The following is a 51,771-nucleotide window of genomic DNA, read 5'->3' as shown; positions in this document are numbered from 1 at the left end:
TCAACCCCCTGAAATTTCCTCCAATAAAGCGCGCCTTCCGCGTTTTGGCAATGGTGAGGGCATGATGATGGTTCAGCAATCCGCGCCTCTGGTTAATCTACCTCTGTTCATCGCGCCGGAATTGGCAGAGATCGAGCGGCTCCAGACTGAGCGCAATATCTTGCGTCAACGTATCCACGCGCTCCGGCCGCACTGCCATAAGCGTGTTGAGCTGGAGGCCCGCCTGCGTTTCGTTACCGCGCAGCAACTTGCGCTTTCTGCGGAGATCGGGAGGCAGCATTGAAGGATCATCGTCTTGTGGGAGAGCTGCTCGGTCTGCTTGGTGAGGATGGTCTGATCCGCCTTGCCGAGGAGCATGCAGGTATTCGCCTTTACGTGCCGTCGAATATTGATCGTTCGCAGCTGATCGATACCGTCGGGATCGATATTGCAAACAAGCTCTCACGCCGCTATGGCGGTGACTACATAAGCGTTCCATTAGTGCGCGATCTTCGCGCTCGCCGCTATCGTGACGACGATGGCTTGTCGAATGCACAGATTGCCCGTAAGTTGGGCATCACAGAAAACGGTGTTGAGAAGCTATTCCAACGCTCACCGGTTAAATACCGTACAAGAAAGACTGACGACCGTCAGATCGAAATGTTTCCGTCAGAATAGATACGGGTCGTGCCTTCCTTCTATGGCATGATTAGCAATCGCGTGCCCGCGTAAAACTGTCTTGAACCGGCCAATCAGGGCCACGGCAACAGCCAAAGAGACAGTTTCGCGGAGGGCGTGATGTGACCGACCTTGCATCCCAGATTAATCACACGGTGCTGGCCGCGCTCGCTCCACGTGTCGCTGTCAAAAAGATCGCACAGCAACAATCCATCATTTCATCGTTTGGGCCTTTGCTTCCAGAACTGCTGAAACGGTTTCAGGTGACGAATGCGCTTCGCATCGTTCATTTCCTCGCGCAGCTCGCCCACGAGAGCGATGGCTTTTGCGCGATGGAAGAATACGCCAGCGGAGCCGCATATGAAGGCCGCGCGGATCTCGGCAATACACAGCCCGGTGACGGCAAACGCTTCAAGGGCCGTGGCCCGATCCAGTTGACCGGCCGCGCAAATTATCGCGCCTTCGCAATGTGGATACGGCAGCACCGCTCCGATGCGCCAAACTTCGAGCTGAAGCCCGAACTGGTGGCGACGTGGCCGTGGGCTGCATGGGCTGTCTTTTATTTCTGGTCCACTCGCAACCTCAATGATCTTGCCGACCGCGATGATCTTGTCGCTATCACCAAGCGCGTCAACGGTGGCACGAACGGCTTGAGCGACCGCGCCGCATATCTCGCCAAGGCCAAGGACATTGTTGCGGAGATCAGCGCCGACGCTATCGCCTTCCAGCCGGGTGACACCGTGCTGCGTCGTGGCATGCGGGGTCTCTCCGTTGCCGATCTTCAACGTGGCCTTCGTGCTGCCGGTTTTTACCATCTGTCGATCGACGGGATTTTTGGACCGGGAACCGAGCAAGCCGTGAAGGCATTCCAGCGCGACCATCGTCTGGTTGCCGATGGCTTGGTCGGGTCGAAGACGATGAACAGCCTTCAGCGCTTCATGCCGGAGGACGTGGTATGAGCGAACAGATCAAGGAGCCGGGCTATACCTCCAGCCGTCGCTACCTCTGGGGCAGTTTCTACCTAGCCTGGGCCGTCATCGTCATTCTTGTTGGCGCTGCATCTGTCGGCTCCGAACAAGCCGTCGCCATCGCCCCCATTGTCGTTCCTTCCATGGTCGCCCTGATCGTCGGCGTTCTCGGCGTCCATCGTGGTTTCGGGTCTGTCGATTATTGGGCGCAGGCAAAAACGCTATTCACCGATCGACGGGAGGACAGGCCATGATTGCATGGTTCTCGGCATGGTTCGCCAAGTGGACCTCCCAGATTGTTGTTGCCGCCATCATACTGCTGGCGGCGGCGACCTTGGCTTTCGGTGCTGCTCGTGCGCTCCGCGATACGATCACCGATGCGGTTGCAACCGCCGAGAAAGCCCGTGATGCGGATTGGTCTCGACAGATCGCCGAGGCCAATGAAGCCGCCGCAAAGAACATCATCGAGCAGATGAAAGCCTCCCAGGCCGTGCAGGAAAAAGCGCAAGCCGAAATCAACCGCCTCAACAACAAGGTCTTAGAACTGGAGGATGCCAATGCGGCACTTTCTGACACTCCTGGCAGTGGCATCGATGTCGATCGCTCACGGCTGCTCAACAACCAGTTCCTCGGAGGGAAAGCCAATCCTCCGTACTGAGTTCGTAAGGGGCCAAGTGCCGTCTGAAGCGCGCAAGCCATGCGACCCGCCTGTCACTCTGCCTAATCGCGCGCTGTCGGCGAAAGAGCTGACGCCGCTTTGGGGCAAGGATCGCGCCGCGCTTGCCGCCTGCGAACAACGGCGCGGTGCAGCCATCGCCGCCATCGACGCGGTGCCGGTGCCAGCGGAGCGGCCGAAGTGATGGAAGCGGGCAACAAGGCACATGAACTGGCCGATCTGCGCGCCGAGCAAGAGCGGGACGCGGGAATCGCTGCCGCGTCGGCTGCGTTGATTGGAGACGGATCGGACATCTGCGTCCGCTGCGGCGAAGAGATTGAGCCGGAGCGGCTTGCAGCCCTGCCATCGGCGCGCCGGTGTGTGGACTGTCAGAGCAAACTTGAACGCGAGCAGTCCAGGGGGCGTCGTTAATGCTGGAGAATATCTCACTCGCCCAGATTGGGCAGCTTATCAATTTCTTGCTGGCGGCTGCGGCCTTCCTCGGCGTGGTCAGCGGCTACATCGGCAAGGGCGCGAAAGAGATATCGGCCAAGGTTTCGGATCACGAGCACCGACTGTCGAAGGTCGAGAATGATCTGTCACACATGCCGAACACTGAAACCGTCCATCAGCTCCAGCTCGCGATCACCGAGATCAAGGGCCAGATGGGCATAATGGCAAAGTCGTCGGAGGCGACCGAACGAACGACGCGCCGTGTTGAAGAATTTTTGATGCAGAAAGGACGTTAGGAATGACGGCGGGTTACAAGGATTTTGTCGATCAGAATGTACGCCTCATCATCCTGAAGGCGCTCGCGATGGAGACGAATGCCAGTCTGAACGACAGCCTGCTTGAACGCGAGCTGGAGGTTTTCGGCTACAAACGCACCCGCGAATATCTGCGCAATCAGATGCGCTGGCTTGAAACCGAAGCTGGCGCTGTACGCATCAGTGCCGCAGGCACAGCCCTCATCGCCACATTGACCAGGACAGGCCGCGATCATGTCGAGCGCCGTCTCGTCCTCGAAGGCATCCAGCGACCGGGCGACGTGGAGTGATGAGCCATGACAGAGGATAGGCGTGGCCGTTCCAGGCTCGACAGTCTGGAGTTACTACCGGAAGACGCTCAGGACGATGTTGTCTGGGCAATCAGTCAGCTCAATGAACGCCGCCGCAGTCAGGCGGATATTCTTTTTGAGCTGAATGACCGTCTGGAAGTCAAGGGCATTGGACCGATATCGAAGTCGGCTTTCAATCGTAAAGCCATGCGCTTGTCCCGTCGTGCCTCTCAACTGGAAGAGCGCCGCTACATCTATGCTGGCATCGCAGAGAAGCTCACGCCTGAAGAAATCAGCAAGTCCGATATCGTTCTCGGCGAGTTCCTCAAAACGCTCATCGATGAGCTGCTTGACGGCGACGGCCTCAATTCCAAAAACGCCATGGAACTGGCACGTGCCTATAAGGAAACCGTGGTTGCGCAGCGCCATTCTGCCGAGCATCGCCGCAAGGCCGAACAGGAAGCCAGTGCCAAGCTGGCGAAAGCGGTTGGTGACGCGACCGACGCTGTCGAGAAAGCAGGCCGCAAGGTGGATGGCGAAGAAATCCTGCGCATGATCCGTGAAGCTTATGGGACATCATGATGACACAGCCTTTGCTTTACGGCTATCAGCGCCGCTGGCTCACGGACAAAAGCCGTTTCAAGATCGGCAAATTTGCCCGACAAACCGGCAAGACGTTCACCACGACACTGGAATGTGTTGATGACAGTTTTGAGCATGCCGTAAAGAGCCAGCGTACACGGTGGGTGATATTGAGCCGTGGTGAACGTCAAGCCCGCGAAGCCATGTTGGAAGGAATATATCCTCACGCCAAGGCTTACGGCATGGCATTTGACGCCAGCGAGTTTGATTGGCAGGGCGACACCGGCAGCTACAAGGCGCTGGAAGTGACATTACCGCACGGCACCCGTATTACAGCTCTTCCGGCAAATCCCGATACGGCACGCGGCTTTTCTGCCAACGTATTTCTCGATGAGTTCGCATTCCACAAAGATAGTAATGCGATCTGGAAGGCGCTCTTTCCAGTAATCTCGGCAAACTGGAAGCTGCGCGTCACATCGACACCGAATGGCAAGAGCGGGAAATTCTTCGAACTGGACACCGCCAACGACGATACCTGGTCACGGCATGTTGTCGATATCTATCAGGCGGTCAGGGACGGCTTGCCTCGCAACATCGAGGAACTCCGCGCCGGTATTGCCGACGAAGATGCCTGGGCGCAGGAATATGAACTGCAGTATCTCGATGAGGCGAGCGCCTGGCTATCGTACGAACTGATCTCGTCGGTCGAAGATGACGATGCAGGAAGCCCGGAAGGATATCAGGGCAACGCCTGTTATGTCGGGCGCGATATTGGCCGACGCAATGACCTTCATGTGATCTGGGTATGGGAAGAGATCGGCGACGTTCTGTGGTGTCGTGAGATCATCGAGCAGAAGCGCGCCACCTTTGCCGACATGGATGCTGCCTTTGATGACGTGATGATGCGTTATCGTGTGGCGCGGGCCTGCATCGACCAGACCGGCATGGGCGAAAAAGTCGTCGAGGACGCACAGCGCCGCTACGGTCGTCGTGTTGAAGGCGTCCTGTTTAGCACCGGCAGCAAGCTGATCATGGCGAATGGCGGCAAGGAACGTTTCGAGGACCGCACCGTTCGCATACCGATGGGCAATGTTCCGCTTCGGTCCGACCTGCACAAACTGCGCAAGGTCACTTCTCCGACCGGCGCGCCGCGATTCGTTGCCGAGCGAGACGATGATCACGCCGACCGTACGTGGGCTGCGTTCCTTGGCATACATGCCGCCAGTACGCCGCATATGGAATACGGGTATGAAACACGTCGCAACGTGCCGTCCGATGGTCGCAGCCGATCCGATGATCGCGAGCGTTCGATTAATCCAGAATTGAGAGGTTCGCTCTAATGGCACAGTTGGTCGATCAGTATGGCAATCCGCTGAAGCGGCAGGAAATCACCAGACCCTATGCGGGGCCGACAACCGGCGGCGTTCGTCCCGTCATTTCAGGTCATCCGGCCGAGGGGCTTAACCCGCGTCGTCTTTCCGCCATTCATCGCGCAGCTGCTGAAGGTGATCCGCTCTCCTATCTGGAGCTTGCAGAGGACATCGAGGAGCGCGACCTTCATTATTTCGGGGTGATGTCGACCCGCAAGCGTTCCGTGGCGCAGCTCCCGATTACAGTGAAGCCTGCCAGTGACGCGGCCGATCACAAGAAGCACGCCGAGTTCGTCCAGTCGTGGATCAACGATGACGTGCTGCGGGCATGTCTCTTCGATATGCTCGACGCGATCGGCAAGGGATTCTCCGTTATGGAGATCGATTGGCAAACCCGGCTTAGCCGGTGGGAGCCGCGCGAGATTACATACCGGCCGCAGCGTTGGTTTACATTTGCCCGCGCAGACGGTGAAACTGTTGTGCTTCGCGATGATCCGGCAGAAGAACCGTTACCGGCTCACAAGTTTATCATCCATCGACATCCGTCGAAGTCTGGCCTGACAATCCGTTCCGGTATTGCCCGCGTGGCATCCTGGGCGTGGATGTACAAAAGCTTCACACTCAAGGACTGGGCGATCTTCGTCCAGAATTTCGGCATGCCGATCCGTATCGGCCGCTACGAAGGTGACGCCAAGGAAGAGGACAAGGATGTCCTGTGGCGCGCAGTGACGCAGATCGCTGGCGATATGGCTGCGATCATGCCCGACAGCATGAAAATCGAGTTTCAGGAAGTGGCCGCGAAAGGCACTTCAATCGACCTTTACGAACGTCGGGCCGACTGGATGGACCGGCAGGTGTCGAAAGCCGTTCTTGGTCAGACGACCACGACCGACGCTGTCGGCGGGGGACATGCGGTTGCTCGCGAGCATCGCCTCGTCCAGGAGGATATCGAGCGCGCCGATGCAATGATGATCACCGCGACCATCATTCGCCAGCTTATTCCAAACCTGATCTCCATGAACTTCGGCCCGCAGGATCATTATCCGATCGTGCGTATCGGGCGTCCGGACGAAGTGATGTTGAAGGAGTTTGCCGAAGCCTTCGACAAGTTCGCCAAACATGGTCTCACGGTTGGCGCATCCTATATCCGCGAACGCCTCGGCGCTCCGGCTCCCGTTGAAGGAGAAGAAGTTATCGGCGGGCGCCAGCCTTCCATCATGGATCGCCTGTTTGAATCGGAAGGGCGCGCGCCTGAACTCAATTCGGTTCGCAAGATGCTACATGCCCGCGAAAAGCAATCGCCTACTGAAGACATTGTCGGGAAGCTGACTGACCGGCTTCAGGACGATGCGGCCGGGGCGCTTGCGGGCCTTGCCGAAGAAATCCGCACGGTGCTGATGTCGGCGGAAACGATTGCCGACGCGGCCGACCGGCTTGCCCGGATGAAACTTTCACCGGATGAGCTGTCACAAGCCATGGCACGCGGAATGGCTTTGGCGCATCTCGCCGGACAGGCCGCTTTGATCGATGACATTGCCGGACGCAAATAAACCGCCACAGACGCGCACTAGCTTCCTTTGTGAAGCGATCCCGCAAAAAATCGGGAATGCGCGTCTATGGCCTTCAAATGGCCTTCAAATTTGATGGTTCGGGAGCTTCCACGATGACAGATACGATATCGGCGCTCGATCTGCCCTTTGATGAAGCGATCCGCTTCTTATCCGGCAAGGCCAACGTCAAGACGCAAGTCTGGACCGATGTTTATGCTGCTGCTCATTCGAGAGCTTTCATGGTTGCCGGAGCTGCCACGGATGCGCTGCTCGATGACTTCCGACGCGAGATCCAACGAGCGCTTGAAGAAGGCACCACAATCGAGGAGTTCCGCCAGTCATTCGACGCAATCGTCGAAAAGCATGGTTGGGACTATCGCGGCAAACGGAACTGGCGCACCCGCATCATCTTCGATACCAATCTGCGCACGGCCTATGCAGCCGGTCGCTATGCCAAGCTCACCGAACCTGAAACGCTCGAAGCGTTTCCCTACTGGCAATATAACCATTCCGGTTCGCTTCATCCCCGCAAAGAGCATTTGTCCTGGGACGGCATGGTGCTTCGTGCCGACGACACATTCTGGCGCACCAACTATCCACCGAACGGCTGGCGCTGCGGTTGTTTCGTAACGCCGGTTTCTGATGGCGGCCTGCGCCGTCAGGGAAAGTCCGCTCCCGATCATTCACCCGATCTCGTATTCCGTGCAGAGGAAGTCGGCGGGCGCACGGTTCGCGTTCCCCAGGGCGTCGATCCGGGGTTTGAATATAATCCCGGTATGAGCTGGCTTGATGGTGCTGCGGAATGACCGGCGTTTCTCTTGAAGTCGAGATTTCTGACAAGGCCGTCCAACAGGCTTTCACCAGGCTGATTACCGTGATGGGCGACACAACGCCAATCATGAGCGCAATCGGCTCCAGTTTGGTTGGCTCGACACACCGTCGGTTCGTTTCGCAGAAGTCGCCAGATGGCGTTGCGTGGGAGAAGCTCAATCCGGAATACAAGAAAACCAAGCGCAATAGCCGTATTCTGACGGAAAGCGGCCGTCTTCGCGACAGCATCAATCATCGTGCAGGCCGTGACCAGGTGACGGTCGGAACCAACGCGGACTATGCCGCCGTTCACCAGCTCGGCGCGACCATCAAGCCGAAAAGTGCTTCACATCTTGTTTTTCGTCTGGCATCTGGCATTGTGCTGGCAAAGTCGGTTACGATACCGGCGCGTCCTTATCTCGGTATTTCCGACGATGACCAGGTCATGATTTCCGAGACCGTTTTCAGCGCACTTCAACGCCGTATTTAACGCCTCTTAATGGGTGCCCGCCGTCGCGGGCATGATAAGCTTTTGCTGGACGTGGTTTTCTCACGTCCATGAAAAAGCGTCTGACCTCCCTTATGATGAATCTTCCGGCCGTCGATGACGTGACGGTGACCGCTGTGCCGGAATGGGTACACCTCATGCCCGCTGGCACGTTCAGCGGGGCAGACGGTCGCGGTCCTTACGTTGCCGGTGATCTCCAGCAGATCGTTGCGCAGTTCCGCAATACTGGCCGCAAGCTTCCGATCGACATCAATCATTCCACAGACAAGCTTGGAACGCAGGGTTTTGAAAGCCCGGCACTTGGCTGGATCGTGGACATGGAAGCCCGTGAAGATGGCATCTGGGGCAAGGTTGAATGGAACGCTCGCGGCAATGCGGCCGTCAGCGGCCGCGAATATGGCTACCTGTCGCCAGCGCTCTTCGTGACCGAAGGCAAGCCGCACCGTGTCCTTGAGATCGGCCGGGCCTCGCTCACCAACGATCCGAACCTCAAGCTCAATTCCCTCCATACAGCCAACCTAACCGGAGAACCGGACATGGAAGAAGAACTGCGGAAGGCTCTTGGCCTTCCAGAAGACGCCGACGCGGCTGCGATCCTCGCCGCCGTCACGGAAAAGACCTTGCATTCGGCAACGCTTGCGAAGGTCGTGGAAACTGCCGGTGTCAATATTGATGCCTCCGGCGACCAGATCGTCACCTCGCTTCAGTCCCGCCAGTCGGGCGACGATGCCGAGAAAGTTGAGTTGCGCAAGACGGTCACGGAGCTTCAATCGAAGGTCACCACCCTGACTAATGGTGCAGCACGCGACAAGGCGGAGGCGGTTGTCAATCGCGCTGTCGAAGATGGCAAAGTGGTCCCGGCGCTCCGCGAGCATTTCATCAGCCGTCACATGAAGAATGCGCAGGAAGTCGAGGACGAGATCAAGCTTCTCCCGTCGCTGCATTCGGCCACGCTTCGCAATTACAAACCGCAGGAAAGTGGCGATCCCGCGCTGTCTCCCGAAGATCAGCAGATTTGCGAACTGATGGGCATTGATCCCGCCGAGTTCGCAAAGACCAAGAAGTCTCACAAGGAGTTGTTCTGATGGCCGCTACTCGCGATCTCGAAATCCCGAGCCGCGACGGTACCCGGTTCGGCTATCCGGTCAAGGCGGGCATCCGCTTTTTCGGACGGGCTATCGTCGCCGTCACCGCTGCCGGTCTGGCAGTTCCCGCAGCCCATGCCGATGCTGTTGCGATCGTTGGGCTGGCAGAATTTCACATCGACAACCGCGACGGCGCTGACGGCGATCTGAGCGTTACTGCGATCCGCGACACGCGCGGCTTCGAATTTGAGGCCGCTTTCGCCGACATCGGCAAGCCGGTCTACGCCACCGATGATGCAACTCTCACGCTCGACGCTACGGGCGGCAAGCTGAAGGTCGGCACCATTGCCGGTCTCGGTGACGGCCGCACGTGGGTTTCTGTCGGCGCATAAGGAAAAACGACCCATGGATATAACTCCATCCACAATGCGCGGCCTCTATACGGCCATTTCGACAGCGTTCAACGCGCAGCTTGGTTCCACGACGACGCATTATCAGACCGTCGCCATGACCGTTCCGTCGACCACGGCGGCAAACGAATATCCGCGTATGGACGATCTGCCAGGGATTCGTGAATGGATCGGTGACCGTATCGTTCATGACCTGTCGATGCAGACCTACACGATCCGCAACAAGGAATTTGAAGGCACGATCGGCGTTCGCATCTCCCAGGTGGAAGACGATCAGCTGGGCTTCCTCTCATCCATGGCGGCGCAGCTCGGCCAGAATGCCGCACAGTTCCCAGATCAGCTGGTTTTCCCGCTCCTGAAGAACGGCGAAACGACCAAGTGCTATGATGGACAGAACTTTTTCGACACTGACCATCCCGGCTACGATGAAGACGGCAAGGAAACTTCGGTCTCCAACTTCGCTGCCGGTTCGTCTCCGGCTTGGTATCTGGTCGATGACAGTCAGGTCATCAAGCCGATCATCTACCAGAGCCGCAAGAGCTTCCAGCTCATCCGCAAGGATCAGGCGACCGACGATACAGTCTTCTTCGGCGGCAAGGCGGTTTATGGCGTCGATGGTCGCTGCAATGCTGGTTATGGCCTCTGGCAGCTGATCTACAAGTCCAAGCTGCCGTTGAGTGCCGAGAACTACGCCGCTGCCCGTGCCGCGATGACTTCCATCCGCAAACGCAACGGCGAAGTGATCTCCATCAATCCGCGCAAGTTGCTCGTTCCGTCCACGCTGGAAGGTGCCGCCCGCAAGCTGCTGCTCAACGAGCTGGCCGCGAACGGTGAGAGCAACGAATGGAAGGGCACGGCCGAGCCGGTCGTTATCCCGCTGCTGGCCTGATCCAGCGTCACAAGAGTTCCGCCCGCACCGACAGCGGGCGGCGCATACCGGACTAACCCTGTCACTGCACTTGAACCCGGAGTTTTACCATGAGGAAAGTGGGTCTGTTTTTCGGCAGCATGTTCGCGATTGTGGCGGCTTTTGCCCTCACATCGATCGCACCAGCATCGGCTGTCGATATCCCCGCCTATGAAAAAATCCTCTCCAATCCTGTTGAATTCTACCTTGGCCATAACGAAGCGCTCGTGCCCGCCTCGGCACTGGTGGCGACCGTCAGCCAGGACATGGGCCTTGAACCCGCATCCGGTCTCCTCTTCGTCGCGATGCTTCGCCCGACAGACGTTTCCATCCTCGCCAAGTCGAGAAGCATGGATGTGCGCCTGCCACTCCCGGTTCCTCGAACGCTCATCGAATAGTTGATCGAGAAGAACTGAAAAGCACTCCCGCCATAACGGGCGGGAGGGTTTCTCAAAAGGGTCTCAAGACCCCTTTGAAAAGCCCTGAAACAACGGAGCAAGAACATGGCAAAAGCTGCAAAGCCCACCGACGACACCAAGAAAGTGCCCGCTGCCGAGCCAGTAGGTGGCCCCCTGCCGAACACTCCCGACAACACCGGCCAGAACGGCGGTGCCGTCCAGGGCGATGCAACGACAACCAATAACTCCCCGGCGACTGCGACCAATGACGGGACCGACAATCCGGTCGGTCCCGTCAGCGACCAGACTGTGGTGGCTTCGGAGATCGAAGTCGATGAGATTGTCGCTGCATCCGTCCAGACCGCGAAGGACGCAGGCTTTGATTTCATCGCAGCTGCGGTCGAACGCTATGCCGCCAAGCACGGCAAATTTGGATGCAACGGCATTCGTATCACGGCAAAGGTCGAAGGCATTCGCCGTGGCGGTCGTCGCCATAATGGCACGAATGAATATCCGATCGATAAGTTTGAGCCTTTCCAGCTCAACCAGATTTTGGGCGATCCCGATCTGGTCGCTGAGCTGATCGAGCTGGACGACTAATACCGGGCCGCCGCTGAAACAGGCCATGACCCGGAAGCCGTCGCGGCAAGCGGCTTCCACCTTAAATTGGAGAATGGCTCTTGTACGCCACAGTCGCAAATATGATCGAGCGTTTCGGCAACACGGAAATGGTCCGGCTCTCCATGCCGGAAGACCGTGAAACCGAAACCCTTGATCCAGCCAAGATCGAAGTTGCCCTGGCTGACGCCACGGCACTGATCGACGGCTATCTGCGCGGCCGTTACAAGGTGCCGCTTGCGGAAGTTCCGAAGGATATTGTGCGCGCTGCATGCGTTCTCGCCCGTTATGATCTCGCAAAGGGCGAGCGTACCGAGCCGACCGAACAAATGCGCCTTGAACGTAAGGAAGTCATTACCTGGCTGGAAAATATCGCCAAGGGCCTGATCTCCATCGAGGCCGCATCGGCTGGAAACTTTGGAAAGTCAAACGGTCCGCGCTTTTCCGGCCGTCCCGCCATGTTCTCCGATGAATCGCTGAAGGGCTGGTGAGATGGCTGAACCTGAACTCACCAAAGCGCCGATCAGGGTTATGGAAGCCGCCATCATCGCGCGGCTGCGCCTCGCATTCCCGGAAAAGAAATTCCAGATCGGACGCGTTCCCGCCGTTCTGACCGTTAAGGAATTTGAACGCATCCTCCGCCTCAAGCCGTTTATCGGTCTCGCATGGATGGGCCTTCAGCCGGACCGTGACAACGGGCGATTGCTGTCGGGTGCTGCCAATTGGCGGCTTGTCCTGGTCGTGAAGGCGTCGAACAGTCTCGATGCCCGCTTCAAGGGCGACAAATTCGATATCGGCCTTGACGCCATGATCGACGTGTCGAGCGTCCTTTTGAGCGGCTGCACCTTGCCAGAGATTGGCACCTCCACGGTCACTCGCGCCGAAGCCGTCTATGCGGACGGATGGGCCGACGACGCCACCGTTCTTGCCCAGGTCGATTTCGATGTGCGTTTCACATCGCCGCTTTCCGCCTTCCAGATCAAGTCTGCCGACGATCTCAAGTCGCTTGGGATCACATGGATCACGAATGATGCGGAAGAACCTGTCATCACCGAAACCATCAACCCCGAGGAAAGCCATGCTTGAGAAAAAGCTGAAGCTCGCACCCGGCCGCACCGTGCCCATGGAAGATGGCCGCGACTGGCCTGAAGGCGGCGCGACGGTTCCCGTCACTCTTTATATACGCCGCCGCATCGCTGACGGCGATCTGGTCGAAGTTGGCGTCAAGGCCCCGGCTGCGCCAGTGCCGACCGGCACCGACAGCAACGCCAACGACGATACGGCCGGCAAAGCCCGGAACGGAGGTAAATAATCATGGCTGACTTCGTTTTTGACGAAATTCCGACCGACTGGCGCTCCCCCGGCACCTATCTTGAGGTCAAGCCGAACTATCGCAATCTCGGTATATTCGATTATCCGGTGCAGAACCTGATCATTGGCCTGAAGCTTGCCACCGGCACCTTGCAGCCCGGCACCATCGCGGAAGTCGTTCGCGACACTGAAGGTCAGGCGCTATTCGGTATCGGTTCGATCGGCGCCGAACAGGTGAAGGCATTCCGCAAGGCCAACAAGACCCAAAGCCTCTTCGTCATGGCGATCGCCGACGACGAAGATGCGGTGAAGGCCAGCGGCACCATCACATTTACCGGCGCAGTCTCGCAGGCTCTTGTCCTTCGCTTCAGGATTGCCGGGCAGCAGGTGCGTTTCTCCGCGCAGTCCACTGCCACCGTCGCACAGCTTGCCGCAGCGCTGGCTGCAGCTATCAACGAGAACGCCAGCCTGCCGGTCACCGCTGCGGCCGCTGCCGGTGTGGTCACTGTCACCAGCCGCCATGGCGGTGAAGTTGGCAACGATATCGATCTGCGCGTCGACATCGAGGCGCAACCATTGCCAACCGGCCTCAACGTTGCAATCGGTAAGATGGCGGGCGGGTCCGGCAATCCCGATCTGACGCCTGCGCTCGATGTGATCGCCAATACCTGGTACACGGCAATCCAGCAGCCGTTCAGCGATCCGACCAATATGGGCGTGTTTGCAGACTTCCTGACCAATCGCTTCACCGCGATGTCGAAGCTCGATGCGCATGGTTATGTCGGCAAGAGCGGCTCATTTGCCGAGCTTGGCACCTGGGGCCAGCTGACGAACTGTCCGTTCCTGACGGCAGTGGGCCTGAATGGCTCTCCGACCAGCTCGTGGGTGTTATCGGCGGCAGTCATGGGGCTTGCAAGCTTCCACCTTGCCAACGATCCGGCCCGCCAGTTGCGCTCGCTTGTTGTGCCTGGTGTGGAAGCGCCAAGTGCTGCCGACCAGTTCATCGAGACGGAGCGCGATCTCCTTCTGCGCCGGGGTGTCTCGACCTTCGAAAGCCTTTCGGACGGTTCGGTCACGATCTCGCGTCTCATCACCACGTACCGGAAATCCAACCTCAACGTCGATGACGAGGCGTGGCTCGACATCATGGTGCCCGCCACCTTGTCGCGCATCCGTTACGACTGGAACTCCTATGTCTCGCTGCTCTATCCGCGTGCCAAGCTCACGGATGATGACGACAGTGCGGCATTTGCGACCAATGTCGGCGATGACGAAGAACCCGGGTCATCGGTCGTCACGCCGCGCCGGATGCACGCCTCCTGGGCGGGCCGCTGCCGCCGCTATGGCGATCTGGTCTGGATACAGAACGTCGAGGCTACCATCAAGCAAAGCGCCTTCCAGCGTTCGTCCAGTGACAAGAACCGTCTCGAAAGCCGACAGCAGATCAACATCGTCGGCAATCTGATGGTGCTCGCCGGTTCGCTGGAATTCCAAGTCTAAAGGTAAGGAACGAGAACCATGGCACAGGTACTTGGCATAGTGGACATCGTCTGGCGGGGCCGAAACATCCCCGTCGAAAAGGGCGCGAAGATTAAAGTGGGCGGCATCAAGAACAATGCCGTCACCTATGGCCGCAAGGTCGGTCGCGCCCAGGAGTTCGAGGCTTCGGAAGTCACGGCGACAACGAACCTCGAAAAGGGACAGCGCTACGGCGGTCTCTGGGATGAGGGCGAAGGCGAATTGCAGGTTGTCTGCGATACCGGCCAGACCTTCATTTTCGCTGACGCCTTCCTAACCGACCATCCGGACATCACCGGCGGCGAAGGCGGCAAGATTGAACTCAAGTGGGCGGGCGGCGCTCCTGAAGAGGTGCTTTAATGGCTAAGAATGTTGTCGATCTCGACATTACTGACGAAGAACGTCCGGTCACGGACGCAGTGGTGGATCTGGACAGACCTGTTTCCACCAAGGCTGGCGTGGTCGCCGATGTCGATGAGGATATCGATCCGAATGATCGCCTGCCGGATCATGCCATCCAGAATGACAATGGTTCGGTCACATTGCCACTGCTTTACCCTCGGACACTGGAGATCAAGAAGGGCGGGAAAGTACGTGAGGAGAAATATTCCGAGCTTACCTTCCATCGTCTGACGGGTGCTGATCAGCGGGCGATTTCTGCCACCTCCGAAGATTCGATGAACGTCGTCGCGTTTTCGCGCTCCACGCGGATCAGCCAGGCCATCATGAACGTGCTTTATGACCGGCTCGATGCGGCTGACATCACCGCATCTGCGCAGGTATTGTCCTCTTTTTTGGCGAGTGGCCGGAAGACTGGCAAGTAATCCTCGGCGGGATCGCCACTGGATCGGGCTTCTCTGCCGCTGAAATCGACATGATGGATGCGGCAACCGCCACCTTCTGGTGGAACAGCATCATGGCGTATCGGAACAGGATCAAAGAGGCAGAGGGCTAGACCATGGCATCAAAATCAATGGCGCTCGATGTTCTGGTCCGGCTTCGCGATCAGCTCTCCAGTCCGATGCGCCGCCTTACTGGCAACCTTCAGAAATTGACCGGCTTTGCGCGCCGTATCGGGATTCTCGGTACGGCGGTTGCTGCTATTTCGTTCATGGGGCCGGTTCAGGAAGCTGCAGCCTTCCAGCAACAGCTGCTCGATATTGCAGGCACCGCCGAACTCTCCGGCAAGGCCGCGTTTGATTTCGCGGCCAAGGCTAAGGTCGAGTATGAAGAACTGGCCCTTGTCATCGGCCAGGCGTCGGAAACGATTGCGGCCGGTGCAGGCCAGATGATTGCTGCCGGTGTCGATCAGAAGCTGATCGACGCCACCATTGGCGATATCGGCCGCGCTGCCACGGCTGCAAATGCGGAATTTTCCGACATGGCTGGCGTTGGCACCGCCATGCTCAACAACCTGAAGCTTCCCGCCGATCAGATGCGCGACAGTCTTGGTGCGCTTGTGATCGCCGGTAAGGAAGGCTCCTTCGAGTTGAAGGACATGGCGCAGCATTTTCCGCGCCTGACTTCGCAGGTGGCCAAATTTGGTGTGAAGGGTCGCGAGGCCGTCAACTTCCTCGGCTCGGCGCTTCAGATCGCCATGAAGGGCACGTCCGATCCGTCGATCGCGGCGAACAATCTTTCGAACTTCCTGTCGAAGGCGCTGTCTGAGCGCACCATCAAGAACTTTGCTGGCATGGGCGTCGATATCCAGGCGGTCATGCTGGATGCTGCATCGAAGGGCATCAATCCGCTGGAAGCCATGCTGCAGAAGGTCGGAAAGCTCACCGGCGTCGGTGAAGAGCAGATCGGCAAATACATGAAGGCCGCAGAAAAGAACGGCCTCAAGGGTGCCGAGGCGCTTGCCTATGTTCGCCAGCAGCTGGAAGCGATCGGCGCGGCCAGCAAGGTTTCCGAGCTATTCTCCGATCAGCAGGTGCTGGATTTCATCGTGCCGTTCATGGCGAACGTGCAGGAATACAAAGACATCAAGGAGAAGGTCGCCGCCGCAACGGGTGCAGCGATCGACACCGATTTCGAGACACAGATGGCGGGCATGAACCGACAGCTGACGATCCTCAACGAAATCGGCACACAGTCCATTCGCGAGGTCGGCTTTGCGTTCGGTGAATGGCTCCCGACCATCAATGAATGGCTGCTCGCAGGTATTCGTTGGGTGCGGCAGATCGATCAGGCAACAGGCGGCTGGATGAAAACCCTGCTGACTGGCGTTGGCGGCGTTGTTCTCTTGGTCACGGCGCTTGGCGCGCTCGGCCTTGTCCTTCCAATTATCGGTGCTGGCCTTGGCGCGATCGGTGCGCTGATCGGCGTTATCCTGTCACCGCTTGGCATTGTCATCGGCCTGTTGGCTGGCGCTGGCGTCCTGATTGCCAAGAACTGGGACAAGGTCGCGCCCAGGCTCATGAAGTTCTGGGACGGCGTGAAGGACCGCGCCTCCAAGGCATGGGAAGGCACCAAGCGGCTCTGGGGACAGGCGCAGCCTTATCTTTCCCGCGTCTGGTCGCGTGTGTCAGACGGCGCGGTTCGTGCCTGGAACTATGTGTCAGATGCTGCACCACGTGCATGGTCGCGGATTTCCAACGGTGCCCGCTCGATCTTCGCAAACATCAACTTTGACAGCCTGAAAGTGGGCAGTTTGAAGGTTCTTGAAGGCGTATTCAACGGGCTTCAAACGGCATGGACCGCGCTAAAGGATATTGGCAAAGGCATCGAACCATCGCTGGCGCCGATCGGCGAAAGCCTGAAACGCACCTTTGGTCACATGGGCGATACCTGGAACAACTTGAAGGATTTGGGGAGCGCTCTCGGTACGCTTGCCAGCAACCTGATGCAGCTTGTTGGTTTTGACACCAGCAAGATGAGCGGCTTTGCACGCACCATGGGCGAATGGCTCGGCAAGCTGGAACTGTTGAAATTCACCGGCCTTGAAAAAATCTGGCAGGGCATTTCGGCACTGACGAAGGGACTGGCCGAACTTGCGAACTGGGCTGCGGGAAAAGCCGAAATGCCAGACTGGGCGCGCATCTTCCCTGAAACGGCAACCTTCGTTGTATCGTCACTTGCTTCCGGCGTCGAAAAACTGTGGGGCTTCCTGAAAATGCCGATCGATCTGCCGGTGTTGGCCTGGGATGCGCTCGCCGCTGGTTTCGAGCCTGTCTACAACAAGATCAAGGGCTGGCTCGACGGTATCGTCAGCGCGGTTAATGCCGTGAAGCAAGCCATTCTCGGCGTTCCGGCAGATATGAAAGACTTTAACGGTCAGATCACCGGAAAAGATGCTCGGGGTGCGTTGAACGGAAACCTTGTGGTTCCTCCATTGCCGGAGCTGAAGCGGCCAACGCCCGCAAACGGTAACAATCCTGATCAGCGGGCCAGTCTCTCGACGCCGACACGCCTTGCAGCTGTTGCCGGTTCGGCGCAGTCGGTCAATGTCGGTGGCGATATCCGCATCAAGGTCGATGGTCCGGGCAGGCTCGCAAGCGCTACCTCCGACAACAAGAATGTCGGGCTTACGACTGATCGTGGCCGGGTCATCGGCAGGGCATAGAGGCAATCATGATCTTCGACAGCATCAGCGACGTTCTGCCAGGACTGCTTCCAGCTTCGTATCGTGGCATTTCGTTCCACGTGCCCGATACCTCAACACAGGTCGGGCGTCGCGTTGCCGAGCATCTGTTTCCCGGTATCGATCAGGCGGCGTATGATGATTTCGGCCTTGCGACACAAACCATCCAGGTCGAGGGGCTGATCGTCAGCGATTCCTATATTGCCCAGGCACAGGCCCTGAAGGCTGCATTCGAGACGCCGGGACCGGGAACGCTCATCCATCCATGGCTTGGCCCGATGCAGGTCATCATGGAAGAGACGGCCGAAATTTCCTTCGCCGCCCACGAACTGCGCGTCGTCCGCTTCAGCGCCACCTTCAAGCGCTATAATGGCATGGGGCTTTCAGGCTTTGCATCCACCGCCTCGGCGCTGATCGGTGCCGCCCTTTCGCTTGTCTCGCTTGCCGCGTCTCTCACTACATCGACATCGAGGCGGACCCTGTCCCGGCTTCGCACCGACGCCACACAGCGCACCGCCCGGCAGGTTGTCTCGTACTGGCAGTCCAGTGCGGGTCGAGCCTCTGCCCTGATCGCCGCAGCTCTGCCGCAAACCTTGCCTGCCACGCCTGAAGCCTTGTCCAGCACCGCCAGCTCGGTGACGGACATGATCGTCAATCTCGTTCCCGATCTCGCCGGAACGCCTGCCGTTGCTCCGGCCGCAGAAGCAACCAGCTCTTCCACCGGTCTGTCGGCACGTCAGGCGCTCGACATCAACGCCAGTGCCGCTGCTGCTTTTGTCGTTCTTGCGGGTGATACCGTATCGCGTCCGGACACGGTGCTCTTGGCCGGAACGGCTGGCGATGCGCTTGCCAAGGCTGGACAGCTTGCGGCCTATATCGAGTTCGGTTCAAGAGCGGAAGCAAGTGCGCTGCGCGACAGCCTGGTCGGCCAGCTGGATGCCTATACCGATCTGCTATCCAGCCTTTCCGATTCCGATTTTGCTGCCGAGGCCAGCGCCACCATCCGCGCCACCCGCGATGTCCGCTTGTGCCTGATTGCCGATATCAATGAAGCGATCGGGCGCTTGCCAGCATCTCGCATCATCGAAACCGACCGTCCGACAGATGCCTTCCAGATCGCCAATCATATTTATGGTGACGATCCGTCCTTGATCGAGGACGGCTATCTTTCCATCATCGAACGCAACCGGCCGCGCCATCCAGCCCGCATTCCGGCAGGGCGCGTCGAGGTGACCGAATAATGGCGCGCTCGATCTGGCTGAAGGTGAACGGGCAGGTATTCGACCAGTGGACCAATGCCAACATCACCCGCGATCTGAAGGATTTCAGCGGGTCTTTCAGCTTCGAGCTGCGCGATTATAGCCGGGCGCTTTCCACCTTCGATTTTGCATCACCTGCGAATGCTGTCTTCAAACTGAAGCCCGGCATGGAAGCTGAAGCCTATGTCGAGGATCAGCTCGTCCTGAAGGGCTATATCGAAACCGTTTCGCCCGATATCGATGAAGAGCGCGCCATGGTCTCGATATCCGGCAAGGACAAGGCGGGCGATCTGGTCGACAGCACGGCCGCGCCGACTGGTCCGTCCGAGTTCAACAATGTGAAGCTGGAAGAAGCCGTAAAACGCATTGCAGAGCCGTTCGGGCTTTCGGTCCGCTCTGAGATCGATACTGGCGATGCATTCCCGCGCTACGGTATCGACCTTTCCGAAACGGGCCTGAGTGCCATCGACAAGGGTACGCGTCAGCGCCATGCCCTTGTCATGTCCGATGGCGTCGGCGGTGTCGTCATCACCCGGACGGGAGCCAATCGCGCTCCGGCAGCACTTTCGCTGCCTGGGAACGTGAAAGCCTCGTCCGGCCAGTTCACCCATAAGGATCGCCATTCCAAGGTTATCGTGCGCGGTCAGTCGGAAAAGGCTGCTACCGTTCGCGACGGCCGTGCAGCACCGCTTATGGGCGGCAGCGCTCCGGTAAAGCCGGAAGATAGGGAAGCCACTGACGGTTCGGCCACCGAACGCGAGCGGCGCGGCGTTGTCGCCAGTGGCGAGGCGACCGACGACGAAATCAGGCGCTATCGCCCGATCGTCCATCTGGCCCGCTCCAAGGCCGACGACAAGGGCTGCAAGGATGAAGCCGACTGGCGTATGCGCACCAAGCGCGGCGAGAGTGAGGAAATCTCCTATCGCGTTCATGGTTACAAGGCGAACGGGCGTCTGTGGCGGGTCAACGAAATGGTCGAGGTTTCCGATTCCTTTCAGGACGTGTTTCGCGACATGCTGATATCCCGCGTCACGTTCCTTCAGCAGGAGGACAGCGGCTGCGAAACCGAAATCGCCGTCACGTCGCCGGAAGCCTTCGACAACAAGCCTGTAAAGGGCCGTCGAAAGAACGTTAAGAGCCGGAAGAAGAGCGGCAAAAAGAGCAAGGGCAAGGGATCGGGCGGGCCGCTGGATGGCACCGCATCGGCACTGTGAGGTCAACCATGGATCATGAAACTGCCAGCAAAGTTCGCGGTATCGTTCGCCGCGTCGTTCTGAAGAACATCAATGATGATGGCGAAACCCAGACCGCTTCCGTGGAAGTTGCTCCTGGCATCTGGCGCGATAAGGTCGAGATCATGCAGCCCTACGGACTGGCAACCTCGGCACCGGAAGACGGCGCACTTGCACTTGCCGTCGCCATTGGTGGCAACGAGGATGACATCGTAATCCTGCCGGTTGGCAATCCATCGGCGCGTATGGGTGGACTGAAGCCGGGTGAAACTGCACTTTATAATCAGCATGGCGATGGCATTCTTGTTGGCTCTGATGGCACCATCAGCATAAAAGCCGGAGCGGCCACAGTCATTGAAGTTGAGGGGGTAACCGTGACGATCTCGGCGGGTGGCGTTGACATCGAGGGCGGGACCGTCACCCATGACGGCAAGAACATTGGCTCAACCCATGTTCATATCGGCGTATCTCCCGGAAACAGTAACACCGGCGTTCCGCAAGGATAAACTGTTTCATGCCCGCTTCGGCGGGCATGATCGTTTTCGCGCGCGCGCGATAGAACCGGAGCATGTTTTACGATGTGGCACTCATCTATGACCCGGAAACCCGCCGCGCTGATCTGGAGATCGGTGCGGATGGCGATCTCGTCATTGATGAAACCCCGGTCACGCCGGTCCTTCTTTCTGTCGGCCTTGATCGCCGTGCCAATCCTGATGATCCGCTGCCGGAAGGCCGCTCGCAATTCCTGACAGGTTCCGGCATGGATGTCCGGCGTGGTGCCGCTGCTGACGCGCTGGACCCCTATGGTGAGCGTATCGGTTCGCGCTGCTGGTTGCTTGACCGCGCCAAGGAAACCGAAACCACCCGCCTTCTTTACCAGAGCTGGCTTGCCGAAAGCCTTGAATGGGTGGCCTCCGATACCGGCATTCCAGCGGAGATCGAGACAGAATGGGTCGCGCCGCAAATGCTCGGCTGGCGCGTCCTGGTCGATGACACTGCTATTTCTGGCCGGAGGACCACGTAATGCCTTGGCCCGTTCCCTCCGCAAAAACCATCGCTGAACGCATCGCTTCCGCAATGGAGTTCAGCATTTCGGTTGTGCGGCCGCTTGTCGATCCTCTAGCCATATCGCGCGCCGTCCGCTCGGCGCGTGGCATGCTTGCTATGATCGGCCGCGCCGTCGCACTGGAAGCGCGCGAGATCCACGACCATGTCGCATGGTGGGGTAGACAATATTTCGTCGATACCGCCGAAGACGAGTTCGTCCAGCGTCATGCTGACATCTGGGGCATTGTTGCAAGACCGGCCACATATGCAGTGGGCAATCTGACGATAGAAGGTGCAGCTGGAACGCAACTTCCGGCCGATCTCGAAATTGCCGGTTCTGACGGCACCCTTTACCGGACCACCGCGACGACTGTTATCTCGCCGAACGGCAATGCGACCGTCGCCGCGAAGGCCGTTGTCGCCGGTCCGTCTGGTAATCTTGAGGCTAGTATCCGACTTCGTACTGTGACGGCCTTCCCGGAGATCAACCGCATCACAGTCGCCGAGGGTGGGTTTGCGGGTGGCGCAGAAGCGGAAACGCCAGCTGAGCTTGCCGCTGCAACTATGGCCTACATCCGGCAGCGGCCGCATGGCGGCGCTGGTTTCGACTATCCAAGCTGGCTGCGGGAAGAGTTCGACGTTCGCGCCGTGAAAACCGAAACTGATTGGGTCGGACGCGGCTCTGTCGGCGTCATCGTTGCCATGAAAGATGGTACGTCTGCTCGCGCACCGACTGAATCGGAAATGGCCGAGCAGCTTGCATATCTTGGCGCACCCGGATCGTCGTCCGGCGTTCGCCCGGTCACAGCCTATGTCGTCATCGTCCCTGCCGAAATGCGGGAAATCCCGATTACGGTCCGCGTGCGTCCGGACACGGTTGCCACACGCGCCGCCGTCCAGGAAGCCTATGCGGCATTCATCGCAACAATCGGCGATGAAAACGACGACCAGAACGAAAGTCCGATCGGTGCCCGGATTGAGCCTTCGCGCATTTCCGAAGCGATCTCCGCCGCATCGGGTGAATACGCCCATGATCTGATCTCGCCTTCGGCACCGTTTACATTGGACCGCGACCAGTATCCGCTTCCAGGCGTTATCACGTTCGAGGACCCGCTATGACCCGGCCGCAGTCATCCATCCTCGCCAGTCTCCTCGGAAAGCTTCCACGCGGCTTTGCGCTCGGAAAGCGTGAAGGCGTTCTCGATGCGATCCTCGACAGCATCGCCAAGGTTCTTGTTCAGGCAGAAGCCGACGCTGAAAGTCTGATGACCGAAATCGATCCACGCACGGCCAATTTGCTGTTGCCTGATTTCGAGCGTGTTCTTGGTCCCGATCCTTGCGGTCGCGATCTTGGCAGCCAGACGCTCGAACAGCGCCAGCGCCGGGCGCACCAGCGGTGGATCGCTAAGGGCGGTGCCAGTATCCCGTATTTTGTCAGGATGGCAGCAAGCCTCGGCCACACGATCGAGATCGAAGAGTTCTGGCCATCCAAGGCCGGGGTGCTTCGCGCCGGACAGGCTTTGATCGCTGAAGGCGAACAGTTCACTTGGCGCGTAAAGCTTCAGCTGATCTCGGAATGGATATTCCGTGCAGGCGTTAACACCGCCGGTCAGCCGCTGGGAGGCTTCGAGATCAGCGATATTGAATGCGAGCTTCGCCGCCTGAAGCCCGCCCACACACAACTCGTTTTTTCATACGTGGAGAACTGACATGGATCGCGTCAATGGCACTGACTGGGTCGATATTGGCGGCGGCAGGCGCGGCTTTCGCTCGCAAAACGCCGCGGCGGGTATTCCCGGAACCGAAGTTACTGACACAATCCTCAATGATATGCAGGAAGAAATCTGCGCTGTCATTGAGAATGCAGGCTTCGCGCTTGATCCGCAAAACCAACAGCAGCTTTGGGAAGCACTTCAGTCAATTGCGGCTCCCGGCTTTGCCAATCGCGCTGGCTGGCTTCCAGTTATCTCAATTACGATGATCAACCCACCGAACGACGCGACTGTGGGGGATGCTTACATAATCCCGGCCGGGGCAACAGGTGCCTGGGCTGGTAATCAGCAAAAGCTTGCAGAGTGGACTGGGTCAACCTGGCGCATCGTCAACACGAAGAACGGGCATGGCGTCGGCCTGCCGGACGGTCGTATTTTCGAGAAGGTCGGGGGTGCTTACGTTGAAAAGCCTGCCCTCGACGTTCAGTCCGGCAAATGGGGCTATGCGGTGGCTGGTGGAACGGCAGATGCGCTAACGGCGACCCTTGCGCCCGCGCCGTCAGCGTATAGCGCAGGTATGGTGCTCGCCGTCAAAATCAGCACAAATAACACGGGACCGGCTACCATTAATTTCAACGGTCTTGGTGTGAAGCCTGTCGTTCGTGGAGACGGTTCCCCTCTGCAGAAAGATGATCTGATTGCCGGTCAGGTCGCCAGCCTGATGTACGATGGCACGGCGTTTCAGGTCGATGGCCTGAAAACCTCTCAAACCCCACCACGTAACATGACGGCTTATACCGTTGCGGGAACCTACTCATTTGTAGTGCCAGCTGGCGTCTACAAGCTTTATGGAATCTGCGTTGCAGGTGGCGGCGGCGCCGGAGGGATGGGAATCTATACAAACGGACAGCCATTTCCCGCAGGTGCCGGTGGCGCAGGTGGGTTCTCGGAAGGATGGATCGATGTCACTCCGGGGCAATCAATCGCAGTAATCGTCGGTGCTGGCGGTACGGGCGGACAGTCTGTCGCTTCCAATACAGCCGGTACTTACGGACAAAACGGAGGCTATGGAGGGAGCACTAGTATCGGCGGATCGCTGAGCGCGACGGGCGGAGCTGGTGGCGGTGCTGCCAGCGGAGGCGGAGGCGAAGGCGGAAAAGGCGTCGGAGGCCAGATCAATGGCATCGGGGGCATGGGACAGGACGGAGGGGGTGGACGAACTCCCAATGTTGGCGGGTCGGGCGGAACCAGCCGAATGGGCGGAGGCGGTCGAGCAGCAACCGAGTACGCGGCTATCGTTTGTGACGGGAAAGCAGCTGGTAGTGGTGGCGGAGCCGTCTATGCCGGATGGCAAAGCCAAGCCAAAGGCAAGGGTGGCGAAGGTGCCACCGGCATCGCAATTCTTCAATACTAAGGATCAAGATATGCGATATGCACGGATTATTGAAACCGTCGTAGTGGAATTGCTGGAGCTGCCAGACGATCTGGAAATCACCGAAGCATTTCATCCGGATATTGCCGCAGCCTTCGTGCCTTGTGAGGATGAAGCCGTTGAACAAGGCTGGCGGTACGATGATGGGGTATTTTCCAGACCGCCCGATTTGTCCCGGTCTTTGAAGGAAATCAAGGCCGACCTAAAAGTCTCGGTCGATACTGCCGCCGAGATCGAACGTCTCAATTACATTACGCCCGGCGCGGGTCAGGCGATGACCTATCAGCAGAAAGTGGCCGAGGCACAGGCATTTAAGGCGGCGAGTAATCCGATAGCGGCTGATTATCCAATCTTGGCGTCGGAAGTCGGCATTACGGCGGAAACGCTTTCCGAGGTTGCAGACGTTGTTCTTGCCGCTTTTGCACAATGGCAGCAGATCGGCGCTGCGATCGAAAGCATCCGCCTCGGTGCCAGGCGCGACATCGACGCCGCCGAAGACGAAGCTGCGGCCCGCGCAATTGTTGATGCCATCGTCTGGCCGTTCGCACAGGTGCAGGCATGACGGCCATGCAATATGGGGTTTCACCTAATGCTTTTGCAGTGGAAGTGTCGCCGGAAACGGCGGCAACGATCCATCAGGCTGTTTGGGAAGCAATCGCCGGTCGATGGTCCGTGCACCTCCTAAAAGGAACATTAGCAGCAAGGCGCGTGCCCGGCTTTGGCGATCAAGGCCAATCGGTAGGTGAGCTATGAAATCGAGGTCGAAGCATGAACAACGTTATTAATGTTCAACTGGACGAGCTGCGCGGCCTGTTATCGATCGAACATGACGGCACAATCACGTGGGACGAACTTCAGGCGCTGAAGAACGAATATTTCGGGCCAGATGTTGTCGCGATCGAGGTTTATCCACCCCATAGCCATGTCGCCGACAGCCTGCCGATGCGCCACCTGTGGAAGCTCGGCGCTGGCGAATATTGGCCCGATCTCACCGGCCAGAGGCTGGTTGGCGATCTGACCTTGCGTGATCGTGAAATCCTCACACGAACCGAACTGGAGTTTCTCAGCCGAAAGCTGGACTAGGGACGGCCACGTCAATTCGTGGCAGCGGGGCAATCCGCCAAGATAAGACCCGCCCGACAACCATCTGAGATAACCGTCGCATCCTTGCCCTTTCGGGCAATTGGTTTGTGACCGATTCTCTTAGGAACGTACATGAGCCAGAAGGCCGATTTTATTGCCGTCGATCCTGTATCGCCGCCCGCTGCCTATATCGGCGGAAAGCGCCAGCTTGCAAAGCGCATCTGCCAGAAGATCGATGCTATATCGCATTCACTGTATGCCGAGCCGTTCGTCGGCATGGGCGGGGTGTTTTTCAGGCGCACCGCAGCGCCGCGCGCCGAGTTCATCAATGACCGTTCAAAAGATGTAGCGAACCTGTTTCGCATTCTTCAACGTCATTATCCGCAACTTATGGATACGCTCCGGTTCCAGATCACGAGCCGAGCGGACTTCGAACGTCTGACGGTTACTGATCCGGACACACTCACTGATCTGGAGCGGGCTGCGCGCTTTATCTACCTTCAGCGCCTGACGTTTGGAGGAAAGGTGGCCGGGCGATCATTCGGCATCAATTACAGCGGGTCATCAAGGTTTAACCTGACGACGCTCGCACCTCTACTCCAGGAGGTTCACGAACGGCTTGCTGGCGTGGTTATCGAGAACTTGGACTGGCAGGCGTTTATTGATCGGTATGATAGGCCAGAAACGTTGTTCTATCTCGATCCGCCTTATTGGGGCACGGAAGGTGTTTACGGGAAGGAGCTATTTGGTCGGGACCAGTTCGAAGTTCTTGCCGAGCGGCTCGGCCGCATCAAAGGGCGCTTTGTCCTGTCGATCAATGATGTCGCGGAGATACGAACCATCTTCGCCGCCTTCACGATCGAAGGGGCTGAATTGACGTATTCGGTTTCAGGAGGAAAGGGAAAAGCCGTGCGGGAGTTGATTATCAGCAACGCTTCTTAAACCGCGTTTCAAGATGCGTTTAATGAGCCTCGCGCTCAGTTCTTTGACATCGTAAAACTGTTGCCACTCGATCTTGCCGTCGCTGCCACGCGATTTTGCCCGCTACAGGATGGCGGGACCCAAAGAAACAATGTGTCACAGCACATGAGATATATGGTGAAACAGGGGGTTGGTTAATAAGAGGGGCAAGCGCTAACTGCTTGATTTTATGGTGCCGCTTGCGTGACTCGAACACGCGACCCCATCATTACGAAGGATGCGTGTCGTGTCTAGACACAACACTATAAAACACTAAAAAGCCAGGAAACGCGGGATTTTTCTGTCTACAAGACTGACATTGTGTTGGTGTAGTACGACAAAAACAGTGCGGATTCTCTGCACTTTTTGGGGTGGTGCAGGGCATGTGCAGAGCTATCCGGTGTTATATCTGCGCGCTGCCGCAGGTTGCCCCTGCGATGGAAAAGTCATGAAGAAACGCACCTGCCGCGAACCGCAGCGCGGGCATTTCAGACGCTGTTGCAGGTAGGTGATAGGCATGTCCCGCCCGCGTGTGCACACAAGTGTCATCACGTCCAGTTCGGTGCTGAATACGCACTCGCGAACCGATTTCATGGCGTCTCTTTTGCCCCATGCGCAACGCATGGTGATGCGCACGCTGTACGTCAGGGCGTCTCCTAGCGTCTCAATCTGCATGAGAACAGAAGAAGAACAAAACAAAAAGGGAGTCAAGATGACTCCCCTCGCAGGTCCGATCAATTTTACATTTCAGGGGAGGGCGTCAATCGGCAGAGCGCCTACGCCAGCCTCGTTGAACATCGTCTTTGCAGCATCAAATTCTTCCTGCGGCATGGACGTTGTGCCGCCGTCGAAAACCACGCCTTTGATGCCTGCTTGGATAAGCGTGCGGGCGCACCCGGCACAAGGCGCATGGGTAACATAGACGACGCAATCCTTGGTCTGGATACCGGCACGGGCTGCGAAGGCGATAAGGTTCGCTTCTGCGTGGCTGGCGAACAGATACTTGGCCGGACGGACGAAACGGTCTGGCGTGTCTGCAACACCCTTGGGTGGCCCGTTGAAAGCGGTAAGCCGGACTTCGCCGTCAGGTCCGATCAAAGCCGCACCTACCTTTGTACTGTCTTTGGATTTGCGGGCTGCAAGCCTCGCATGTTCCATGAAAAATTCATCCCACTTCATTTTCACCCCCAATTTTACCGTGCGAGTTCGTGGCGAGCGCGCCCCAACAGTTTTTCTGTCTCGATTTCTATAGCCTTGTGGGTGTCCTTCGGAAGCATCAAACGCGCCGCGAGATAATACGCCTCTGCATAGGATTTCTCGCCTATGTCCCGCACGCGCTGCCGCGCATCGATCAAAGCACCTTCCAGGGCTTGGATTTTATGGCCGAAAAGCTTCACGTCTTCAGGACGGTTCTCGGTTTTCGCTTGTTCAAGGGCTTCCTGAAACTGCGCCAGGACACCTACTGTCTGCATGTACCAGTCGCGGGCGTCCAGATATTCAAGTTCGACTTCCCGAAGTGTATCGGGAAGCCGGATTGCCTTGCCATACGTCTGGATGCCGAATTGCTTGCTGTTTTTATTCAGACGGAAGAACGGCATAACAACTCGCCTTCCTTCTCAACCCACTTTTCAATCGCAATCTGCGACATGAAATATTTGCCGTGGCCCTTGTAGTGCGCTGTCTGGCTCGTGCGCTCGAACGTGAAGACAGGAGTCATCCCGCCGTCTTTGTAGACAAACACCTTGTTTTTGACCTTCGCGAATTGCCAGCTCATTTGCTCGCCTCGCAGACACGTGCAACCACGTCACGAAACTGGTTCATGGCGAAGGCGAAACGCTGCATTTTCATGCGATCCTGAAAACACCGGCAACCGCCGTTTGTATGCTGGCCCTTCGGCCTCACAACGACGCAATTGCCGTCGCCGCAGCCGCCAATAACTGCAAGAGCGTTGTCGAGCGCACCAAGCGCGGCAGACACAGCCGCGTTGTCGGCTTTTAAGGCAAGATAGTCGTCGGACATACGATCAACGACCTCCGAAAGCTGCTTCGCAGCAAGATCGCGCTCGCGTCTGATTTCCGCCGCCAATAGCTCCACAGCCTGCGAGCGGTCTACCAGGCTGACCCGACGAAAACCTAGGGCAATACAATCAGTATGGCTCCCACGGCTTAACCGTCCTGCATTGTCGAGATAGCCGTCGCCCACCGTCACCAGTCCCGTATCTGTAGCGGCGGGCGCGGGGCGGGTGTCGTCACGCACGTAGACATACCCCCGCGATGGATCAGCCCCCGCGTATGTGACCATGTAAACAGGGTTGTAGGTGATATGCGTAGGAGCGGCTTCACGCGCCATGACGGTCGCCTCCTGCTCGTAGACGCTCGATTTCCACAGTCAACTCAACTGCGCGGCAGACACTGGCGCAGACACAAGACACGGCAGGTTCCTGCGGAACAGGAGCCATCACCTTCGAGCGGATTTCCTGCGCTGCAATTTCATGAAAACGCTTGATCTTGCGGAGTGAGTGACTGCGACCGGACTTCAATGCCGCAGCCTGACAATCATGCCAGCGGGCTGCGGCTTCCAAACCTTCGTTGTACGTCATGACGATTTCCCATCATCTTCCCAGACAACAGCACCGCGCAGACGACCAGCTTTTAGTTCATCACCGCAATGCTCACACACGACACCCCAACCGGGACCACCCATGCTGTCGATCACCTCACTACAAAGCCCGCAACACAGAAGGGCTGGCAACCGCAGCCCGCCGCTGTTCGGTGGCGGCGTTTCACGACCGGAAAGCTCATAATAATTGGTCATTGCAACGTCCCACCGTCTGCTGGCCGGTTGCCGAAAATCTGCGGGTTGGCTTTGATCTGATCTTTCGTGAAAGACAGCAAAACGTCGAACATCGCAGACAATTCTTCCGATTTCACATCGATGATGGCTGCGGCCACAAGCGTAGACGAAAAGAGCGCCTGAAAGGTTTTCGCAGGGTCCCGTTCTACGCCCTCGTAGACAGCATGGAGCAAGCTCAACGTGTCGTCAGATGTCGGGCAGAATTCAAAACTTTCGGTAATGCGGGCCATTGTCACAAGCTCCTGTATGGAAGTTAAAGATGGAAGGGGCCGCTTTGGGCGGGGGGCTTGGGGTCGCAGCCCCTTCCACTCACCGGGCGTTAGAAGTCGAACTTGCTGGTATCGACGTTCAAACGCTTGGCGATCTTTTCGAGAACAGCCTGTTCTTCCGGCTCGATTTCACCGTCTGCACCGGCAATATCGAGTGCGATCAGATAAACGTCCTCGCACATCGTCGCGCCATCTGGACGGTTCTTGATGTCGTCCATTTCGCGGGCGAGCGACTGGCGACCGGAAGCATCCTTGGCCTTCTTGAACATGGCCTCGGCGGTCTGTTCGATGGTGTTGCGGTCGTAAAGCTTGGACAACTGCGCGTGGTTGGTGATGATGCTCACGACCTTGGTGCGCTCGCTGTCTTCGATTTCACCGTCTGCGGCTGCGACCAGTGCCGAACCGGCGCAAACAGCTTCGAGAAAGTCCTTGTTCTGGCCGTATTCGGCTTTCACTTCCTTGGCGGCAGCGCCACCGATTTTCTTCAACAGTCCGAACATTTTCCTGTACTCCGTTGTTTTGGTGAAAAATCACCGTGGGGTTTTCGAGATTTTCGGTGCGCGCCAGCGACCGAAACGGGTTCCAAGCCAGAAAGTGACGACTGTCCAACAGGCACCAAGGATCAGTTCTGGCAGGTTGTTAATCACAGCAATCCACATGGACCGCGCTCCAATTTCAGATTTCGGGGAAAGTGGCGGCGCTGGTCGCGCCGCCGTGTCTTGGCTTAGGAAACTTCGTGGAGAATGGCGTCTGCCTTCTCGGAAGCCTGCTTGGCGTGGCTTGCAGCTTCATTGGCGACCTTGAATGCGAGGCTGGCACTGTCTGCCGCCTTGTCGGCAGCGCCCGCAGCCATGGTGGCGCGCATGTTCACACCGTCGATCTTCTTGTTGGTGTTGTTGAACTGCCCAACCAGACCCTGCGCGATCTTGTGCAAGCTAGACTCCTGGGCCACATCGTCCGCAGACAGCTTGTCACCGATCAGACCGATGAAGCCTTCCGCAAACTGCTCGGCAGAAGTCTTTTCCGCCTTCTTCGGTTCGAGCAGTGCGACGTGGCGCTTCATGCCCACGGCGCTGATGCGAAGATCGTCCACAGTCAGAGACTTGCGACCTTCGGTGAGCATCGACAGCTTGGCGCGTTCGACAACTTCACGGATCGAAGCCGGGATCATGCCAGCAACCACTTCACCGACAGGAGCAAGATCAGCGTCAGAAGACAGGAGCTTGCCTGCGTAGACACGGATAATGCGTTCGGCGGTTTCCGCGTCCGGCGCATCGATGGAAATCACCGCATCGAAGCGACCGGGACGCAGCAGGGCGCGGTCGATCTTTTCAATGTGGTTGGTGGTGAGAACCACCATCATTTCCATTTCCTTCGAGATCAGGCCGTCGAGCATGTTGACGAGATCGTTCACGTCTTCGTTTTCACGGTCAGCGGCGCGGTCGATGTCTTCCGCAAAGATGACGCAAGGCTGATATTCGCGAGCAAATTCGATTGCCGCTTTCAGGCCCTGCGAACGGTTGAGCATGATGAATGTCCAGCCGTTGTCAGTGCCGACCTTGGCAGTGACACGCGATGTCAGCGACTTGCCCGTGCCGTACTTGCCTTCCAGCAGAATGCCGCGCTTGAGCGGGATGCGGTTCTGACGGCATTCCTGCGTATGCTTGAGCGGCGCAAGAATGTTGGTGCGAATGAGCGCTTCGGTTTCGCGAGTGTGGATCATGTCTGCTTCCTGGACACGGGTCAGGTCCAGAAATTCCGGCTGACGATGCAGCACCAGATCGCCGTCTTCGTCCACGTCCAGACGAATAGCCTTCGCACGGTAGACAGATGCAGACTGGACCAGAGCGCGAGCGCGGTTCGCAATCTCTACAAGGCGGGCGCGATCACGCTTGCGAACCGTACCGTAAACTACAGTGCCGCCGCCGTTCATCTGAATGTAGATCGGCTTCGAGACACCGGGAAGGGACATCTGCCCGGACGGCACCTGGAGACGGTCTTCTGCCTTATGGCCGGTATGAACGGTGACGAATTCCGGCTTGATTTCACCGAAGAACGTCTTGATGCTTTCAGACAGCACCACGCCGTAGATTTCCTGCATGGCGCGATAGACAGCTACAAGCGTGTCCCAAGGCGCACCCTTGACGAGTTCGTGTACTTCAAACTCCTGATTTTCCTGATCGCGAACACGTTTCATCGTATCGATGGCAACGTCATAATCCATGTTCGTGGGATCAGACGGCAGAATGATTTCCTTGCCCTGATGCTTGATCTGCGTGTCGATCTTCGTCCAGTCGGTGGCTGCAACAGCGGCGGCAGGATTGTTAACGATAGCGTTCATTTCGGTGTTTCCTTGTTTCATTTTCTGATTGCGCAGGTTCCGCCTGCGCTCGGATTGGTGTTTGTGTCTTACGCAAAAGCAGACACGATTAAACTTTGATGAAGCTTTCCAGCTTCGTCAGTTCCTTGCTGATCCGGGCCAGTTCGGCACCAAGATCATCAAGCAGTCCGAAGACACGCGGCAGGGCAGGGCCTTGAAAACTGGCTTCCGGCTTTGGCGGGAAAGGACCAGTCGAATTTTGAACGGACGAGCCGTGCAGAATGTCGTTCATGGTTTCGATGCGAAGGCGAGCGCTGCGAGCATTCGCCAGACGGAAGTCGAGTTCGCCAATAACTCCGGCAAGTGTCGGTGCCTTTTCACTGGGAGGAACCTACAAATTGGCCTGAATACCGATGGCAAATTCATCGTCGGTGAGCAGTGGCTTGTCTGCGGCTTCCATGGCGCGCGAAAGGCGGGAAGTTGTTTCGTTTGTCAAAGTCCTACCCTCCCGTCAGTGCGTCTGGGGTTCGTCAAGCTGCAAGGAAAGCAGCACGGCAAGCGTTTCACCGATATGCTTGCCATCGCGAGCGGCTTCCGCAGCGATTAAATTTGCCGCAAACCCAGACATTGCCGCGTAGGCAAGAGCCTTGGTGTTGCGAGAAGCTTCATCTACCAAAGCCGCCAGTCCGTTTTCGCCATGGCTGCGAAGCTTCGCCGCCGCGTCTGCGAAAACATCGCTGGTGTAGACATTTTCACTGCCCGACATGGTGTCGATTGCACAAAGCACCTTGCAAAATGAACGAAGGACATCTGTGCCTTCCGGGCTAAGAACGCCACCGGCCTGAATTTTCTGAACATCAAGATTGATCGTGAGCATTGCGGTGTTTCCTTGTTTCATCTTTGATTATTCTGGCTCTTTCCTCGGCAGGGATGCCGCAGCGAGCCAGTTTCCTGTTCAATGCGCGCAGTTCCTTCGGAACCGCTTCCTTTTTCCGGCGGGCCACCGCTTCTGCAAAAGCCCGTCGAAATTTCGTGTCTCCGGCGTGAGCCTGTTTCAGCCGTTTACTGCTGTTCTCGTCTCTCCTTCGCCGGTTCGTTAATCCAAGTCTTGCGGCTTTTGCTTCAACCGCCTTTCTTGTCTTTCCAAGCGCTGCGGCGATTGTCGTGTTTGGCGTGTCGGATTTATAAGCCGACACCAGATAATCCACCTGCGCTTCCGTCCATGTTGTCTTCGCCATGGGTAAGCGCTGCCTCGATCTTGTCTTTGATTTCGCGCAGTTGATCTGCGCGAACATCGTCGTTGTAGTCTCCCCGAACGTCCAACGCCTTGATTGCGTTGTCTAACAGCTCGGAGACAAGGTTTCTCGTTTCGGCCTGGGCCTCTGCGAGAATTTCAGTGAAGTGCCTGCCCGAAACGCTGGCGTCAAAAATGCTGGTCAAATCCACTTCCAGAGTTGCGGTAACTTCACCGCGCTTATGGTCGTGCTTTTCCTTGTAGGAAGCATTTTTGCCAATGATTTCGAGTAATTGACGACCGGCGGTTTCAACAGTGTGAGACTGTCTGTCACGCTTACTTGCCAATCGTTCCCTATGATTTAGGTTCGAGTAAACACATCTGTAGCGCCAGACGCGCGGTGTCTGTTTCGCACTCGAAAGGTCTTCCAAAACCGTAATGCCTGGGCGACGGCCTGCGTATTTCGCAAGGCTGGTGTCGCCATACATCGCTTGGTGCAGCTCTCGGAGCGCAGCATCATGTGCGTTCTTCGCCGCCTGACGCAAGCTTTCTTGGTTTATCCGGTCAATTTCCTCAGCGGTGAAAGTCATAGCTTGCGTCCGGTAGTGTCGTTAGTGTTGTATGTTGTTAACCAACACGACAATACATATTGCAAACTGAAACACCATGCAAGCCCCTTTTTAAGAAAATTTTCTATGATTGACTGCGCCGCGCAAATGGTCGGGGCAATGGTGCAGATAGTGCTTGCGCACGGTGGCTTCGTCATCGGCCAAAACTCCCGCAATATCCCAGAGTGGAACGCCTGCACGTGCGGCAAGGGTCGCCCATGTGTGGCGCATAACGTGAGGCGTCACCCAAGCAAAAGGTGTGGATTTCTTGAATGTGGTGTAGGCCCGGCGAATAGCGCCGCGATCTATGACGAACGATTTTTTAGTTTCGGGGTCGATAATCCGTTCTTCATATGCGCGTTCCAATATCGGCATGAGCCGGTCTGAAATCGGCACCTTGGCGCGGCGCTTGTTCGTGACACGCTCCCCATCAACGTGAAAATCGATAAGGCCGTGGCGCAAATCCACGCGATCCCACGTCAGAGTTTCGATTGCCCCTTTGCGCGATCCGGTGTCCAGAGCGATTGCGACAAACCGTGTGACGCGGGTCAAACGCTGCTGCCCGATGCTGTCACCCATAGCCATAGCGTGAAACTGCGCTTCTTCATCCTCGTTCAAATACAGCTCGCGCCGCTTTGATTGCGGCGGCAGCTCAATCACAGGCAAATCGTTCTTGGAAATGAACTTGTGTGTAGCCGAATAGTTGAGGGCTGCTACGAGTGCCGCAAGATGGCGACGAACCGATCCGTCTTTCAGGTGCGCTTTTTCCTCGCGATACTCTGACAGCAAATCTGCATCGATCTCCTGCGGCAGAAAATCAGCGAAAAACTCCCGCACCTGCTTGAGAACCCACTTTTCCGAGTCCCCGCCGCGATTTTTCAGATAGCGATCAATGATTGTTCCGATGTCCTGATTGTCAGCCTTCTTGTGGGCGACTTCTTCCGCCGCAAGCCATTCTTTCAGGAACGCTTGCGCCGCAGGCTTGCTGTTCTCGCGCGTAGAAACCGCTCGGCTGCGCCAACGTCCGGTTGGTGTTTTTTCGGAGAACCTGACTTCCCAGATGCCGTACTTGTTTTTGGCGAGCGTTGGCTTGCTGATGTTGGTGTCTTGCATGGTTTGGTGCTTCCTGTCTTGGTTGTTTTTGTCGTGTCTTGGCTGCTGTCTACGTGTCTGTTGTTGGTAATGTAGTCCACAAAAACAGACACTCGGATAAGACAAGGACGGCCCTTGATGTATGGCAAACCGCCTTCACGCCGCCACCGTGCAATGGTTGACGGTTTGCGACGGATCAAAGCCGCAGCCTCGGCGTCTGTTAGCAGTTGGTCGAGATTTCCAACGGGGGTTTTGGGGGGTGTGTATACCGTAGGTATATACACACCCCCCATACCCCCTTCGGACCGGGTGATTTTGGTCATCAATCTTCTTCCTTCAAAAGCCCCTTACTGTGACGTTCGGCGCGTTCGATAACTTGTGCAATCTCGACTGCGAACTTGAGCGGCAGAAGTTTCGAGACACGGACGAACGTCTTGTCTGGATGCCCCGCCACCACAGACATAGAAAACTCAGGGTTATCCCTGTCTACGGCTGCACCCACGATGTCCGGCGCGAGTTCTTCAAGAGGCACGCCCAAAGCCTCGGCAATCTTCTTGAGTGTCGAAGGCGTCGGGACAGTGCGGCCTTTCAAGTAGACGCTGATTCTGTCTCTGCCCCTGGCAGCGTTCTTGCCTTCCGATGTGACCGTCTCACCCCACAAGGCGCGAGCCAGGTCAGATTGAGACATGCCCCTGTCTGTCATTGCTTTGAACAGGTTACGCGCGAAATTTTCGGCTCTCACGATCTCAACGTTCGTGCTGCCTTCTGCCATTTCGTCGCTTGCCGGTTCCATCAGCATGCGTCCGCGTTTGCTCATTTCGGTGTCCTGTCTGTGTTTGTTCGTGTTTCAGTTTGTAACATGAGGGTTGTATTCGTTTCAACAAGAAATGTTGCGCACAGAAACGTGTTGGCTTATGTCTTGTTGTGATGGTTAACAAAACATGCACGGCACACATGGACACGCTACCGAACAACATTCCCGAACTGCTGGACGCACTGGGCGATCCCAGGACGATCAATTCAGCAATCGCGCGGTTGGGGTATCGGCCACCAAGCGCCGGAAGTATCCGCATTTGGAGGCATCGCGGGACAGTCGCCGCACGCTGGCACCTGCCGCTTGTGCGCGCCGCTGCGACTCTCGCGCCACACATTCCCACGGATCATATCAGCGATCTGCTGACCAAGCTTGAAACGGCCTGAAAGGATAGACACGATGTCTGGCATTCATCCCGCCCCAACTGAATTCACTGAAGAACAGCTCCGCGAAGACCACATCCTGCGCTACTTTCACTACGCGCATCTTCCGGAAGTTTTGCGCCCCCGCTCGAAACCTTTCTGCGATCTGGCCCGGCACATCATCGAGACAACGCCGCGCAACCCGGAACGTACCGTCGCACTGCGCAAGCTGCTCGAAGCGAAAGACGCGGCTGTCCGCGCTCACGTGTAAGGGGCGTGGATATGGCTCGTATTCTTGGTGTCGATCCCGGCTTGTCGGGGGCCATTGTCCTGTTGGACACGGTTTTCATGTCTCTGCGTGCCTTTGACATGCCCGTGGCAAAAGCAGGTGCGAATGGCCGCAGCGTCTTGATGGACGGGCTTCTGGCTCGTCACATAGAGGCACTGGGCGACATCGATTTTGCGATCATCGAAGACGTGCATTCTATGCCGACAGACGGTTCGTCGTCTGCGTTCAAGTTTGGAACTGCTTTCGGGGTGGCGCGCGGCATCATCGCAGCGAAGAACATTCCGACTGTCTTCATCCAGCCCGCCAAATGGAAAAACATCATGGGCTTGTCCGGCAAGGACAAGGACGCTTCGCGCCAGAAGGCGGTCGAGCTGTTTCCTCGCGAAGCCAACTTGTTTGCTCGCAAGAAAGATCACGGTCGAGCGGATGCGGCATTGTTGGCTTACGTGGCCTACACAAAAGACATGGGGCCGTCGAAATGAACAAGGTCGATCTGCTCCTGTTCGATGTGGCCGTCAGACATGCGGTCAGCATTGACGGCATCAAAGGTACTTCGCGGGTGTCTGCGCTTGTCCAAGCCCGACATGAATTCTGCGTTCGAGCCAAGGAAGAACTAGGCATGTCGCTGCACATGATCGGGAAAGCGATCAACCGCAGCGCTGCGACGGTTCACGCCGCCATAAACAAGCGAGGGGCGCATGATGAACACTAAGACCACCCTACCGGAAGAAGCCGTGAAAGCGGCAGTTTCAGCGCTGCCCGGCTTCCCCGTGCAAGTGGCTGTGAAAGATCGGACATCGACCGCAGCGCGTGAACAGGCGTTGGAGGGCGCACCCGCACCTGCCGCTACAGATATGGGACTGGAATTAGCTCCATCAGAGGGCGACCGCCCCTCTGCACCAGCTTCGGAGGGCGGGCAATGAGCAATCTCGCTCTGAAAAATTATCAGGAAACAGGCCGGGATTTCCTGTCTGACGACTTCGCAAAAATTCTGGGAGACGAACCGGGACTTGGCAAGACCGCGCAGGCGATCACGGCTGCGGCGAAAGCGGGCGCTGATCGAATTCTCGTTATCTGCCCGTCGATCCTGCTCGTTAACTGGGAGCGCGAATTCAAGACGTGGTGGAAGACAGAAACTGACGTCCCGTTGCCTAAGATCGTTCGGGCCGATGTCGCGTTTAAGAACACGGTGCCAAGAACCGGCCCGCTGATCTGCATAATCAACATCGACAAGTTTTCGCAGCGCGACAACATCCGCCGCGTGGCGACCAATGTCTGGGCGCGGTTCGCCATCGACACGAAATGGGATGTCGTCATTATCGATGAAGCCCACTCGCTCAAGTCCATGGGATCGAACCGCACCAAGTCGATTTACGGCGAGCTGCGCAAGAACAACCCGGTGTCTGCGAAGGTCCATTGGTGGCCGGTTTCTGGAACGCTCCTGGTGAATCATGCTGGCGATCTGTACCCGCATTTGCGCGCCTTGCTGCCGCATCTGATTACAAAATCAGATGGGAAGGTGAAGACACAGCGGGAATTTGAAGATGAATATTGCGAGGTTGAGGAACGCAAGTTTGGCGCGAGAAGAATGCGCGTCATCGTCGGTTCCAAGAACCTGCCGCAACTGCGCAAGCTGATCGGGCCGTACTTTTTGGCGCGTCGGTCGCAGGATGTCTTGAAGGAGCTGCCGCCACTTCGCTTTGTCGAGCACCCCATAGATCTGAAACCGAAGTCGGAACAGGCGAAGCGGCTGCTTGCGGAAACCAACAAGAAAATTTCCGAGCTGGTCAAGGACTGTGAGACGGAAGACGAAATACTTGAAGCTTTGTCCAGCGATCTTGTCGCGCTTTCAACGCAAAGACGGCTGATCGGGACTCTGAAGGCGGAAAGCATCGCAGAACTCGTTGACAACGAGTTGATGGATAACCCTGTGGAAAAGCGGATAATCTTCCTACACCACACCGACGCTATTGACAAAATTGCGGAACATTTGAAGAACTATAGGAAAGTTATCCTCCACGGGAAAACCCCACTGCATATTAGGGCCGGGTTGGCTGACCAGTTTCAGAACGACCCGGACACGAGAATTTTCATCGGGCAAACGACCGTTTGCCGCGAGGGGCTGACTTTGACTGCTTCTAACCAAGTAATTCTGGGGGAGCCGTCTTGGGTGCCTAAAGATAATTTCCAAGCCGCGAAGCGTGCTTCGCGTATTGGGCAAACAAAGCCTGTCTTGGCTCGGCTCATTTCCGCGACCAATACAGCAGACGATCTGGTTATGCGAGTTATTGCCCGCAAAACCCAAGAATTGGCAGAGTTTTTCGGTTAGAAGAAAGGATTGTAACGATGGAACTCAACCTGAAAGTAGTCGGTGAAACCGTTCATGAACTGGGCGATCAACTGTATGCCATGTCTCTAGGCTTTATGGGTGACGCACATCCCGCGCACCAGCCGAAGGGTCTGGCAAGCTACACCGACGACGAATTGCTGGCAGAGCTTATGTCCCGCGGTGTCTCTCCTGTGACGAACGGCCAGCCTGTCGTGTCAGAAGACAAGCCGAAGGGCAAGCGCGCCCCGAAGAAGGAAGAAGCTGCGGCTGTCGAAGAAACCGGCGATCCGACCGATGCGCTGCCACAACCGCAGGACGAAAAGAAAGTTGACGAACTGACGCCGCAGAAAGCCTACGACGAAGCCATGGATATTGCCATGAAGCTTTATTCGGGCAAGGCGAAGGACGCCGTGATGGCGCTTCTGAAGGACTTCAACGTGAAGACCTTCCGCGACATCGACGCCGAAACGGACGGCTTGGCGTTCTATCAGAAAGTCAAGGAACTTCAGGACCAGCAGGGTTGAGCCATGAGCGAGCGTGCGCACGCCATACTTTCAGCCAGCGGTTCACACATCTGGCTGAATTGCACGAAGTCGGGGGAGCTATCCATGCACCCCGATGCACCCCAACGCCGGGGTAGTGTCTACGCTGCCGAAGGAACGGCTGCGCACGACCTGGCTGAAACCTGTCTGCGTGAAGGTAAAGACGCGGACCTTTACATTGGTCTGGATTTTCAGGGGTTCAAAGTGACCCCCGAAATGGCTGACGCCGTGCAAGTTTATCTCGATCATGTGCGAGGGTTGCCATACGGGGTTTACTACATCGAACAAGGTGTTTCGCTGTCTGCTCTCTGGGAGCGGGAGGGCAAGAAATGCCCGACTCCTTTGTTTGGTACTTCCGACTTCCTAGCGCTTTGCGGTGCTACCCTTCATGTTGTTGATTACAAACATGGCGTGGGGGTTCCCGTGGAAGCGGAAGGCAACACGCAGTTCATGTATTATGGTCTTGGTGGTGTCTTGCATGCCTTGCAGCAGGGTTACGTCTTGCCGAAGTTCATCACTATGACAGTCGTGCAACCCCGTGCGCCGCACAAGGATGGGCCGGTGCGTTCGTGGACGATCCCGACGATTGATTTGTTCGTTTGGGCCGACACGGTGCTTATGCCTGCGGTAATGTCGGTTATTGCAGGAGACACAACATATCAAACAGGACAGCATTGCCGCTGGTGTCCGCACGCTGGTCAATGTCCGGCACTTCGCAAGCAAGCGCTTACGGTTGCTCGCACCCAGTTTGACGATGTGTCTGCAACGCCACCCAACCCGAACCTTATCCCGCTCGAAGAACTGGGCGCGATCCTCGAACAAGCCGAACTGATTTCTTCGTGGGTGTCTCAGGTTCGCGCTGTTGTGTCTGAAGCCATTGAGAAAGGCCACAAGATCGACGGCTGGAAACTGGTGCCGAAGCGGGCAACCCGCAAATGGACCGATGAAGAAGCTGTAAGCACAATCATTGAAGCTAATCACATTGTCACCGACGATTTTTACACGCCGCCACAAATCAAGACACCCGCGCAAGTCGAAATGATCTTGAAGCGCGACAAGCGCAAGCTCTCTGACATCGGCCTCGATCAATTCATCACCGCTGAAAGCTCTGGGACGACGCTCGCCCCGGACGCAGACAGTCGCCCTGCGGCAGTTACAGGCCCGCAGGCGACCTTTGAAGATGTAGACCTGTAGAAAACCCCGGCAGTCACCGGACGACAAGACACTAGGAGAAGATCACATGACTGCTTTGATTACGCCTTTCGGCATTCTTTCGTTCCCGAACCTGTTCACGCCGCGTCCACCGGCAGAAGGTGCGGACCCTCGCTATTCGTTGACGCTGGTCTTCGATCAGCAGGCGCAGGCTTCCAACGAGTTCAAAATTCTGAAGGATGCCGTCATGCAGTGCGCCCGCGAAAAGTGGGGTAACAAGATGCCATCCAACCTTCGCAGCCCGTTCCGTGATGCAGCGGAAAAGGACTATGCGGGATATGAAGAAGGCTACATCTTCATCAACGCCTGGACGAAGACAGCGCCGGGACTCGTTGGCCCTTCGCGTGAAGACATTCTTGATCCCAACGACATCTGGGCCGGTCAGCTTGCACGCGCCAGCGTGAAGCCGTTTGCCTATGACAACTCCGGTAACAAGGGCGTGGCTTTTGGCCTTGAGAACGTCCAGATCGGCAAGTTTGACATGCCTCGCCTTGATGGTCGCACGGCTGCGCACAAGGCGTTTGGTGATGCTGATGTGTCGGCTTATGTGACAGACACATCAAACAATAGCGACAGCGATTTCCCGTTCTGATCGCCACACGCTGCACGCTTTTCATCCTTTCGGCGTGCGGCTACCGGCCCCCGTTTTCCTTGTTTCACGGGGGCCGGTCCATCTTCAACAATACAGGAAACTTAAAGATGGCCTCGCTGCTCAAGACTTTTACGCAATACAACATCGACAACACCAAGCCTGAAAGGCTGGTCGCGGTCGATCCAAAGAAGGTGACATTCGTTCGCCAGACGGCCCACGGCTCAACCTTCATCGGCTACACGAAAGACTTCGGCTTTGATGTCTCGCAGACACTTTCGGTCGTAGTCGAAACCCTCAACGCAGGCAGGGGGCTGTGACATGGTTTTAGATATTATCCTCACCCTGCTTTCACTGCTGTTCCTGACCTTTTCGCTATACGCATATCGCCGCACTCGTTCGCGGTTTTGGGCGATTATCGCGATTGTCTGGGTGTTCAATCTCGCGATGCATGTCGCGAGTTGGATCATTCGTTTCTACGATCAAACACCGTTTTGACGGGAGCGCACCATGTCTCCTGTCATTATCGGACTGGCCGGACCTATGCGTTCCGGCAAGACAGAAGTCGCTTCCCGGCTGGTCGAGTTATACGGCTTCGAGCGTGAGCCTTTCAGCAAGCCTTTGAAAGACATGCTGCGGGTGTTTGGCCTTTCTGACGAACAACTTGAAGGCACTCTGAAGAACACACCTGCGGCTGTTCTCGGCGGCAAGACACCCAGACACGCTATGCAAACGCTTGGCACCGAGTGGGGCCGGGGGCTGATCCATCCTGATCTGTGGACACGGCACTGGGCGGCTCGCGCTCAACAGCATGTGGCTGACGGTTTTTCGGTCGTGGAGGAAGGCACGCGCTTTCCCAACGAGGTGAAAGCGATCCACGAACTGGGCGGTTATGTTGTCTACGTTGACCGCCCTGCGGAATTGCGCGGTGTGTCCAGCGAGCATGTTTCTGAAATGGGAAACATGCAGGAACTGGCCGATTTCACGCTCTATAACGGCGGCTCTTTCGATGATCTTTATGAGAACATCGATGTCTTGATGCGCCAGATCGGCAAGAAACATGGCTGATCGGCTCTATATCGATTTCGAGACGAGAAGCACCGCCGACCTGAAAAAGACAGGTGCTTGGCGTTATGCGGAAGACCCCTCCACTGGGGTTTTCTGCATGGCGTGGGCGTTCAACAATGAGCCGACCGACATCTGGATAGAGGGCCAACCGCTTCCAGACAGAATTCGTCAGCATGTCAAAGTCGGCGGCGAGGTTCACGCCTGGAATGCAATGTTCGAGCTGGCAATCTGGACGCGGATTTGTGCGCCCCGGTTTGGTTGGCCGAAGCTTTTCATTTCACAGATGCGAGACACGATGGCTGCGGCAGCTTACTGGGGCCTGCCACTCTCGCTCGATATGGCTGCACAGGCCAGCGGCGCGCGTGTCCAGAAAGACAGCGCCGGTCATAAGCTCATGCAGAAACTCTGCAAGCCTCGACAGGGCGGCACATGGTGGCACGAAGACGATCCCTCGCTTTTGCCGGGCCTTTATCGGTACTGCGAGAATGACGTAGACACCGAACGCGCTATCGCTGCGACTATTCCCGATCTTCCAGACGCAGAGCAACGTGTCTGGGAAGCCGACATGACAATCAACATGCGTGGCGTCATGCTCGACATGCGTCTGGTCAACAAGCTCAAGGCTTTCACCGACTGGGAGAAGACCGAGCTGGACAAGCGCATGAACCAGCTCACGAACGGCAGAGCTACGGCATGCACGCAGACAGCGCGCATTCTGGCATTTGTGCAAGAGAACAACCCGCACGTCACATCCCTGACCAAAGAGGCGGTCGAGGAAGCGCTTTCCGGCACGTTGACGCCGGTCGCCCGTGAAGTGCTGGAACTGCGGCAGGCGTCAGCGAAAAGCTCGACATCCAAGCTGAATGCCATGCTGACATGTGTCTGCGCAGACGGGCGCGTTCGTGGACTCCTTCAATACTATGGAGCGAACCGGACGGGCCGTTGGGCTGGCCGTCTTGTGCAGGTGCAGAACCTTCCACGTCCCACGACTAAGCGCGTCAGTGAAATCATAGACATGGTGTTGGCGGATGCCACGCCGGATGAAGTCGGCTTGTTCATCAATCCGCTGGACGCGGTTGCATCAATCATTCGCGGTTGTTTCGCCGCAGCTCCCGGCAAGAAATTCTTTCAGCAGGATTTGTCCCAGATTGAAGCCCGCGTAGTGGCTTGGCTGTCTGGGCAGGATGACATTCTGGATGTCTTCGCACGCGGCGAGGATGTGTATGTCTATACCGCGCAGAAGATGGGATCGAACGACAGGCAACTGGGCAAAGTGCTTGTGTTGGCCTGCGGCTTTGGCATGGGCTGGTCGAAGTTTCAGGACACGGCTCGAACGTACCGGCTCTATCTTTCAGCCGATGAAGCTCTGGATGCTGTCACAGTCTGGCGTCAGAACAACCCTGCTATCGTTAGTTACTGGAAGACAGCGCAAGAAGCTTGCGTCTGGGCGATCCGCAATCCGGGCAGGAAAATGGCTATCGGCCCGAAAGGCCGACAGATCGTTGTTGGCGTGTCGGACGTGGGCCGCACGCGCGGTCATCTGTTGGTTCAACTGCCTTCAGGTCGGTATCTGGTCTATCGCAATGCGCGTCTTGAACAGGGCAAATATGGTCCTGAAATCACCTACATGGGCGTCAACCAGTACAGCCGCAAATGGGAACGGCTGCGGACCTATGGCGGAAAGCTGGTTGAGAACTGGACGCAAGCCGTAGCCCGTGACGTGCAAGCCGAAGCCACCGTGAACATTGAGGCTCAAATTCCGGGCCTCGTTATGTCTGTGCACGACGAACTCATCAACGAAAATGAAGATGCATCCGGCATGGCCGCAATCATGAACACCCCGCCTGTCTGGGCTGGTGGCCTTCCGGTCACATCAGACGGTTGGGTGGGGGATCGGTATCGCAAATGAAGGGCGATCTTTCGACAGCTATTCAGAAAGAGATCGTGCGAGTTGGCGGAACCGTCAACGAATGCACCAAAGGCAAGAAACACTGGAAAATACTCTGGACTACCCCGGCAGGTCGCAAGGCTTTTGCTGTCTGCTCGGCAACAGCAAGCGATTACAGGGCAGAGCGCAACGCACTTGCATTGATCCGCCGGGAAATACGCATGGAAGGGATGGCGCAATGACGAAGTTCAAGGGGATGGCCGATTTCGGTTTCCGTGACGAGCTGGTGGCGGTTGGTGCTGGCAGCAAGGTGCCGATCTTCGCGGACTGGGAGACGCACAAGGTCACAGACAGGGACATTGATCGTTGGGACATGCAGCAAAACAATGTTGGTTTGCGCACGGGTTATTTCCCGACTTTCGACATCGACATCAACATTCCTGCTCTGGTGTCGGCGGTCGAAACGATCCTTGAAGACAGCATCGGTTCCACCCGTGTTTTGCGGCTTCGCCGGGACTCCGCTGCGAACAGGATTTATGAAAAGCGCGCTATCATTTATCGCCTCGATCCATTCGAGCCAAAGTTTCGCAAGATGCGTGTCTCGGCTAAGACACAATCCGGCGAAGACATCGCCGTGGAGCTTCTGGCTGACGGACAGCAGGTTGTTATTCTGGGAAAACACCCTGACGGGTCCGAATACCTGGCCGCAGTCAGCGGGAAGGAAAAATACGCAGACGATCTTGATGTTGTGTCTGCCGCATCAGCCGAAAACGCCATTGAGAAAATCGCGGAACACTTTGAGCGTTCCGGCTGCACCGACATCAGGATTACCGGCACTTCCAAGCAGCAAGCGCAAGCTGTTGCGCAAGGTGCGGTCACGGACGAACATTGGAAACTGATCCGGGAGATCGTCGCCAACATCCCCAATGACGAAAATCGCCACTGGGATGACTGGCTGAAGGTAGGTTTCGCGATCAGGACATGCGCCGGAGACATTGAAGACAGGCAGGAAGAAGCCTTTCAGATATGGGAAGAATTCTCCGAGCGCAGTCCAAAGAACAACGAGCATTTCACCCGGCACAAGTGGGAGAATGACATCTGTGTCTCGAACCGGGGGCAGGTCGGATATGGCTCGCTTGTCTGGGAAGCCAAACAGAACGGCTGGACAGAACCTGCGCCTGCCGCGAAAGATGTCTTCTCTGCCGTAGATCTAGGCGGTGGGACCGTGCCGCCGTCCAAGCAAGCCCAGATGAATTTGGCGACTGTTCTGCACTATCCCAGACAGTGGGACGGCAAATCCCCGCCACCTCGTGACTGGATCGTAGACGGCTGGATTGCGGCAGGGGAAGTTACTTCTGTCTACGCTCCCGGAGGGACCGGCAAATCTCTCTTGCTTCAGCAACTGGCTACTTGCCGCGCGCTTGGCGTGGATTTCCTTGGCTTGAAGACCAAGAAAGGACGCACGCTAGTCTTGGCGTGTGAAGACCAGATTGAGGAAGTCTGGCGGCGTCAGGAGGCAATCAACTCGCACTATCTCACCGACATGCGCACGCTTGACCAGAACGTGGGATATTGGAGCCGCACCGGCAGCATCGACAACGCCTTGATGCACATCGATCCCAAGACCAACAAAGGCACGCTGACCGATTTCTGGAAAGGCGTGCGGGATATTATCGTCAAGGAAGGCTTTGATGTCGTGATTGTTGATACCGTCATCGACACATTCCCGGACAACGAAAATGAGCGCTTTAAGGTTAACCTGTTCGTGAAAGGTGCGCTGGTCAAGCTAGCGCAGGAGACAGGAGCTGCGGTTGTCTTCACGGCACACCCCAGTCGTGCGTCGGAGAACAACAAGGAAAGCGACAACCTGTCTTCGGGAAGCACGGCATGGGAAGGATCGGTGCGGCAGAAACTCGGCATGCGCCGCAACGATGACGGCCTGACCTACAAGCTGGTGAAGAACAAGGCCAACTATTCTTCCTATGGCGATTACGTCACGTTGAAGTGGGAGCGCGGCGTCTTTGTTGTCTTGGCGGCGTCGATGCCGCAGGCCCAACTTGACCAGACACTGGAAGACTATTTGCTTGATGCAATCCGTGATGCCGACAAGCGGAACATCGAACTTAGCTCCAATGCAAACAGCCGCACGAAATATGTTCCCCGGTGGGCGATGGACAATCTCGCGCCACCAATGGAGATTGAAGACATCGTGAACAGTGACAGCCAGTTGCTGGATAATGCGATGCGCAGGCTTGTTCTGTCTGGGAAAGTCGTCAATGTCCGGGGCAAAGACCTCAATCAGCGTGTTGAGATTGTGCCTTGAGTTTTCAACGGCTTAGTTCTATATGTCTGGTAACGCCGCGAGCAGCGGTGTTTCCTGTACTAAAAGCCCGCTCCCAAAAAGCGGGCTTTCTTTTTGCCTTGTCCAGCACCTGGCAAAATTCCTGTTTTGCCCATTCATTACTAAAATCCTGAAAACAATTATCTGTCTGCTGTTAACGCTGCCGGTGGCTCGCCTCTAGACAGGGAGTCCCTAGACGCGCATATATTTCAATAGGCAATATTTCGGAGTTGGGGAATTGGGACACGCAAAGACACTTGCAACACTCGCGGCGCTGGTCGCGCTATCAGCCTGTCAAACCGGCAACGATACATTTCTGTTCAAGCCGGGCGCGACCATGGCGACAAAGCAAGCTGATTTCGATCAATGCAAAATCGCCTCTTTCCGGTCAATCCCGCAAGCCATGGCGGTGCAAAGCACTGGCGGCTATTACAATCCCGGCACTGTCCAGTGCAACACGTTCGGCAACACAACAACATGCAATCGCGTGGGTGCGGTCAATATTCCGTCGCAGCAATACACGGTTGATGCAAACGAGGGTTTACGGTTCCGCTTCATGATGCAGTGTATGCAGGGTAAAGGCTACACGCCATTGCAGGGCCTGCCTATGTGCCGCAATGAGCAGGAAAGGCGTGCAGCAATGGCCGCGACAAGGCCGCAAGATGTGAAGTGTATGACCGGTCAAAGACTGGCAAACTGACGCCAACAAAAAGCCCGCCATTTGGCGGGCTTTCTTTATCGATTAGCTGTTTTCACTCTTTGCCAAATTCCAGCAAGATTTCCAGTTCAATCAGGCGAGCGAAGATTAGACCCAAACAAACGGCGGTTAGATCAAGTCCCATCATGCCCGCGCCGGAAATGATTGCAGTGAAACAGACGTAAGATAGCACACGGTGAGCGGTTCTAGGTTTCATGTCTTTCCCCTTGCGCGACTATGCGGCGCGCTTTGTCTTGAGGGTTTTCGCCAGTACTGAAAGGCCGGTGCGCGCTATCTCATTCATGTCAGAGGAAACGCGGATTGCAGTAGGGAAGGCGCTGCGCACGTCGCAACCAACTCCGAAGCCGATAACTTCAACGCCCATAGCTTCGGCAAGCTTTGCACATTGTTTCGTGGTGCCTTTGCCGTGGGTGCATTCACCATCGGTCAAGACAAATAGAATGTGACGTGTCGCGTTGACGGCTTTCAAACGCTTGGCAGCTTGGAGAATGGCGGGACTCATGTTTGTGCCGTTCGATTTGAAGTCAGCCAAATTCGCCATTTCCCACGCGCAAGCCCGCGCCCGTTTGTTGAACGGCTTCGCAATCCTAATGCGAGCATCAGCTTTCGCGGTCCTGTCATCGAAGGCCGCGACACATACGGGCGAACCCGCTTGCTCGATTGCTTCGACCATGTGAATTGCCAGCACTGCGGCGGAAACGTCTTGCCCGCCGGACATTGAGGGGGAAATATCCGTAAGAAACATTACTGCTGCGTTCTGGCCTTCATCTTCCTGCCTGCGTTTGAAAACGCGGGTTGAACCGGCGCGCATCTTCGCTGCAAGGCGCGTGTCAAGCCGTCCGGCTTCAAGGTATCGCTCAAAAGAAACGCGCTCAGGCGCTGACACAAAGTTTTTTATGTCGAGACGCAGTTTTGCACTGCCAGACAATTGCGCTTTCAGCCCCGCATAGTCTCGCCCACATGTGGTTAGAAGTGATTGCCGGTGGCTATCAGGGACCGGCATTTTACTCTCATATTCACCGCGCCAATTTGAAATTTTGGCGGCGTGGTTGCTGGCGCTGGCCGTAATGTTGAACCGTTCGGCAATGTCTTGCGGCGCGGTGTCCAGCATATCGTCAAAGCCGTTTCCTGCCCCACTGCCTGAACCCTGCTGTTTCTTGTCGCCCTTGCCGTTTGCGTTTCCTTGCGATTGTTCTTCGCCTTGTCCTTCACCTTGCTGGCCCTGTCCTTCACCTTGCTGGCCGTCCTGTCCTTGCGCATTCTGCTGTTGCTGTTGCAGGGATTGCAGCGCGTTTTTCAGACGCTTGGCAATGTCGAGAACGTCCCATGTTCCCGGCTTGCCGTGTCTGCATTTCTGGATTTCGGCGAAGATAGCGCGCAGTGAATTTTGCATTGGCTTGCTCAGGCTGGAAAGGGCAGGAAGGGACGGCACATTGTAACCAAGCAATTCCACACGCCCGATATAGGCGATTGCGGATAGCAACGCGGTTGGCTTGTTCCAGTCAAAGCCGTCTTTTTGCGCTTTGTAGGCGATGCTTTCGACAAGCGTTTCGAGATAGTGCTTTGCGTTCGGATAGTGCGGGTTTTGGGTTATGCCGCGCTCAATCCGCACATCTTCGATGCAATTGACTTCACGGCTCAAACCAAGCTTCAAAGCTTCGTCCCAGGCATCGAAATCGGTTTGCACGGCATGGCCCAAAACCTCATGCAACCAATAGCCGGTCAACCGTTCCACTTCCTGCCTTGTCAACCTGCCATCAAGCGGCATGGTAGGGAGCGCAAGACGAAACGTATTCGGGGCTGCGGGGTGCGTGCTCTTTGTGTGCGCTATTGCTGCGGTCGAACCAACATCGCCCACGCTGATGCGCCAGTCTGTAGCAGTGTCGCCGGTTGCAGCAATGTAGGATTTAACGGCAGCGGTCTTTACGCCAGCCACATAATCATAAACCAGTGTCATGTCAGTGTTTCCCGTGTTTGTCGTGGTTTGTTTGCGTGTCGCTTAAAGCGACACGGGATCAAATTGCGAAGCGGCCTTGCTGTTGCTTGGCTGCGGCTTTCCGCCGTCCAGTTTCTTGAAATCAAGGTGCGCTTTTGCCAGTTCATTTAATGCCACTGCGTCGTCGGCTGGCGCATGGTTGAGAACGCAATTCTGAAAGGCGCGGCGGGCTGCAATGCCGTCCTGAATATCGTTTGCGAGCGCGACCATGCGGCGGAAAGAAAGCCCTTCCGTTATGTCGCCCTGTTCGCCCGCCTTGCGTGTCTTGGCAGCAAAATCGACAATCGTTTCAGCGGCTTCAACATTGCATCCGGTCTTTGCCTGCAACACTTCAATTTCCTTGGCGCGTGGAAGATAATCAACTTTCAAAATCTTCGCAGCGCGATCAAGGAAAGCGGCGTTCATGCTGTTTGTATCGGCATAGCGCCCGGTGTTGTCGCCATTGCCTGCCGTGTTGTCTGCAATAACAAACACGACGCCTTGCGCAACCGGAACAACTTCGCCGCCATTTTCTGCCAGCGTCAAAAACCGATGGTCAAGCAAGGTCTGGTAAAGCGCCAGAACGCCAGCACGGCAGAACGTGGGTTCGTCCAGAATGATGATGGTGCCAGCGCGACGGATAGCGGCAGTCAGAACGCCGTCTTTCCACTCCACGCCGCCATTTTCGGACGGATACATAGAGCCGATCAATTCAACGGGTTCTGTCGTGCGATGGTGTGCAATGCGGACGCATGGGCGCTTTGTCCGTGCTGCAATCTCGCGAGGCAGGGAAGTCTTGCCGGTGCCTTTCGGGCCTGCCAGCCAAACAGTGTCACAACGTTCAAAGGCGACAAGCATATCTTCAAGCAAGTCGTCAACGAAAGCGAAGTCTTTATCAGAACGCGGCGCGTCCTTTGCGTCCCAGACACGGATTTTGCGGCTTTTCAGCGTGGGGGACTTAACGTCAAACAGCTTTCCGGCTGTTTCTTGCGAGACAGGTTTAGCCTGCGGCAGCGATCCCGGCGCAACAGGGACAAGAGGCACAACGTTTGCAACTTCGTCTTTTGCAGCAAGGGCAAGATGCGCGATTGCGTTTTCCAGCGGCTGGCGAAGCTTGTCACCAAGGAAAGGCGACACATGGTCAAGGACGCCTTTTGCGTCAGCAATTGCTTTATCAAGGATAGGCGTTTCGCTTGTTTCATCGTCCTGCAAAGGTACGTCCTTTGTTGTGTCTGCGGCTACAAATGCTTCGGCTGCGGCTTTTTCTGCCGCAGCTTTCGCGGCTTCCTTGTCGCCGGTTTCGGCCATTACAGCGTCATGCGTGTTCTGGGCCGCTATGGCGGCAGCAGCGGTTGCCATGGGGAAAGCGGCAGCGCTTGCGGCGGCAGTGTCTGCGGCAGCGGCGAGCGCATGAATATCAATTCCGAATTGAGCGGCAGCATCAAACAACTGTTGCTTTGTCATGTTGCCGGTATTCATGCCGCCTAGCACGTCGCGGCGGTAGTTGTTCCAAGCCGGATGACTGGAAATGGCGTTTTTCAGGGCGGTGCGAGCGTCGTTAGAAAGTTTCATTGTGGTGTCTCCTGTGTCTTGTTTGTGTTATGTTGTGTAGTGTCTAGCGTGTTTCGCTCTGAAACACAACACTATAAAACACAGCAGACAGGAAAAATTCACATGCCGCGACCAAAGAAGCAAAAAGGGCCGAATTTCTCAGGACGCAAGAAAGAAGATGGCGTGCCGCTCGCGCTGGCTGCGGTGCGCTCAAAGACGTATTTGCAGCACCTCCCAAAGTGTAAGCACTGCAACGATGTCGCAATGCGTGGGCAGCAGGTTTGTTATCGCCATGGCGGGGCGGGAGTTGCAGCGAAACGCGGCGAATATGTTCCGACAGGTCGCCATGATCCCAACTATAAAGAAAACCGCGAAGCCTTGCGGGCAATGCGTGAAGCTATGTCTAAAAGTGTCTAGACACATCAAGACACGGCATTGTGTCTAGGCGTTTGATAACTCCAAAAACAATAATAAAAACAAATATTTAACCTAGTTATCAAATGGCTGTCAAAGGGGTCGTGTTAGATAACTCCAATTCATCAATAAAATCAGAGGGTTAATATGTCTGACAGCGAAGATGTCCGGTTTAAAACCTCCTCACAGGGTTTGAAAGATATAGTGATAGCTACGCTTAAGAGCGTGTGTCTTGATGTGAGTGCGCCAGCCGCTGCAAAGGCGCAAGCGGCGCGCACATTGGCGGAAATCGAAGGCTTGCTTGGCAAGTATCAAGCGCCACCAACCGACGACGAAACCCACGGCGAATTGTTGTCTGAAGGCGAGATCGACGCGCAAATCAGCGAGCTAAACAAGAAACTTAAGCGCTAGTGCCGGGAATAGTGCAGGGCAGGCACAAAAAGGCTAATGAAATCAGAGTCGGTCACATCATTGCTAGGGATGTGACCGCCTTATTCGTGGGCGAAGTGAGTCAACCTGTCGCATCTTTGCTGTGAGTCATGTTGTCGCAGACATAGACACCAGACGACACCCCGAACCCGACCCCCGGCC

At 56.7% G+C, this 51,771-nt stretch carries 70 protein-coding genes, 1 tRNA gene and 1 pseudogene; 52 read left to right on the top strand and 20 right to left on the bottom strand.

Annotated elements, in window-relative coordinates:
• Positions 1 to 61: 61 nt before the first annotated feature.
• The 36 genes from AVM02_RS17960 to AVM02_RS17785 all read left to right on the top strand — a co-directional run bounded on the left by AVM02_RS17960 (position 62) and on the right by AVM02_RS17785 (position 26,694).
• A complete protein-coding gene (locus AVM02_RS17960) occupies positions 62 to 283 on the top strand; it encodes a hypothetical protein (RefSeq protein WP_278436438.1) in 222 nt (73 codons plus the stop codon).
• Positions 280 to 657 carry a hypothetical protein gene (locus AVM02_RS17955; RefSeq protein ID WP_411508275.1) on the top strand — a complete coding sequence of 126 codons (378 nt, stop codon included), beginning with the start codon at positions 280 to 282 and terminating at the stop codon, positions 655 to 657. The genes AVM02_RS17960 and AVM02_RS17955 overlap by 4 nt, the downstream gene beginning before the upstream one ends.
• Positions 658 to 779: 122 nt before the next feature.
• Positions 780 to 1,616, top strand: a complete 837-nt coding sequence (locus AVM02_RS17950) for a peptidoglycan-binding protein (RefSeq protein ID WP_411508274.1) — start codon at positions 780 to 782, stop codon at positions 1,614 to 1,616.
• The gene (locus AVM02_RS17945; RefSeq protein ID WP_151663334.1) at positions 1,613 to 1,879 is read left to right on the top strand and encodes an NAD(P)+ transhydrogenase beta chain; all 267 of its coding nucleotides are present in this window, start codon (positions 1,613 to 1,615) and stop codon (positions 1,877 to 1,879) included. Before AVM02_RS17950 ends, AVM02_RS17945 begins: the two co-directional genes overlap by 4 nt.
• Positions 1,876 to 2,283, top strand: a complete 408-nt coding sequence (locus AVM02_RS17940; protein WP_279722338.1) for a hypothetical protein — start codon at positions 1,876 to 1,878, stop codon at positions 2,281 to 2,283. Before AVM02_RS17945 ends, AVM02_RS17940 begins: the two co-directional genes overlap by 4 nt.
• Before the next feature lie 16 nt (positions 2,284 to 2,299).
• Positions 2,300 to 2,485: a hypothetical protein gene (locus AVM02_RS17935; protein ID WP_411508273.1), complete on the top strand. Its 186-nt coding sequence runs from the start codon at positions 2,300 to 2,302 to the stop codon at positions 2,483 to 2,485.
• On the top strand, positions 2,485 to 2,712 hold the full coding sequence (locus AVM02_RS17930; RefSeq protein ID WP_076773857.1) for a TraR/DksA C4-type zinc finger protein: 228 nt from the start codon (positions 2,485 to 2,487) through the stop codon (positions 2,710 to 2,712). The genes AVM02_RS17935 and AVM02_RS17930 overlap by 1 nt, the downstream gene beginning before the upstream one ends.
• Positions 2,712 to 3,029 carry a DUF2730 family protein gene (locus AVM02_RS17925; protein ID WP_083699691.1) on the top strand — a complete coding sequence of 106 codons (318 nt, stop codon included), beginning with the start codon at positions 2,712 to 2,714 and terminating at the stop codon, positions 3,027 to 3,029. Before AVM02_RS17930 ends, AVM02_RS17925 begins: the two co-directional genes overlap by 1 nt.
• A gap of 2 nt (positions 3,030 to 3,031) precedes the next feature.
• A complete protein-coding gene (locus tag AVM02_RS17920; RefSeq protein WP_094543349.1) occupies positions 3,032 to 3,337 on the top strand; it encodes a hypothetical protein in 306 nt (101 codons plus the stop codon).
• A gap of 6 nt (positions 3,338 to 3,343) precedes the next feature.
• Entirely contained in the window at positions 3,344 to 3,919 is a 576-nt protein-coding gene (locus tag AVM02_RS17915; protein WP_154144372.1) for a phage protein Gp27 family protein, read from the top strand.
• Positions 3,916 to 5,259, top strand: coding sequence for a terminase large subunit domain-containing protein (locus AVM02_RS17910; RefSeq protein WP_411508272.1), 1,344 nt, complete (start codon positions 3,916 to 3,918; stop codon positions 5,257 to 5,259). Before AVM02_RS17915 ends, AVM02_RS17910 begins: the two co-directional genes overlap by 4 nt.
• Positions 5,259 to 6,839, top strand: a complete 1,581-nt coding sequence (locus tag AVM02_RS17905; RefSeq protein WP_411508271.1) for a DUF935 domain-containing protein — start codon at positions 5,259 to 5,261, stop codon at positions 6,837 to 6,839. The genes AVM02_RS17910 and AVM02_RS17905 overlap by 1 nt, the downstream gene beginning before the upstream one ends.
• 113 nt (positions 6,840 to 6,952) lie before the next feature.
• Positions 6,953 to 7,645: a phage minor head protein gene (locus AVM02_RS17900; protein WP_151663341.1), complete on the top strand. Its 693-nt coding sequence runs from the start codon at positions 6,953 to 6,955 to the stop codon at positions 7,643 to 7,645.
• A complete protein-coding gene (locus AVM02_RS17895; RefSeq protein ID WP_411508270.1) occupies positions 7,642 to 8,139 on the top strand; it encodes a phage virion morphogenesis protein in 498 nt (165 codons plus the stop codon). Before AVM02_RS17900 ends, AVM02_RS17895 begins: the two co-directional genes overlap by 4 nt.
• A 92-nt stretch (positions 8,140 to 8,231) precedes the next feature.
• The gene (locus AVM02_RS17890) at positions 8,232 to 9,242 is read left to right on the top strand and encodes a phage protease (protein WP_411508269.1); all 1,011 of its coding nucleotides are present in this window, start codon (positions 8,232 to 8,234) and stop codon (positions 9,240 to 9,242) included.
• Complete coding sequence (locus tag AVM02_RS17885) at positions 9,242 to 9,634, top strand: hypothetical protein (RefSeq protein ID WP_411508268.1); 393 nt, start codon at positions 9,242 to 9,244, stop codon at positions 9,632 to 9,634. The genes AVM02_RS17890 and AVM02_RS17885 overlap by 1 nt, the downstream gene beginning before the upstream one ends.
• A 13-nt stretch (positions 9,635 to 9,647) precedes the next feature.
• Positions 9,648 to 10,541, top strand: a complete 894-nt coding sequence (locus AVM02_RS17880; RefSeq protein WP_411508267.1) for a Mu-like prophage major head subunit gpT family protein — start codon at positions 9,648 to 9,650, stop codon at positions 10,539 to 10,541.
• A gap of 89 nt (positions 10,542 to 10,630) precedes the next feature.
• Positions 10,631 to 10,957 carry a hypothetical protein gene (locus AVM02_RS17875; protein ID WP_411508266.1) on the top strand — a complete coding sequence of 109 codons (327 nt, stop codon included), beginning with the start codon at positions 10,631 to 10,633 and terminating at the stop codon, positions 10,955 to 10,957.
• Positions 10,958 to 11,062: 105 nt separating this feature from the next.
• A complete protein-coding gene (locus AVM02_RS17870; protein WP_411508265.1) occupies positions 11,063 to 11,557 on the top strand; it encodes a hypothetical protein in 495 nt (164 codons plus the stop codon).
• Between the two features lie 80 nt (positions 11,558 to 11,637).
• Complete coding sequence (locus AVM02_RS17865; RefSeq protein ID WP_411508264.1) at positions 11,638 to 12,066, top strand: gp436 family protein; 429 nt, start codon at positions 11,638 to 11,640, stop codon at positions 12,064 to 12,066.
• Between the two features lies 1 nt (position 12,067).
• Positions 12,068 to 12,661, top strand: coding sequence for a hypothetical protein (locus AVM02_RS17860; protein ID WP_411508263.1), 594 nt, complete (start codon positions 12,068 to 12,070; stop codon positions 12,659 to 12,661).
• Entirely contained in the window at positions 12,654 to 12,887 is a 234-nt protein-coding gene (locus tag AVM02_RS17855) for a DUF2635 domain-containing protein (protein WP_094543816.1), read from the top strand. Before AVM02_RS17860 ends, AVM02_RS17855 begins: the two co-directional genes overlap by 8 nt.
• A gap of 2 nt (positions 12,888 to 12,889) precedes the next feature.
• A complete protein-coding gene (locus AVM02_RS17850) occupies positions 12,890 to 14,386 on the top strand; it encodes a phage tail protein (RefSeq protein WP_411508262.1) in 1,497 nt (498 codons plus the stop codon).
• Between the two features lie 18 nt (positions 14,387 to 14,404).
• Positions 14,405 to 14,764 (top strand): phage tail tube protein, encoded by a 360-nt coding sequence (locus tag AVM02_RS17845; protein WP_094543814.1) that lies wholly within the window; start codon positions 14,405 to 14,407, stop codon positions 14,762 to 14,764.
• Entirely contained in the window at positions 14,764 to 15,228 is a 465-nt protein-coding gene (locus tag AVM02_RS17840; RefSeq protein WP_411508261.1) for a hypothetical protein, read from the top strand. The genes AVM02_RS17845 and AVM02_RS17840 overlap by 1 nt, the downstream gene beginning before the upstream one ends.
• A gap of 134 nt (positions 15,229 to 15,362) precedes the next feature.
• On the top strand, positions 15,363 to 17,969 hold the full coding sequence (locus tag AVM02_RS17835; RefSeq protein ID WP_411508260.1) for a phage tail tape measure protein: 2,607 nt from the start codon (positions 15,363 to 15,365) through the stop codon (positions 17,967 to 17,969).
• Positions 17,970 to 17,977: 8 nt separating this feature from the next.
• Positions 17,978 to 19,228, top strand: coding sequence for a DNA circularization N-terminal domain-containing protein (locus tag AVM02_RS17830; protein ID WP_411508259.1), 1,251 nt, complete (start codon positions 17,978 to 17,980; stop codon positions 19,226 to 19,228).
• Positions 19,228 to 20,460: a phage baseplate assembly protein gene (locus AVM02_RS17825; RefSeq protein ID WP_411508258.1), complete on the top strand. Its 1,233-nt coding sequence runs from the start codon at positions 19,228 to 19,230 to the stop codon at positions 20,458 to 20,460. Before AVM02_RS17830 ends, AVM02_RS17825 begins: the two co-directional genes overlap by 1 nt.
• 8 nt (positions 20,461 to 20,468) lie before the next feature.
• The gene (locus AVM02_RS17820; RefSeq protein WP_411508257.1) at positions 20,469 to 20,984 is read left to right on the top strand and encodes a phage baseplate assembly protein; all 516 of its coding nucleotides are present in this window, start codon (positions 20,469 to 20,471) and stop codon (positions 20,982 to 20,984) included.
• Positions 20,985 to 21,046: 62 nt separating this feature from the next.
• Positions 21,047 to 21,502 carry a phage GP46 family protein gene (locus AVM02_RS17815; protein WP_411508256.1) on the top strand — a complete coding sequence of 152 codons (456 nt, stop codon included), beginning with the start codon at positions 21,047 to 21,049 and terminating at the stop codon, positions 21,500 to 21,502.
• Positions 21,502 to 22,644 carry a baseplate J/gp47 family protein gene (locus AVM02_RS17810; protein WP_411508255.1) on the top strand — a complete coding sequence of 381 codons (1,143 nt, stop codon included), beginning with the start codon at positions 21,502 to 21,504 and terminating at the stop codon, positions 22,642 to 22,644. The genes AVM02_RS17815 and AVM02_RS17810 overlap by 1 nt, the downstream gene beginning before the upstream one ends.
• A complete protein-coding gene (locus AVM02_RS17805; RefSeq protein ID WP_411508254.1) occupies positions 22,641 to 23,234 on the top strand; it encodes a YmfQ family protein in 594 nt (197 codons plus the stop codon). The genes AVM02_RS17810 and AVM02_RS17805 overlap by 4 nt, the downstream gene beginning before the upstream one ends.
• 1 nt (position 23,235) lies before the next feature.
• A complete protein-coding gene (locus AVM02_RS17800; protein WP_411508253.1) occupies positions 23,236 to 24,651 on the top strand; it encodes a DUF2793 domain-containing protein in 1,416 nt (471 codons plus the stop codon).
• Positions 24,578 to 25,231: a hypothetical protein gene (locus AVM02_RS17795; RefSeq protein ID WP_411508252.1), complete on the top strand. Its 654-nt coding sequence runs from the start codon at positions 24,578 to 24,580 to the stop codon at positions 25,229 to 25,231. The genes AVM02_RS17800 and AVM02_RS17795 overlap by 74 nt, the downstream gene beginning before the upstream one ends.
• Positions 25,232 to 25,437: 206 nt before the next feature.
• Entirely contained in the window at positions 25,438 to 25,752 is a 315-nt protein-coding gene (locus AVM02_RS17790; protein ID WP_411508251.1) for a hypothetical protein, read from the top strand.
• Positions 25,753 to 25,884: 132 nt separating this feature from the next.
• Positions 25,885 to 26,694: a DNA adenine methylase gene (locus tag AVM02_RS17785; RefSeq protein ID WP_411508250.1), complete on the top strand. Its 810-nt coding sequence runs from the start codon at positions 25,885 to 25,887 to the stop codon at positions 26,692 to 26,694.
• A gap of 209 nt (positions 26,695 to 26,903) precedes the next feature.
• Here the strand turns inward: AVM02_RS17785 and AVM02_RS17780 are convergent.
• From AVM02_RS17780 to AVM02_RS17700, 17 genes and pseudogenes are all read right to left on the bottom strand, one after another.
• Positions 26,904 to 26,995, bottom strand: a tRNA-Thr gene (locus AVM02_RS17780).
• A 464-nt stretch (positions 26,996 to 27,459) separates the two neighbouring features.
• Positions 27,460 to 27,891 (bottom strand): deoxycytidylate deaminase, encoded by a 432-nt coding sequence (locus tag AVM02_RS17775; protein WP_411508249.1) that lies wholly within the window; start codon positions 27,889 to 27,891, stop codon positions 27,460 to 27,462.
• A 14-nt stretch (positions 27,892 to 27,905) separates the two neighbouring features.
• On the bottom strand, positions 27,906 to 28,310 hold the full coding sequence (locus AVM02_RS17770) for a hypothetical protein (protein WP_411508248.1): 405 nt from the start codon (positions 28,308 to 28,310) through the stop codon (positions 27,906 to 27,908).
• Positions 28,292 to 28,486 carry a hypothetical protein gene (locus tag AVM02_RS17765; protein WP_411508247.1) on the bottom strand — a complete coding sequence of 65 codons (195 nt, stop codon included), beginning with the start codon at positions 28,484 to 28,486 and terminating at the stop codon, positions 28,292 to 28,294. Before AVM02_RS17765 ends, AVM02_RS17770 begins: the two co-directional genes overlap by 19 nt.
• Positions 28,483 to 29,061, bottom strand: coding sequence for a hypothetical protein (locus tag AVM02_RS17760; RefSeq protein WP_411508246.1), 579 nt, complete (start codon positions 29,059 to 29,061; stop codon positions 28,483 to 28,485). The genes AVM02_RS17765 and AVM02_RS17760 overlap by 4 nt, the downstream gene beginning before the upstream one ends.
• Positions 29,051 to 29,311 carry a hypothetical protein gene (locus AVM02_RS17755; RefSeq protein ID WP_411508245.1) on the bottom strand — a complete coding sequence of 87 codons (261 nt, stop codon included), beginning with the start codon at positions 29,309 to 29,311 and terminating at the stop codon, positions 29,051 to 29,053. Before AVM02_RS17755 ends, AVM02_RS17760 begins: the two co-directional genes overlap by 11 nt.
• Positions 29,308 to 29,526 (bottom strand): hypothetical protein, encoded by a 219-nt coding sequence (locus AVM02_RS17750; protein ID WP_411508244.1) that lies wholly within the window; start codon positions 29,524 to 29,526, stop codon positions 29,308 to 29,310. Before AVM02_RS17750 ends, AVM02_RS17755 begins: the two co-directional genes overlap by 4 nt.
• Positions 29,523 to 29,795 (bottom strand): hypothetical protein, encoded by a 273-nt coding sequence (locus tag AVM02_RS17745; protein ID WP_411508243.1) that lies wholly within the window; start codon positions 29,793 to 29,795, stop codon positions 29,523 to 29,525. The genes AVM02_RS17750 and AVM02_RS17745 overlap by 4 nt, the downstream gene beginning before the upstream one ends.
• Positions 29,796 to 29,884: 89 nt before the next feature.
• On the bottom strand, positions 29,885 to 30,334 hold the full coding sequence (locus tag AVM02_RS17740; RefSeq protein ID WP_411508242.1) for a tellurite resistance TerB family protein: 450 nt from the start codon (positions 30,332 to 30,334) through the stop codon (positions 29,885 to 29,887).
• A 224-nt stretch (positions 30,335 to 30,558) separates the two neighbouring features.
• The gene (locus tag AVM02_RS17735; protein WP_411508241.1) at positions 30,559 to 32,175 is read right to left on the bottom strand and encodes an AAA family ATPase; all 1,617 of its coding nucleotides are present in this window, start codon (positions 32,173 to 32,175) and stop codon (positions 30,559 to 30,561) included.
• A gap of 88 nt (positions 32,176 to 32,263) precedes the next feature.
• Positions 32,264 to 32,446, bottom strand: a complete 183-nt coding sequence (locus tag AVM02_RS17730) for a hypothetical protein (protein ID WP_411508240.1) — start codon at positions 32,444 to 32,446, stop codon at positions 32,264 to 32,266.
• A gap of 219 nt (positions 32,447 to 32,665) precedes the next feature.
• The gene (locus AVM02_RS17725) at positions 32,666 to 33,031 is read right to left on the bottom strand and encodes a hypothetical protein (protein ID WP_411508239.1); all 366 of its coding nucleotides are present in this window, start codon (positions 33,029 to 33,031) and stop codon (positions 32,666 to 32,668) included.
• Positions 33,012 to 33,362 carry a hypothetical protein gene (locus AVM02_RS17720; protein ID WP_411508238.1) on the bottom strand — a complete coding sequence of 117 codons (351 nt, stop codon included), beginning with the start codon at positions 33,360 to 33,362 and terminating at the stop codon, positions 33,012 to 33,014. Before AVM02_RS17720 ends, AVM02_RS17725 begins: the two co-directional genes overlap by 20 nt.
• Complete coding sequence (locus tag AVM02_RS17715) at positions 33,337 to 33,978, bottom strand: hypothetical protein (protein WP_411508237.1); 642 nt, start codon at positions 33,976 to 33,978, stop codon at positions 33,337 to 33,339. Before AVM02_RS17715 ends, AVM02_RS17720 begins: the two co-directional genes overlap by 26 nt.
• 90 nt (positions 33,979 to 34,068) lie before the next feature.
• The gene (locus tag AVM02_RS17710) at positions 34,069 to 35,109 is read right to left on the bottom strand and encodes a tyrosine-type recombinase/integrase (protein WP_411508236.1); all 1,041 of its coding nucleotides are present in this window, start codon (positions 35,107 to 35,109) and stop codon (positions 34,069 to 34,071) included.
• A 68-nt stretch (positions 35,110 to 35,177) separates the two neighbouring features.
• Positions 35,178 to 35,381, bottom strand: a pseudogene (locus AVM02_RS17705) (helix-turn-helix domain-containing protein); the annotation flags it as partial.
• 29 nt (positions 35,382 to 35,410) lie between these two features.
• On the bottom strand, positions 35,411 to 35,905 hold the full coding sequence (locus AVM02_RS17700; protein ID WP_411508235.1) for a helix-turn-helix domain-containing protein: 495 nt from the start codon (positions 35,903 to 35,905) through the stop codon (positions 35,411 to 35,413).
• Positions 35,906 to 36,301: 396 nt separating this feature from the next.
• Between AVM02_RS17700 and AVM02_RS17695 the strand changes: the two genes are divergently transcribed.
• The 14 genes from AVM02_RS17695 (at position 36,302) to AVM02_RS17630 (ending at position 47,222) form a co-directional block, all read left to right on the top strand.
• Positions 36,302 to 36,535: a hypothetical protein gene (locus AVM02_RS17695; protein WP_411508234.1), complete on the top strand. Its 234-nt coding sequence runs from the start codon at positions 36,302 to 36,304 to the stop codon at positions 36,533 to 36,535.
• Between the two features lie 62 nt (positions 36,536 to 36,597).
• Positions 36,598 to 37,035, top strand: a complete 438-nt coding sequence (locus tag AVM02_RS17690; protein WP_411508233.1) for a hypothetical protein — start codon at positions 36,598 to 36,600, stop codon at positions 37,033 to 37,035.
• Entirely contained in the window at positions 37,032 to 37,265 is a 234-nt protein-coding gene (locus AVM02_RS17685) for a helix-turn-helix domain-containing protein (RefSeq protein ID WP_411508232.1), read from the top strand. Before AVM02_RS17690 ends, AVM02_RS17685 begins: the two co-directional genes overlap by 4 nt.
• A gap of 207 nt (positions 37,266 to 37,472) precedes the next feature.
• Entirely contained in the window at positions 37,473 to 38,882 is a 1,410-nt protein-coding gene (locus tag AVM02_RS17680) for an SNF2-related protein (protein ID WP_411508231.1), read from the top strand.
• 17 nt (positions 38,883 to 38,899) lie between these two features.
• The gene (locus AVM02_RS17675; protein ID WP_411508230.1) at positions 38,900 to 39,406 is read left to right on the top strand and encodes a hypothetical protein; all 507 of its coding nucleotides are present in this window, start codon (positions 38,900 to 38,902) and stop codon (positions 39,404 to 39,406) included.
• Between the two features lie 3 nt (positions 39,407 to 39,409).
• Positions 39,410 to 40,618 carry a DUF2800 domain-containing protein gene (locus tag AVM02_RS17670; RefSeq protein WP_411508229.1) on the top strand — a complete coding sequence of 403 codons (1,209 nt, stop codon included), beginning with the start codon at positions 39,410 to 39,412 and terminating at the stop codon, positions 40,616 to 40,618.
• Positions 40,619 to 40,664: 46 nt separating this feature from the next.
• Positions 40,665 to 41,228, top strand: coding sequence for an ssDNA-binding protein (locus tag AVM02_RS17665; RefSeq protein WP_411508228.1), 564 nt, complete (start codon positions 40,665 to 40,667; stop codon positions 41,226 to 41,228).
• A 107-nt stretch (positions 41,229 to 41,335) separates the two neighbouring features.
• A complete protein-coding gene (locus AVM02_RS17660; RefSeq protein WP_411508227.1) occupies positions 41,336 to 41,545 on the top strand; it encodes a hypothetical protein in 210 nt (69 codons plus the stop codon).
• A gap of 1 nt (position 41,546) precedes the next feature.
• On the top strand, positions 41,547 to 41,723 hold the full coding sequence (locus AVM02_RS17655; protein ID WP_411508226.1) for a hypothetical protein: 177 nt from the start codon (positions 41,547 to 41,549) through the stop codon (positions 41,721 to 41,723).
• Between the two features lie 12 nt (positions 41,724 to 41,735).
• On the top strand, positions 41,736 to 42,293 hold the full coding sequence (locus AVM02_RS17650) for a hypothetical protein (RefSeq protein ID WP_411508225.1): 558 nt from the start codon (positions 41,736 to 41,738) through the stop codon (positions 42,291 to 42,293).
• On the top strand, positions 42,286 to 44,202 hold the full coding sequence (locus AVM02_RS17645) for a DNA polymerase (protein WP_411508224.1): 1,917 nt from the start codon (positions 42,286 to 42,288) through the stop codon (positions 44,200 to 44,202). The genes AVM02_RS17650 and AVM02_RS17645 overlap by 8 nt, the downstream gene beginning before the upstream one ends.
• Entirely contained in the window at positions 44,199 to 44,423 is a 225-nt protein-coding gene (locus tag AVM02_RS17640; RefSeq protein ID WP_411508223.1) for a hypothetical protein, read from the top strand. The genes AVM02_RS17645 and AVM02_RS17640 overlap by 4 nt, the downstream gene beginning before the upstream one ends.
• Positions 44,420 to 46,504 (top strand): AAA family ATPase, encoded by a 2,085-nt coding sequence (locus AVM02_RS17635; protein WP_411508222.1) that lies wholly within the window; start codon positions 44,420 to 44,422, stop codon positions 46,502 to 46,504. Before AVM02_RS17640 ends, AVM02_RS17635 begins: the two co-directional genes overlap by 4 nt.
• Before the next feature lie 256 nt (positions 46,505 to 46,760).
• Positions 46,761 to 47,222 carry a hypothetical protein gene (locus AVM02_RS17630; RefSeq protein WP_411508221.1) on the top strand — a complete coding sequence of 154 codons (462 nt, stop codon included), beginning with the start codon at positions 46,761 to 46,763 and terminating at the stop codon, positions 47,220 to 47,222.
• A 52-nt stretch (positions 47,223 to 47,274) separates the two neighbouring features.
• Here the strand turns inward: AVM02_RS17630 and AVM02_RS17625 are convergent, their stop codons facing one another.
• The 3 genes from AVM02_RS17625 to AVM02_RS17615 are packed head-to-tail and all read right to left on the bottom strand — an operon-like array spanning position 47,275 to position 50,787.
• On the bottom strand, positions 47,275 to 47,436 hold the full coding sequence (locus AVM02_RS17625) for a hypothetical protein (RefSeq protein WP_411508220.1): 162 nt from the start codon (positions 47,434 to 47,436) through the stop codon (positions 47,275 to 47,277).
• Between the two features lie 18 nt (positions 47,437 to 47,454).
• Entirely contained in the window at positions 47,455 to 49,197 is a 1,743-nt protein-coding gene (locus AVM02_RS17620; protein WP_411508219.1) for a vWA domain-containing protein, read from the bottom strand.
• A 42-nt stretch (positions 49,198 to 49,239) separates the two neighbouring features.
• Positions 49,240 to 50,787 carry an AAA family ATPase gene (locus AVM02_RS17615; protein ID WP_411508218.1) on the bottom strand — a complete coding sequence of 516 codons (1,548 nt, stop codon included), beginning with the start codon at positions 50,785 to 50,787 and terminating at the stop codon, positions 49,240 to 49,242.
• A gap of 102 nt (positions 50,788 to 50,889) precedes the next feature.
• On the opposite strand from AVM02_RS17615, the gene AVM02_RS17610 reads away from it, so the two are divergent.
• Together AVM02_RS17610 and AVM02_RS17605 are read left to right on the top strand one after the other, a co-directional pair.
• A complete protein-coding gene (locus AVM02_RS17610; RefSeq protein WP_411508217.1) occupies positions 50,890 to 51,183 on the top strand; it encodes a hypothetical protein in 294 nt (97 codons plus the stop codon).
• Positions 51,184 to 51,327: 144 nt separating this feature from the next.
• Positions 51,328 to 51,591: a hypothetical protein gene (locus tag AVM02_RS17605; RefSeq protein WP_411508216.1), complete on the top strand. Its 264-nt coding sequence runs from the start codon at positions 51,328 to 51,330 to the stop codon at positions 51,589 to 51,591.
• Positions 51,592 to 51,771 lie beyond the last annotated feature (180 nt).

It is taken from the genome of Brucella anthropi (assembly GCF_046630315.1).
Classification (GTDB): Bacteria; Pseudomonadota; Alphaproteobacteria; order Rhizobiales; family Rhizobiaceae; genus Brucella; species Brucella anthropi_A.
This window is presented reverse-complemented; position numbering and strand designations above follow the sequence as displayed.

What these genes read in the sequence shown, in the direction of transcription:
- AVM02_RS17960 (WP_278436438.1), top strand. Translation starts at nt 62, where the DNA reads ATGATGATGGTTCAGCAATCCGCGCCTCTGGTTAATCTACCTCTGTTC.
- AVM02_RS17945 (WP_151663334.1), top strand. Translation starts at nt 1,613, where the DNA reads ATGAGCGAACAGATCAAGGAGCCGGGCTATACCTCCAGCCGTCGCTAC.
- AVM02_RS17940 (WP_279722338.1), top strand. Translation starts at nt 1,876, where the DNA reads ATGATTGCATGGTTCTCGGCATGGTTCGCCAAGTGGACCTCCCAGATT.
- AVM02_RS17930 (WP_076773857.1), top strand. Translation starts at nt 2,485, where the DNA reads ATGGAAGCGGGCAACAAGGCACATGAACTGGCCGATCTGCGCGCCGAG.
- AVM02_RS17925 (WP_083699691.1), top strand. Translation starts at nt 2,712, where the DNA reads ATGCTGGAGAATATCTCACTCGCCCAGATTGGGCAGCTTATCAATTTC.
- AVM02_RS17920 (WP_094543349.1), top strand. Translation starts at nt 3,032, where the DNA reads ATGACGGCGGGTTACAAGGATTTTGTCGATCAGAATGTACGCCTCATC.
- AVM02_RS17915 (WP_154144372.1), top strand. Translation starts at nt 3,344, where the DNA reads ATGACAGAGGATAGGCGTGGCCGTTCCAGGCTCGACAGTCTGGAGTTA.
- AVM02_RS17910 (WP_411508272.1), top strand. Translation starts at nt 3,916, where the DNA reads ATGATGACACAGCCTTTGCTTTACGGCTATCAGCGCCGCTGGCTCACG.
- AVM02_RS17905 (WP_411508271.1), top strand. Translation starts at nt 5,259, where the DNA reads ATGGCACAGTTGGTCGATCAGTATGGCAATCCGCTGAAGCGGCAGGAA.
- AVM02_RS17900 (WP_151663341.1), top strand. Translation starts at nt 6,953, where the DNA reads ATGACAGATACGATATCGGCGCTCGATCTGCCCTTTGATGAAGCGATC.
- AVM02_RS17895 (WP_411508270.1), top strand. Translation starts at nt 7,642, where the DNA reads ATGACCGGCGTTTCTCTTGAAGTCGAGATTTCTGACAAGGCCGTCCAA.
- AVM02_RS17890 (WP_411508269.1), top strand. Translation starts at nt 8,232, where the DNA reads ATGATGAATCTTCCGGCCGTCGATGACGTGACGGTGACCGCTGTGCCG.
- AVM02_RS17885 (WP_411508268.1), top strand. Translation starts at nt 9,242, where the DNA reads ATGGCCGCTACTCGCGATCTCGAAATCCCGAGCCGCGACGGTACCCGG.
- AVM02_RS17880 (WP_411508267.1), top strand. Translation starts at nt 9,648, where the DNA reads ATGGATATAACTCCATCCACAATGCGCGGCCTCTATACGGCCATTTCG.
- AVM02_RS17875 (WP_411508266.1), top strand. Translation starts at nt 10,631, where the DNA reads ATGAGGAAAGTGGGTCTGTTTTTCGGCAGCATGTTCGCGATTGTGGCG.
- AVM02_RS17870 (WP_411508265.1), top strand. Translation starts at nt 11,063, where the DNA reads ATGGCAAAAGCTGCAAAGCCCACCGACGACACCAAGAAAGTGCCCGCT.
- AVM02_RS17860 (WP_411508263.1), top strand. Translation starts at nt 12,068, where the DNA reads ATGGCTGAACCTGAACTCACCAAAGCGCCGATCAGGGTTATGGAAGCC.
- AVM02_RS17855 (WP_094543816.1), top strand. Translation starts at nt 12,654, where the DNA reads ATGCTTGAGAAAAAGCTGAAGCTCGCACCCGGCCGCACCGTGCCCATG.
- AVM02_RS17850 (WP_411508262.1), top strand. Translation starts at nt 12,890, where the DNA reads ATGGCTGACTTCGTTTTTGACGAAATTCCGACCGACTGGCGCTCCCCC.
- AVM02_RS17845 (WP_094543814.1), top strand. Translation starts at nt 14,405, where the DNA reads ATGGCACAGGTACTTGGCATAGTGGACATCGTCTGGCGGGGCCGAAAC.
- AVM02_RS17840 (WP_411508261.1), top strand. Translation starts at nt 14,764, where the DNA reads ATGGCTAAGAATGTTGTCGATCTCGACATTACTGACGAAGAACGTCCG.
- AVM02_RS17835 (WP_411508260.1), top strand. Translation starts at nt 15,363, where the DNA reads ATGGCATCAAAATCAATGGCGCTCGATGTTCTGGTCCGGCTTCGCGAT.
- AVM02_RS17830 (WP_411508259.1), top strand. Translation starts at nt 17,978, where the DNA reads ATGATCTTCGACAGCATCAGCGACGTTCTGCCAGGACTGCTTCCAGCT.
- AVM02_RS17825 (WP_411508258.1), top strand. Translation starts at nt 19,228, where the DNA reads ATGGCGCGCTCGATCTGGCTGAAGGTGAACGGGCAGGTATTCGACCAG.
- AVM02_RS17820 (WP_411508257.1), top strand. Translation starts at nt 20,469, where the DNA reads ATGGATCATGAAACTGCCAGCAAAGTTCGCGGTATCGTTCGCCGCGTC.
- AVM02_RS17815 (WP_411508256.1), top strand. Translation starts at nt 21,047, where the DNA reads ATGTTTTACGATGTGGCACTCATCTATGACCCGGAAACCCGCCGCGCT.
- AVM02_RS17810 (WP_411508255.1), top strand. Translation starts at nt 21,502, where the DNA reads ATGCCTTGGCCCGTTCCCTCCGCAAAAACCATCGCTGAACGCATCGCT.
- AVM02_RS17805 (WP_411508254.1), top strand. Translation starts at nt 22,641, where the DNA reads ATGACCCGGCCGCAGTCATCCATCCTCGCCAGTCTCCTCGGAAAGCTT.
- AVM02_RS17800 (WP_411508253.1), top strand. Translation starts at nt 23,236, where the DNA reads ATGGATCGCGTCAATGGCACTGACTGGGTCGATATTGGCGGCGGCAGG.
- AVM02_RS17795 (WP_411508252.1), top strand. Translation starts at nt 24,578, where the DNA reads ATGCCGGATGGCAAAGCCAAGCCAAAGGCAAGGGTGGCGAAGGTGCCA.
- AVM02_RS17790 (WP_411508251.1), top strand. Translation starts at nt 25,438, where the DNA reads ATGAACAACGTTATTAATGTTCAACTGGACGAGCTGCGCGGCCTGTTA.
- AVM02_RS17785 (WP_411508250.1), top strand. Translation starts at nt 25,885, where the DNA reads ATGAGCCAGAAGGCCGATTTTATTGCCGTCGATCCTGTATCGCCGCCC.
- AVM02_RS17775 (WP_411508249.1), bottom strand. Translation starts at nt 27,891, where the DNA reads ATGAAGTGGGATGAATTTTTCATGGAACATGCGAGGCTTGCAGCCCGC.
- AVM02_RS17770 (WP_411508248.1), bottom strand. Translation starts at nt 28,310, where the DNA reads ATGCCGTTCTTCCGTCTGAATAAAAACAGCAAGCAATTCGGCATCCAG.
- AVM02_RS17765 (WP_411508247.1), bottom strand. Translation starts at nt 28,486, where the DNA reads ATGAGCTGGCAATTCGCGAAGGTCAAAAACAAGGTGTTTGTCTACAAA.
- AVM02_RS17760 (WP_411508246.1), bottom strand. Translation starts at nt 29,061, where the DNA reads ATGGCGCGTGAAGCCGCTCCTACGCATATCACCTACAACCCTGTTTAC.
- AVM02_RS17755 (WP_411508245.1), bottom strand. Translation starts at nt 29,311, where the DNA reads ATGACGTACAACGAAGGTTTGGAAGCCGCAGCCCGCTGGCATGATTGT.
- AVM02_RS17750 (WP_411508244.1), bottom strand. Translation starts at nt 29,526, where the DNA reads ATGACCAATTATTATGAGCTTTCCGGTCGTGAAACGCCGCCACCGAAC.
- AVM02_RS17745 (WP_411508243.1), bottom strand. Translation starts at nt 29,795, where the DNA reads ATGGCCCGCATTACCGAAAGTTTTGAATTCTGCCCGACATCTGACGAC.
- AVM02_RS17740 (WP_411508242.1), bottom strand. Translation starts at nt 30,334, where the DNA reads ATGTTCGGACTGTTGAAGAAAATCGGTGGCGCTGCCGCCAAGGAAGTG.
- AVM02_RS17735 (WP_411508241.1), bottom strand. Translation starts at nt 32,175, where the DNA reads ATGAACGCTATCGTTAACAATCCTGCCGCCGCTGTTGCAGCCACCGAC.
- AVM02_RS17730 (WP_411508240.1), bottom strand. Translation starts at nt 32,446, where the DNA reads ATGAACGACATTCTGCACGGCTCGTCCGTTCAAAATTCGACTGGTCCT.
- AVM02_RS17725 (WP_411508239.1), bottom strand. Translation starts at nt 33,031, where the DNA reads ATGCTCACGATCAATCTTGATGTTCAGAAAATTCAGGCCGGTGGCGTT.
- AVM02_RS17715 (WP_411508237.1), bottom strand. Translation starts at nt 33,978, where the DNA reads ATGACTTTCACCGCTGAGGAAATTGACCGGATAAACCAAGAAAGCTTG.
- AVM02_RS17710 (WP_411508236.1), bottom strand. Translation starts at nt 35,109, where the DNA reads ATGCAAGACACCAACATCAGCAAGCCAACGCTCGCCAAAAACAAGTAC.
- AVM02_RS17700 (WP_411508235.1), bottom strand. Translation starts at nt 35,905, where the DNA reads ATGAGCAAACGCGGACGCATGCTGATGGAACCGGCAAGCGACGAAATG.
- AVM02_RS17695 (WP_411508234.1), top strand. Translation starts at nt 36,302, where the DNA reads ATGTCTGGCATTCATCCCGCCCCAACTGAATTCACTGAAGAACAGCTC.
- AVM02_RS17685 (WP_411508232.1), top strand. Translation starts at nt 37,032, where the DNA reads ATGAACAAGGTCGATCTGCTCCTGTTCGATGTGGCCGTCAGACATGCG.
- AVM02_RS17680 (WP_411508231.1), top strand. Translation starts at nt 37,473, where the DNA reads ATGAGCAATCTCGCTCTGAAAAATTATCAGGAAACAGGCCGGGATTTC.
- AVM02_RS17675 (WP_411508230.1), top strand. Translation starts at nt 38,900, where the DNA reads ATGGAACTCAACCTGAAAGTAGTCGGTGAAACCGTTCATGAACTGGGC.
- AVM02_RS17670 (WP_411508229.1), top strand. Translation starts at nt 39,410, where the DNA reads ATGAGCGAGCGTGCGCACGCCATACTTTCAGCCAGCGGTTCACACATC.
- AVM02_RS17665 (WP_411508228.1), top strand. Translation starts at nt 40,665, where the DNA reads ATGACTGCTTTGATTACGCCTTTCGGCATTCTTTCGTTCCCGAACCTG.
- AVM02_RS17660 (WP_411508227.1), top strand. Translation starts at nt 41,336, where the DNA reads ATGGCCTCGCTGCTCAAGACTTTTACGCAATACAACATCGACAACACC.
- AVM02_RS17655 (WP_411508226.1), top strand. Translation starts at nt 41,547, where the DNA reads ATGGTTTTAGATATTATCCTCACCCTGCTTTCACTGCTGTTCCTGACC.
- AVM02_RS17650 (WP_411508225.1), top strand. Translation starts at nt 41,736, where the DNA reads ATGTCTCCTGTCATTATCGGACTGGCCGGACCTATGCGTTCCGGCAAG.
- AVM02_RS17645 (WP_411508224.1), top strand. Translation starts at nt 42,286, where the DNA reads ATGGCTGATCGGCTCTATATCGATTTCGAGACGAGAAGCACCGCCGAC.
- AVM02_RS17640 (WP_411508223.1), top strand. Translation starts at nt 44,199, where the DNA reads ATGAAGGGCGATCTTTCGACAGCTATTCAGAAAGAGATCGTGCGAGTT.
- AVM02_RS17635 (WP_411508222.1), top strand. Translation starts at nt 44,420, where the DNA reads ATGACGAAGTTCAAGGGGATGGCCGATTTCGGTTTCCGTGACGAGCTG.
- AVM02_RS17625 (WP_411508220.1), bottom strand. Translation starts at nt 47,436, where the DNA reads ATGAAACCTAGAACCGCTCACCGTGTGCTATCTTACGTCTGTTTCACT.
- AVM02_RS17620 (WP_411508219.1), bottom strand. Translation starts at nt 49,197, where the DNA reads ATGACACTGGTTTATGATTATGTGGCTGGCGTAAAGACCGCTGCCGTT.
- AVM02_RS17615 (WP_411508218.1), bottom strand. Translation starts at nt 50,787, where the DNA reads ATGAAACTTTCTAACGACGCTCGCACCGCCCTGAAAAACGCCATTTCC.
- AVM02_RS17610 (WP_411508217.1), top strand. Translation starts at nt 50,890, where the DNA reads ATGCCGCGACCAAAGAAGCAAAAAGGGCCGAATTTCTCAGGACGCAAG.
- AVM02_RS17605 (WP_411508216.1), top strand. Translation starts at nt 51,328, where the DNA reads ATGTCTGACAGCGAAGATGTCCGGTTTAAAACCTCCTCACAGGGTTTG.